The organism is Streptomyces vulcanius, from assembly GCF_042653945.1.
GTDB lineage: Bacteria > Actinomycetota > Actinomycetes > Streptomycetales > Streptomycetaceae > Streptomyces > Streptomyces mangrovi.
The window spans coordinates 224,286-281,078 of the sequence record NZ_JBHSFK010000009.1 but is presented as its reverse complement, the minus strand read 5'-3'; the positions used below and the strand labels follow the sequence as shown (position 1 = coordinate 281,078).

Annotated in this window: 47 protein-coding genes and 3 pseudogenes (2 of these 50 running past the window's edge); 21 read left to right on the top strand and 29 right to left on the bottom strand. The window is 72.0% G+C overall.

Features of this window, described 5'->3' with window-relative positions:
• From ACFPIH_RS16610 to ACFPIH_RS16575, 8 genes are all read right to left on the bottom strand, one after another.
• Positions 1–701 carry the 5' portion of an alpha/beta fold hydrolase gene (locus ACFPIH_RS16610; protein WP_381172210.1) on the bottom strand. It extends 91 nt beyond the left edge of the window, so the window shows 701 of its 792 coding nt (coding positions 1–701); its start codon is at positions 699–701; the stop codon falls past the left edge of the window.
• A gap of 10 nt (positions 702–711) precedes the next feature.
• Positions 712–1,758 (bottom strand): LLM class flavin-dependent oxidoreductase, encoded by a 1,047-nt coding sequence (locus tag ACFPIH_RS16605; RefSeq protein ID WP_381172212.1) that lies wholly within the window; start codon positions 1,756–1,758, stop codon positions 712–714.
• 69 nt (positions 1,759–1,827) lie between these two features.
• Positions 1,828–3,306, bottom strand: a complete 1,479-nt coding sequence (locus tag ACFPIH_RS16600) for an AMP-binding protein (protein WP_381172214.1) — start codon at positions 3,304–3,306, stop codon at positions 1,828–1,830.
• The gene (locus ACFPIH_RS16595) at positions 3,303–5,648 is read right to left on the bottom strand and encodes a CaiB/BaiF CoA-transferase family protein (RefSeq protein WP_381172216.1); all 2,346 of its coding nucleotides are present in this window, start codon (positions 5,646–5,648) and stop codon (positions 3,303–3,305) included. The genes ACFPIH_RS16600 and ACFPIH_RS16595 overlap by 4 nt, the downstream gene beginning before the upstream one ends.
• 5 nt (positions 5,649–5,653) lie before the next feature.
• Complete coding sequence (locus ACFPIH_RS16590; RefSeq protein ID WP_381172752.1) at positions 5,654–6,520, bottom strand: alpha/beta fold hydrolase; 867 nt, start codon at positions 6,518–6,520, stop codon at positions 5,654–5,656.
• Positions 6,521–6,558: 38 nt separating this feature from the next.
• On the bottom strand, positions 6,559–7,524 hold the full coding sequence (locus ACFPIH_RS16585; RefSeq protein WP_381172218.1) for a quinone oxidoreductase family protein: 966 nt from the start codon (positions 7,522–7,524) through the stop codon (positions 6,559–6,561).
• Positions 7,521–8,342 (bottom strand): ABC transporter permease, encoded by an 822-nt coding sequence (locus ACFPIH_RS16580; RefSeq protein WP_381172220.1) that lies wholly within the window; start codon positions 8,340–8,342, stop codon positions 7,521–7,523. Before ACFPIH_RS16580 ends, ACFPIH_RS16585 begins: the two co-directional genes overlap by 4 nt.
• Positions 8,339–9,178 (bottom strand): ABC transporter ATP-binding protein, encoded by an 840-nt coding sequence (locus ACFPIH_RS16575; protein WP_381172223.1) that lies wholly within the window; start codon positions 9,176–9,178, stop codon positions 8,339–8,341. Before ACFPIH_RS16575 ends, ACFPIH_RS16580 begins: the two co-directional genes overlap by 4 nt.
• A gap of 215 nt (positions 9,179–9,393) precedes the next feature.
• Between ACFPIH_RS16575 and ACFPIH_RS16570 the strand changes: the two genes are divergently transcribed.
• The gene (locus ACFPIH_RS16570; RefSeq protein ID WP_381172225.1) at positions 9,394–10,203 is read left to right on the top strand and encodes an IclR family transcriptional regulator; all 810 of its coding nucleotides are present in this window, start codon (positions 9,394–9,396) and stop codon (positions 10,201–10,203) included.
• A 14-nt stretch (positions 10,204–10,217) separates the two neighbouring features.
• Here the strand turns inward: ACFPIH_RS16570 and ACFPIH_RS16565 are convergent, their stop codons facing one another.
• The 5 genes from ACFPIH_RS16565 to ACFPIH_RS16545 form a co-directional block, all read right to left on the bottom strand.
• Positions 10,218–11,225: an ABC transporter substrate-binding protein gene (locus ACFPIH_RS16565; protein ID WP_381172227.1), complete on the bottom strand. Its 1,008-nt coding sequence runs from the start codon at positions 11,223–11,225 to the stop codon at positions 10,218–10,220.
• 121 nt (positions 11,226–11,346) lie between these two features.
• Positions 11,347–12,801: a WGR domain-containing protein gene (locus ACFPIH_RS16560; protein WP_381172229.1), complete on the bottom strand. Its 1,455-nt coding sequence runs from the start codon at positions 12,799–12,801 to the stop codon at positions 11,347–11,349.
• Between the two features lie 99 nt (positions 12,802–12,900).
• A complete protein-coding gene (locus tag ACFPIH_RS16555; RefSeq protein ID WP_381172231.1) occupies positions 12,901–14,139 on the bottom strand; it encodes a sugar ABC transporter permease in 1,239 nt (412 codons plus the stop codon).
• A gap of 212 nt (positions 14,140–14,351) precedes the next feature.
• The gene (locus tag ACFPIH_RS16550) at positions 14,352–15,134 is read right to left on the bottom strand and encodes an ATP-binding cassette domain-containing protein (RefSeq protein ID WP_381172234.1); all 783 of its coding nucleotides are present in this window, start codon (positions 15,132–15,134) and stop codon (positions 14,352–14,354) included.
• A gap of 40 nt (positions 15,135–15,174) precedes the next feature.
• Complete coding sequence (locus ACFPIH_RS16545; protein ID WP_381172236.1) at positions 15,175–16,263, bottom strand: sugar ABC transporter substrate-binding protein; 1,089 nt, start codon at positions 16,261–16,263, stop codon at positions 15,175–15,177.
• A gap of 163 nt (positions 16,264–16,426) precedes the next feature.
• On the opposite strand from ACFPIH_RS16545, the gene ACFPIH_RS16540 reads away from it, so the two are divergent.
• The 3 genes from ACFPIH_RS16540 (at position 16,427) to ACFPIH_RS16530 (ending at position 21,099) form a co-directional block, all read left to right on the top strand.
• Positions 16,427–18,832, top strand: a complete 2,406-nt coding sequence (locus ACFPIH_RS16540; protein ID WP_381172238.1) for a SpoIIE family protein phosphatase — start codon at positions 16,427–16,429, stop codon at positions 18,830–18,832.
• Positions 18,829–19,929, top strand: a complete 1,101-nt coding sequence (locus ACFPIH_RS16535; protein ID WP_381172240.1) for a substrate-binding domain-containing protein — start codon at positions 18,829–18,831, stop codon at positions 19,927–19,929. Before ACFPIH_RS16540 ends, ACFPIH_RS16535 begins: the two co-directional genes overlap by 4 nt.
• Before the next feature lie 189 nt (positions 19,930–20,118).
• Positions 20,119–21,099 carry an SMP-30/gluconolactonase/LRE family protein gene (locus ACFPIH_RS16530; RefSeq protein WP_381172242.1) on the top strand — a complete coding sequence of 327 codons (981 nt, stop codon included), beginning with the start codon at positions 20,119–20,121 and terminating at the stop codon, positions 21,097–21,099.
• A 20-nt stretch (positions 21,100–21,119) separates the two neighbouring features.
• Here the strand turns inward: ACFPIH_RS16530 and ACFPIH_RS56515 are convergent.
• The 4 genes and pseudogenes from ACFPIH_RS56515 to ACFPIH_RS16515 all read right to left on the bottom strand — a co-directional run.
• Positions 21,120–21,259: pseudogene (locus tag ACFPIH_RS56515) on the bottom strand (IS982 family transposase); the annotation flags it as partial.
• 9 nt (positions 21,260–21,268) lie between these two features.
• Positions 21,269–22,276, bottom strand: coding sequence for a 4-hydroxy-2-oxovalerate aldolase (dmpG, locus tag ACFPIH_RS16525; RefSeq protein ID WP_381172244.1), 1,008 nt, complete (start codon positions 22,274–22,276; stop codon positions 21,269–21,271).
• Positions 22,273–23,217: an acetaldehyde dehydrogenase (acetylating) gene (locus tag ACFPIH_RS16520; protein ID WP_381172246.1), complete on the bottom strand. Its 945-nt coding sequence runs from the start codon at positions 23,215–23,217 to the stop codon at positions 22,273–22,275. The genes dmpG and ACFPIH_RS16520 overlap by 4 nt, the downstream gene beginning before the upstream one ends.
• Positions 23,214–24,023 carry a 2-keto-4-pentenoate hydratase gene (locus ACFPIH_RS16515; protein ID WP_381172249.1) on the bottom strand — a complete coding sequence of 270 codons (810 nt, stop codon included), beginning with the start codon at positions 24,021–24,023 and terminating at the stop codon, positions 23,214–23,216. The genes ACFPIH_RS16520 and ACFPIH_RS16515 overlap by 4 nt, the downstream gene beginning before the upstream one ends.
• Before the next feature lie 129 nt (positions 24,024–24,152).
• Between ACFPIH_RS16515 and ACFPIH_RS16510 the strand changes: the two genes are divergently transcribed.
• Positions 24,153–24,875: an IclR family transcriptional regulator gene (locus tag ACFPIH_RS16510; RefSeq protein WP_381172755.1), complete on the top strand. Its 723-nt coding sequence runs from the start codon at positions 24,153–24,155 to the stop codon at positions 24,873–24,875.
• A gap of 34 nt (positions 24,876–24,909) precedes the next feature.
• Here ACFPIH_RS16510 and ACFPIH_RS16505 read toward each other — a convergent pair whose 3' ends face one another.
• Together ACFPIH_RS16505 and ACFPIH_RS16500 are read right to left on the bottom strand one after the other, a co-directional pair.
• Entirely contained in the window at positions 24,910–27,807 is a 2,898-nt protein-coding gene (locus ACFPIH_RS16505; RefSeq protein WP_381172757.1) for a glycosyl hydrolase 115 family protein, read from the bottom strand.
• 211 nt (positions 27,808–28,018) lie between these two features.
• Positions 28,019–28,606: a sigma-70 family RNA polymerase sigma factor gene (locus tag ACFPIH_RS16500; RefSeq protein ID WP_381172251.1), complete on the bottom strand. Its 588-nt coding sequence runs from the start codon at positions 28,604–28,606 to the stop codon at positions 28,019–28,021.
• 74 nt (positions 28,607–28,680) lie between these two features.
• On the opposite strand from ACFPIH_RS16500, the gene ACFPIH_RS16495 reads away from it, so the two are divergent.
• A complete protein-coding gene (locus ACFPIH_RS16495) occupies positions 28,681–29,574 on the top strand; it encodes an alpha/beta fold hydrolase (RefSeq protein ID WP_381172254.1) in 894 nt (297 codons plus the stop codon).
• A gap of 59 nt (positions 29,575–29,633) precedes the next feature.
• Here the strand turns inward: ACFPIH_RS16495 and ACFPIH_RS16490 are convergent, their stop codons facing one another.
• Positions 29,634–30,428, bottom strand: a complete 795-nt coding sequence (locus ACFPIH_RS16490) for a methyltransferase domain-containing protein (RefSeq protein ID WP_381172257.1) — start codon at positions 30,426–30,428, stop codon at positions 29,634–29,636.
• 183 nt (positions 30,429–30,611) lie between these two features.
• On the opposite strand from ACFPIH_RS16490, the gene ACFPIH_RS16485 reads away from it, so the two are divergent.
• Positions 30,612–30,851: a hypothetical protein gene (locus ACFPIH_RS16485; protein ID WP_381172260.1), complete on the top strand. Its 240-nt coding sequence runs from the start codon at positions 30,612–30,614 to the stop codon at positions 30,849–30,851.
• 10 nt (positions 30,852–30,861) lie between these two features.
• Positions 30,862–31,317 (top strand): RpiB/LacA/LacB family sugar-phosphate isomerase, encoded by a 456-nt coding sequence (locus ACFPIH_RS16480; protein WP_381172263.1) that lies wholly within the window; start codon positions 30,862–30,864, stop codon positions 31,315–31,317.
• On the opposite strand, the gene ACFPIH_RS16475 is transcribed toward ACFPIH_RS16480, so the two are convergent.
• Positions 31,314–32,231, bottom strand: coding sequence for a DUF6891 domain-containing protein (locus tag ACFPIH_RS16475; protein WP_381172267.1), 918 nt, complete (start codon positions 32,229–32,231; stop codon positions 31,314–31,316). The genes ACFPIH_RS16480 and ACFPIH_RS16475 overlap by 4 nt on opposite strands.
• 164 nt (positions 32,232–32,395) lie before the next feature.
• Here ACFPIH_RS16475 and ACFPIH_RS16470 point away from each other — a divergent pair, with 164 nt between their 5' ends.
• Positions 32,396–34,780 (top strand): phosphoketolase family protein, encoded by a 2,385-nt coding sequence (locus tag ACFPIH_RS16470; protein WP_381172270.1) that lies wholly within the window; start codon positions 32,396–32,398, stop codon positions 34,778–34,780.
• 387 nt (positions 34,781–35,167) lie between these two features.
• Positions 35,168–36,169: an ATP-grasp domain-containing protein gene (locus ACFPIH_RS16465; RefSeq protein WP_381172274.1), complete on the top strand. Its 1,002-nt coding sequence runs from the start codon at positions 35,168–35,170 to the stop codon at positions 36,167–36,169.
• Positions 36,170–36,180: 11 nt separating this feature from the next.
• Here ACFPIH_RS16465 and ACFPIH_RS16460 read toward each other — a convergent pair whose 3' ends face one another.
• Complete coding sequence (locus ACFPIH_RS16460; RefSeq protein WP_381172277.1) at positions 36,181–38,136, bottom strand: PAS domain S-box protein; 1,956 nt, start codon at positions 38,134–38,136, stop codon at positions 36,181–36,183.
• A gap of 307 nt (positions 38,137–38,443) precedes the next feature.
• On the opposite strand from ACFPIH_RS16460, the gene ACFPIH_RS16455 reads away from it, so the two are divergent.
• Positions 38,444–40,828 (top strand): ATP-binding cassette domain-containing protein, encoded by a 2,385-nt coding sequence (locus tag ACFPIH_RS16455; protein ID WP_381172279.1) that lies wholly within the window; start codon positions 38,444–38,446, stop codon positions 40,826–40,828.
• Between the two features lie 209 nt (positions 40,829–41,037).
• A complete protein-coding gene (locus ACFPIH_RS16450) occupies positions 41,038–41,928 on the top strand; it encodes a fructosamine kinase family protein (RefSeq protein ID WP_381172281.1) in 891 nt (296 codons plus the stop codon).
• A gap of 13 nt (positions 41,929–41,941) precedes the next feature.
• Here the strand turns inward: ACFPIH_RS16450 and ACFPIH_RS16445 are convergent, their stop codons facing one another.
• Together ACFPIH_RS16445 and ACFPIH_RS16440 are read right to left on the bottom strand one after the other, a co-directional pair.
• Positions 41,942–42,307, bottom strand: coding sequence for a DUF6479 family protein (locus tag ACFPIH_RS16445; RefSeq protein WP_381172284.1), 366 nt, complete (start codon positions 42,305–42,307; stop codon positions 41,942–41,944).
• Positions 42,308–42,396: 89 nt separating this feature from the next.
• Positions 42,397–44,373 (bottom strand): PE-PGRS family protein, encoded by a 1,977-nt coding sequence (locus tag ACFPIH_RS16440; RefSeq protein WP_381172287.1) that lies wholly within the window; start codon positions 44,371–44,373, stop codon positions 42,397–42,399.
• Between the two features lie 130 nt (positions 44,374–44,503).
• Here ACFPIH_RS16440 and ACFPIH_RS16435 point away from each other — a divergent pair, with 130 nt between their 5' ends.
• Positions 44,504–45,682 (top strand): acyl-CoA dehydrogenase family protein, encoded by a 1,179-nt coding sequence (locus tag ACFPIH_RS16435; protein WP_381172759.1) that lies wholly within the window; start codon positions 44,504–44,506, stop codon positions 45,680–45,682.
• Positions 45,683–45,953: 271 nt separating this feature from the next.
• A complete protein-coding gene (locus ACFPIH_RS16430) occupies positions 45,954–46,250 on the top strand; it encodes a hypothetical protein (protein ID WP_381172290.1) in 297 nt (98 codons plus the stop codon).
• Between the two features lie 122 nt (positions 46,251–46,372).
• Here ACFPIH_RS16430 and ACFPIH_RS16425 read toward each other — a convergent pair whose 3' ends face one another.
• Positions 46,373–47,455: an ArsR/SmtB family transcription factor gene (locus ACFPIH_RS16425; RefSeq protein ID WP_381172292.1), complete on the bottom strand. Its 1,083-nt coding sequence runs from the start codon at positions 47,453–47,455 to the stop codon at positions 46,373–46,375.
• A 150-nt stretch (positions 47,456–47,605) separates the two neighbouring features.
• Between ACFPIH_RS16425 and ACFPIH_RS16420 the strand changes: the two genes are divergently transcribed.
• Genes ACFPIH_RS16420 through ACFPIH_RS16400 form a run of 5 tightly spaced genes read left to right on the top strand, consistent with a single transcriptional unit; the run spans position 47,606 to position 53,342 of the window.
• Positions 47,606–48,367 carry an amino acid ABC transporter permease gene (locus ACFPIH_RS16420; protein WP_381172295.1) on the top strand — a complete coding sequence of 254 codons (762 nt, stop codon included), beginning with the start codon at positions 47,606–47,608 and terminating at the stop codon, positions 48,365–48,367.
• Between the two features lie 3 nt (positions 48,368–48,370).
• Complete coding sequence (locus ACFPIH_RS16415; RefSeq protein ID WP_381172298.1) at positions 48,371–49,156, top strand: amino acid ABC transporter ATP-binding protein; 786 nt, start codon at positions 48,371–48,373, stop codon at positions 49,154–49,156.
• 60 nt (positions 49,157–49,216) lie between these two features.
• Positions 49,217–50,089 carry a substrate-binding periplasmic protein gene (locus ACFPIH_RS16410; protein ID WP_381172302.1) on the top strand — a complete coding sequence of 291 codons (873 nt, stop codon included), beginning with the start codon at positions 49,217–49,219 and terminating at the stop codon, positions 50,087–50,089.
• Entirely contained in the window at positions 50,089–51,984 is a 1,896-nt protein-coding gene (locus tag ACFPIH_RS16405; protein WP_381172305.1) for a CocE/NonD family hydrolase, read from the top strand. Before ACFPIH_RS16410 ends, ACFPIH_RS16405 begins: the two co-directional genes overlap by 1 nt.
• Positions 51,981–53,342, top strand: coding sequence for a CapA family protein (locus tag ACFPIH_RS16400; RefSeq protein WP_381172308.1), 1,362 nt, complete (start codon positions 51,981–51,983; stop codon positions 53,340–53,342). The genes ACFPIH_RS16405 and ACFPIH_RS16400 overlap by 4 nt, the downstream gene beginning before the upstream one ends.
• Before the next feature lie 129 nt (positions 53,343–53,471).
• On the opposite strand, the pseudogene ACFPIH_RS16395 reads toward ACFPIH_RS16400, so the two are convergent.
• Positions 53,472–53,579 (bottom strand): annotated as a pseudogene (locus tag ACFPIH_RS16395) (family 20 glycosylhydrolase); the annotation flags it as partial.
• Positions 53,580–53,783: 204 nt separating this feature from the next.
• The gene (locus ACFPIH_RS16390) at positions 53,784–54,683 is read right to left on the bottom strand and encodes an alpha/beta fold hydrolase (RefSeq protein WP_381172311.1); all 900 of its coding nucleotides are present in this window, start codon (positions 54,681–54,683) and stop codon (positions 53,784–53,786) included.
• A gap of 57 nt (positions 54,684–54,740) precedes the next feature.
• Between ACFPIH_RS16390 and ACFPIH_RS16385 the strand changes: the two genes are divergently transcribed.
• A complete protein-coding gene (locus ACFPIH_RS16385) occupies positions 54,741–55,346 on the top strand; it encodes a TetR/AcrR family transcriptional regulator (protein WP_381172314.1) in 606 nt (201 codons plus the stop codon).
• 129 nt (positions 55,347–55,475) lie between these two features.
• Here the strand turns inward: ACFPIH_RS16385 and ACFPIH_RS16380 are convergent.
• Positions 55,476–55,733 (bottom strand): annotated as a pseudogene (locus ACFPIH_RS16380) (transposase); the annotation flags it as partial.
• Complete coding sequence (locus ACFPIH_RS16375; protein WP_381172316.1) at positions 55,637–56,038, bottom strand: transposase; 402 nt, start codon at positions 56,036–56,038, stop codon at positions 55,637–55,639. The gene ACFPIH_RS16375 and the pseudogene ACFPIH_RS16380, both read right to left, overlap by 97 nt.
• Before the next feature lie 390 nt (positions 56,039–56,428).
• Here ACFPIH_RS16375 and ACFPIH_RS16370 point away from each other — a divergent pair, with 390 nt between their 5' ends.
• Positions 56,429–56,793, top strand: partial view of a DUF4145 domain-containing protein gene (locus ACFPIH_RS16370; protein ID WP_381172318.1) — the 5' portion only. 169 nt of this gene lie beyond the right edge of the window; 365 of the gene's 534 nt are visible here — the first part of the coding sequence; the start codon lies at positions 56,429–56,431; the stop codon falls past the right edge of the window.

Genomic DNA, 56,793 nt, shown 5'->3' with positions numbered 1-56,793 from the left:
GTCTCGCAGCCCAGGGCCGCGGCGAACCTCTCCAGGGCGGGCAGCGAGTAGTGGTCGCCGGGCGCGCAGACGGCGAGGGTGCGGGCGGTGACGTACGGCAGCCGCAGGTCCATCCCGTAGGTGCGCACCGCCACATGGCCGTCCTCGACCCGGTCCAGGACGGTCAGCGCGTCGATCACGAACCGGTTCAGCGCGGCCTCCTCACCGTCCCGGTAGAAGCCGCGCCGCCGGTTCCACAGGTCGAGGAGGTGGGAGCCGTCGGGCTTCGGCTCGACGAGGTCGACGGGCTTGCGCTCGCCGGCCGTGCGCCGCTTCTCCTCGTCGATGAAGGGCGTGGCGGACAGCAGCAGGCTCGCCACCCGGTCCTTGAGCCGGGCGGCGACCTCCACCGCGATCACCCCGCCGGTGTGATGGCCGACGAGGTGGAAGCGGTCCAGGCCGAGCGCGTCGGCAAGCTCCTCGACGCCGTCCGCGAACCGCTCGATCGAGTGCGGCCCGTCCGGCTTCGCGGAGGCGCCGAAGCCCAGGGTGTCCATGGCGATGGCCCGCTGCCGGGCACCGACCAGCGGCAGCACATCCACGTACTCCGTCCAGGAGCGCGGAGTCTGATGGAGCATCAGAACCGGCTCGCCGCCGGTGCCGCACTCCACGTAGTGCAACTGGCCGAACTCGCTGGGTACATAGCCTTTGCGCAGTGTCATTTCGCCTCCATCACCTGAGAGTTGGCAGAACCGAGGCTCCGACGGCCTCGATCAGTTCGGTGGGCGGATCGTAGGACCCGACGTGCTGGAGGAGAACTCCGCCGACGCCGCTCGCGTGCAGCGCGCCCAGCCGCCCGGCGATCTCGTCGGCCGTGCCGAACAGACAGAACTCCTCCGCGAACCGCAGCGCCGCCTCGTCGCTGATCCAGGCCGAGCAGATCTCGACGGCCGCCTTCCAGTCCTCCGCGTGGACCAGGTCGGGATACACCCCCTCGACCACCTTCGGCACCTCGACGTCGATCCCCGCGAGCGCGAGGAACGATGCCCCGCCGTTCTGGGCGATCGAGGCGCAGATCGGCTTGACGAGCCGGGCCGCCGCCTCGACGTCGTCCGTCACCGCGCAGAACGCCGACACCGTGAGCGGTACGTCTCCCGCGTCGCGGCCCGCCGCCTCGGCACCCTCGCGCACCCGTGCCGACGCCTGCGCCAGCGTCCTCGGCGAGACCCCGCTCAGCAGGACCACCCCGTCGGCCACCTCGCCCGCCAGCCGCAGATTGCGCGGCCCGCTCGCCGCCACCAGCAGCGGCACCTCCGGCCGGGGATCCCGCAGCCGGGACCGGACCCGGCCGGCGAACTCCCGCTCCTCGCCCGCCAGCAGGCCCCGCACCACGGCCAGCCCCTCCCGCAGCTCGGCGGAGGTGCTCTGCCGCAGGCCCACCGGCCCCACCGAGCTGTTGCCGACGCCGAGGCCCAGCGCGAACCGGCCCGGCGCCAGCTCCGCCACGCTGCGGGCGGCCGACGCCACGACAGCCGGATGCCGGGTCACCAGGTTCGTCACCGCGGTACCGAGCCCGATCCGTTCCGTGCCCAGGGCGGCGGCGGTGAGCGTGGTGAACACATCCCGCCACAGCAACTGCGAGTCGGGGAACCAGACGTCGTCGAAGCCCAGCTCCTCCGCCCTGCGGACGGTTTCGGCGACCCGGTCCGCGCGGTCGCAGGGCGGGACGCGGATGCCGATCCGGAGTGGTGCGCGGTCTGTTGCGGATGCGTCGTTCATGGCTCGGAGCGTAGGAGCGGGCCGGTGCCCCGCCCCACGGAATCGTTCCGGTGAGCGAGACAGCCCGTCTCACGCCAGGCGGTCCCAGGTACCGGCCGACACCCCGCGCTCCCGCAGCACGGCCTTGCGCACCTTGCCGGTCTCGGTCAGCGGCAGGGCCCGTACGGTCTCGACGTACCGGGGCACCGCGAACGCGGGCAGGTCCCGCGCGCAGTGCCCGGCCAACTCCGCCGGATCCAGCACGTGTCCCGGCCGGACCACCACCGCGACCATCACCTCGTCCTCCGCCAGCTCCGAGGCCACCGGGAAGGCCGCCGCCCCCGCGACCGCCGGATGGGAGCGGACCGCGGCCTCGACCTCACCGGAGGAGATGTTCTCGCCCCGGCGCCTGATGACGTCGCTCACGCGGTCGACGAAGCGGAACCAGCCGTCGGGCTCGCGCACCACCCGGTCGCCGGTCCGCCGCCAGGACCCCGGGGGCGGGGGTGGCTCGCCCACCCGGCCGGTCGAGAAGGCGTACGGCCGTTGGGTACGGACGTGCAGTTCACCCGGCGTGCCGTCCGGCACCGGCGCCAGCCGCTCGTCCACCACCCGCGCGGCGAACCCGGGACGCACGGTGCCCATGTACCCGGGGCGGTACTCCTCGGGCGTCGAACCGATGACGAGGTTGGTCTCCGTCGACCCGAACCCGTCGACCAGCCGCACCCCGAAGCGGTCCCGGAACGCCTCCCACGCGGCGGCCGGCGTCGCCGGGGACAGCCCGCGCCGCACCCGGTGGGCGCGGTCGTACGGCCCGGGCGGCTGCGCCAGCAGCATCGGCACCATCGCGCCCAGCAGATGCACGGCCGTGGCCCCCGCCTCCGTCACCTGGGACCAGTACCGCGAGGCGGAGAACCGCTCGCCGATCACACAGGTCGCGCCGACCGACATCGCCTGCGCCGGTGTGTGCAGGGCGTTGGTGTGGAACAGCGGCAGACAGGTGTGCAGCACGTCGTCGGCGGTCAGCCGCAGGGAGTCGGCGACGTTGCGGCCCCACCACACGAACTGGGCCTGCGGGCAGCGGACTCCGCGCGGGACCCCGGTCGTCCCCGAGGTGAACAGGACCGTGGCGGTGTCCTGCGGGCGGACCGGAGCGGGCGGGAGCGGTGCGGCCACGCCGGGCACGGGGGCGTCCGCCGCGCCCGGCGTCCAGACGACACTGTCGACCGGTTCCGTGAGGAACTCGGGCTCCGCGTACACGAACCGGGGCCGCGCCTGGTCCAGGACGTGGCGCAACGACCGTCCGCGCAGGCCGGTGTTGAGCGGCACCGCCACCGCGCCGAGCCAGGCACAGCCCAGGATCAGGTCGACCAGCTCGACGCGGTTGGACAGCAGGGCAGCGACACGGTCGCCCGGCCGGCAGCCCCGGGCCGCGAGCGCCCCCGCCATGCCGGCCGTCGCCTCGCGGGTCTCGGCGTACGTCCGTGTCGTGGCCCCGATGCGCAGGAAGACCCGGTCGCCGTACCGGTCGGCGGCTGTCTCGATCAACTCCGCAACGGTCCGGGTCAACGCAGCACCCCGCCCTCCCGGAGCCGTCGCAGCCGCTCCGGCGGGAGCACCTCGCCGAGCACCTCGTCGGTGTCGGCGCCGAGCAGCGGCGCGGGCCGGCGGATCCCGCCCGGGGTGCGGGTGAGACGGATGGGCAGGCCCTCGTGGAGGAAGGCCCCGGCGGCCGGATGCGTCATCCGCACATAGAACCCGCGCGCCCTCAACTGCGGGTCGTGCTCGACGAGTTCACGGCCGTCCTGCACCGCTCCGGCGGGTACTCCGCGCTCCTGGAGCGCCTCGGCGGCGGCGTCGGCGGGCAGCGTTCGGGCCCAGGCGCCGAGCGCGCCGTCGACCAGCTCACCGTGCCGTCGGCGCAGGTCCGCCGTCGACAGCCGTGCGTCGGCGGCCAGTTCGGGCCGTTCGATCACCTCGCACAGCGCCGCCCACTCCGCGTCCGACCGCACGGCCACCGCCAGCCAGCGGTCCGCGCCCAGGCTCCGGTACACGCCGTGCGGACTCCACTCCGGGTGCGCGTTGCCGATCGGCGCACGGGCGGAGGTGAGCAGGCTGGTGCCCATGTGGGCCGCGACGGCCTCGAGTTGGGACAGGTCGACATGCTGCCCGCGTCCGGTCTCGGACCGGTGCTCCAGGGCGGCGACGGTGGCCAGCGCGGCGTGGAGACCCGCGACGATGTCGCCGTGGCCGTAGATCACCCCGACCACGTCGTCCGGCCCCCAGCCCGTCAGCCCGGTCAGTCCGCCTGCCGCCGAGACGGTGTCGGCGTACGACACCCAGCCGGCGCGCGGTCCGGTGTGCCCCATGCCCGACATGCTCACATAGACCAGGCCGGGGTTGATCTCCCGCAGCGTCTCGTACCCGAGCCCGAGCTTCCGCATGACCGTGGCGCTGTAGTTCTCCACGAGGACGTCGCAGGACGCGACGAGCTCGCGCAGCACCGCCACCCCCTCCTCGGTCCGCGTGTCCAGCGCGACGCTCCGCTTGTTGCGGTTGACCTCGTTGAAGTAACCGTTGGTGTCGGGGTCGGTGTGCGGACCGCGCGAGAGGTGCATGAACGGCGCGAACCGGGTGGGGTCGGCGCGGCTCACCGACTCGACCTTGACGACATCGGCGCCGTGGTCGGCCAGCACCTTCGTGCAGTACGGCCCCGCCAGCACCCAGGTCAGGTCCAGGACCCGTACGCCGTCCAGGGCGGGGGCGGCGTCAGCGCCGGAGCCGGAGCCGGAGCCGGAGCCGGAGCCGGAGCCGGAGCCGGAGCCGGGGCGGCGCGGCTCGTTGAGGAGTGCCTGGTCGGCCCCGGCCTCCGGCACGGTCAGCGAGGCGATCCGGCGTCCCTCCGGGAAGGGGAAGGGAAAGCCGAGATCGGTCCGGTCGCCGGCGCGCACGAAGAAGTCACGGGCGGCGAGCTGCGGATTGGCCGGCAGTTCGGCGGGGACGTCCACGGCGGCCCAGGGCAGCTTCCGCTCCTGCGCCTGCTCCGCGAACTCCGCCTTGGGCCGGGTGCCGATGAACTCCTGGACGACCTTGAAGACGTACTCCTGATGCGCCTTGCGCTCGACGGGATCCTGCCAGCGCGGCTCCGCGAGGTCGGCCTGCGCGCCCTCCTCGCACAGCCAGGCCAGCAGCGCGTCCCACATGCGCGGGCTGCCGCCGAGCCCGCCGCCCACATGGCCGTCGGCGGCCCGGAACAGCCCGTGCGGGACCAGCGGATGCACCCGTCCCGGCCGGGGCGGCACCCGGTCCTCGTGCAGATAGGCGAGGGTGCCCGCCTCCAGGGCCGCCGCGACGCACGCCTGCGCGGAGACGTCCACCAACTGTCCCGGCCCCCGGCGGCGCGCCCGCAGGCCGAGCAGGACGGCGATGGCGGCGTTGACACCCGCGAGCTGTTCCGCCTGGTTCTCCGGCAGCCGCAGCGGTGGGCCGTCCGGGTCGCCGACCTGCGCGAGCATCCCACCGGTCGCGGCCACCACGAGATCGGTGCCCTGCCAGTGGCTGCGCGGGCCGACCAGGCCGAACGGGGTGACGCGGACGTGCACGAGATGGCCGAGCCCCTCGACGAGCCGCTCCACCCCTTCGGCGGTGCCGTCGAGGACGGCGTCCGCGCCCGCCAGCAGCTCGCGCAGTTCGGAGCTGCCCTGGCTGTTCGGGCTGCCCGGGCTGTTCGGGTCGAGGGTCACCGACCGTTTGCCGGCGTGCCAGTGGACGAACGCGTCGCCGTCCAGGGCACGCCGGTCGGGGTCGCCCTCCGGGGGCTCCACCAGGACCACCTCGTAGCCGAGCCCGACGAGCAGCCGGCCGGCGAAACGGGTGAAGGGGCTGGTCAGTTCGACGATACGCGGGGTCACCGGGCTCACCCGTGCCGCTGGTCGAGGAAGCCCGTCACGGCCGCGTAGTAGTCGTACGGCCGCTCCTCCTGCGGATGGTGCGAGACCCGGTCCATCACATGCAGGTTCCCCCGGGGCACCATGCGCGCCAGCATCAGCGGGTAGTCCGGGGTGAGGAACGCGTCGTACATGCCCCACAGGAACAGCACCGGCGCGCCGATCGCGCCGAGTTCGGCCGCCAGGTCCTGCCAGTCGCCGCGCGGGTTGTCCGACGCGCCGGCGAGGGCCGTCTCCTCCGGGTCGAGGCTCTGCTCGTGGCGCAGGGTCACCGTGCCCTCGGGGATCGCCTCCGGGTCGTACCACTCCAGACGGGCGATCAGCTCCCGCATCTTCTGCCGGGACGGGCCCGTGCCGCCGTAGTAGACGTCACGGGCGTTGCGGCCCCGCCGCCCGCCCTCGGGGAGCGGGGCGAGCGGGCCGTGGAAGACGGGCATACTGCCGGTGATCACCAACGACCGTACGCGCTCGGGGTACTTGGCCGCGAGGTTGAGCGCGATGGTCCCGCCCCAGGAGTTGCAGACGAAGTCCGCGCGCGCCACCCCGAGGGAGTCGAGGAGCGCCACCGTCTTCGCCGCGTGGTAGTCCCACATGGGGCCCTCGATGACGGGCTTCGCCGACCTGCCGTACTGGAGGATGTCGACGAGCAGACACCGGCGGTCGGCCGCGAACAGGGGCGCGACCTGGCCGAAGTCGGACCAGCCGGTGCAGCCCGGGCCGCCGCCGTGCAGGAAGACCGTCGGGCTGCCCTCGCCCAGGTCGATGTAGTGGTACTTGACGCCGTCCGCTTCCGCGTAGGCACCCTCCGGCGGGGCCTGAACGCTCATGAGGTCCATGGTCTGATCGTGGTCACCGCTGCGCATACAGTTCCTCCTCAAGACAGATCCAGGACGACCTTGCCCAGCGCCGCGCCACTGCGCAGCCGGGCCACCGCCTCGGCGAGGCCGTCGGGGGAGTGGCGCTCGATCGGCAGGGTCAGCTCGCCCGCGCTCAGCTCCGCCAGCAGCCGCTCGGCGTCCGCGGCGACCTCACGGCCCCGCGTCATCAGGTTCACCGGCAGCACCGCCACATCGGCCAGCAGGAAGTCCGCCAGGTCCACGGTGAACTCCCGGCCCGCCGTGTAGCCGACCAGGACGGCCCGCCCGCGCGGGCGCACCAGAGGGAGGGACTCCCGCAGCACCGGCCCGCCGACGGTGTCCACGAGCACGTCGACCGGCCCGCCCACCGCCTCGGCGGACAGGTCCGCCGCCAGCACCGCCTTGGCCACCGGGGGCACATGCTCCAGCTTCGCCGGACGGCCGACCACGCCGATCACCTCGGCCCCGGTCCGCGCGGCGACCTGCACCGCCAGTGCGCCCACCGCGCCGGCCGCCCCGGTCACCAGGACCCGCTCACCCGGCAGTACGGCGCCCACCGAGTGCACCGCCGCCCACGCCGTACCGGCCGGCGAGAAGAAACCGCAGGCCAGCGCGGGGTCCGTGCCCTGCGGTACGGCGGTCACGGCCGCGTCCGGCACCACGGCGTGCCGGGCCCAGCAGCCGTCCCGGCGCAGCCCGACCCCCTTGCCGTTGACCCGGACCGTACTGCCCACGGGATGGGTGTCCGAGGCCAGGACGACCCCGCTGCCGTTCGTCCCCGGCACCACCGGCAGCTCCGGCAGGATCCCGAACCGCCCGTCCACGATGTTCAGATCGAGATGGCCGACCTGGGCCGCCAGCATCCGTACGACCGTTCGGCCCGGCTCGGCCCGTGGCACCGGACGCTCCACCAGCCGGGGGAGGTCGCCGAACTGTTCGAGGACCAGCGCGGCCGACGTCTCTTCGCCCGTCTCTTCGCTCACAGTTTCACTCCGTATCGACGCAGGACCCGGGACGCCACGATCCGCAGCACACGGTCGAAGACGAATCCGAGGAGCCCGAGGGTGATGATCCCGACGAAGACCCAGTCGATGCGGCCGTAGTTGCGGGACGTCCAGATCAGCGAGCCGAGCCCGACCTGCGCGGCGACGATCTCCGCCGAGACGATGGTCAGGAAGCTGTTGCCCATCGCGAGCCGCGCTCCCGTCACGATGTGGGGCACCGTCGACGGCAGCACCACCCGGGTCAGCACCTGCCGGCGCCCGGCGCCCAGGCTCGCCGCCGCCCGCAGCTTCGACTCGCTCACCGCCATCACCCCGGCACTGGTGTTGAGGATGACGATGAACACCGACGTGTAGAAGATCAGCACGACCTTGGACGACTCGCCGATGCCCAGCCACACGACCGCCAGTGTCACGAAGGCGATGGGCGGGATGAACCGGAAGAACTCGATGTACGGCTCAAGGAGTTGGCGCACGATCCGGATCTGCCCGATCAGCAGGCCCGCCGGGACGCCCACCAGCAGTCCCAGCCCCCAGCCGATCAGGATCCGGCGGCCGGAGGCAACGATCGAGTTGCCGAGGGTCCCGTCGGCCGCCAACTCGCGGGCGGCGGACAGGGTTTCCCGCGGCGAGGCCACCAGCGAGGGGCCGTAGTGCGCCGCCAGGACCTGCCACACGGCGACACCGAGGACGACGGACAGGGCGTAGAGGCCCACCGTCCGGGCCCGGGCCCGGACGGCCCGCAGCGCCGGGCGCGCGGTGCGGGGCTTGGGCGCGGTGTCGAGGGTGACGGTCGTCATCGGTCCTCCTGTGCGTCGAGGTCCCTGCCGGGATCCTGGTCGAGGCCCTGGTCGCGCAACGCCTTGCGCACCTCCTCGCCGATGTCCCGCCGCAGCTCGTGGCGGAGGGCGGCGGCGGAGGGGTCGGTCACATCCCGGGGCCCGGGCAGGTCCACCGGGTACACGGACTTGATGGACGCGGCCGGTCCCGCGGTCATCACCGCGATCCGGTCGGCGAGCAGGATCGACTCGTCGATGTCGTGCGTGACGAACACGACCGTGCAGCCCGAGACCCGCCGGATCCGGTCCATCTCCTCCTGCATCACCTGCCGGGTCTGCGCGTCCAGCGCCCCGAACGGCTCGTCCATCAGCACCACGCTCGGCTCGTTGGCCAGCACCCGCGCGATCTGCACCCGCTGCCGCATACCGCCCGACAACTGGCCCGGGAACCGGTCGGCGCAGTGCCGCAGCCCCACCAGCCGCAGATACTCGTCCACCAGCTCCGCCTGCCGCGCCCGGGACGTGCCGCGCATCCGGGGCCCGAACGCCACGTTCTGCCGGACCGTCATCCAGTCGAACAGCGCCTCGCTGCTCTGGAAGACCATGCCGAGCCCGGGATCGGGACGGGTCACCGGAACACCGTCCACGGTGACCCCGCCCCGGTACGGCGTCACGAACCCGGCCAGCGCGGACAGCAGCGTGGACTTGCCGCAGCCGCTCGGCCCGAGCAGACACAGGAACTCACCGGCGGCGATGTCGAGCGTGACGTCCCGCACCGCGTGGAACGAGCCGAACCGGATGCCGACCCCGTCGACCCGGACGGCCGCACCCCGGCCGGTCTCGATGACGTTGGCCATCACATCCCCTTCCGTCGAATTCGCGCACCGTAGAACCCGCCCGCCACGGGCCGCACGCCCCTCGGTCCACTGAACGGGACGGGTTCGTTGGACGCCCGCCGGGCCCCCGCGATGCTCCTCGGGGTCACCGCGAATTAACACCCGCCCATGGCCACGCCCCAGGGGTTCGTGGTTCCGTTCTCCGGAGGCAACGGATCGACCGGGAGGTTCTTCCCATGACCGTCACCACCCCCCATACCTCCACCAGTCCCTATTCCTCTTCGGTCATTCCCCGGGACACGGTCCCCGGCCCGGACCCGATGAACTCGGTGCTGGGCAAGGTCCGGCCCATCCTGGAGGCCTTCCGCGCCGAGGACGACAGCCTCTCGCTCGCCGAGCTGGTGCGCCGTACCGGTGTGGCCAAGGCGACCGTCCACCGGCTCGCCCAGGAGCTGGTGCTGTGGGGGCTGCTGGAGCGCGCGGGCTGCGACTACCGGCTCGGACTGCGGCTGTTCGAGATCGGTCAGCGGGTGCACCGCCAGCGCATCCTGCGCGAGGTCGCCCAGCCCTATATGGAGGACCTGCTGCTGGCCACCCACGAGACCATCCACTTCGCCATTCACGACAGCCTCGACGTCGTGTACCTGGAGAAGCTCTTCCCGCACCGGGGCCTGAACGAGGAGTCCCGGGTCGCCGGCCGGCTTCCGCTGTACTGCACGGCGACCGGCAAGGCGATCCTGGCCTTCTCCCCGCCTGCGCTGCTCGGCGCGGTCGTCAGGAACGGGCTGAAGCCCTTCACCCGCCACACCGTGACCTCACCGGGGCGGCTGCGCGTCCAGCTGGAGCGGATCCGGGCGGAACGGATCGCCACCGAGGCCGAGGAGATCCGGCTCGGCTACACCAGCACGGCCGTGCCCGTCTTCAGCGGACAGGACACCCTGGTGGGTGCCCTGTCCATCACCTCGCCCACCTACCGGATGGACCCCTCCGGCCACGCGATCGCACTGCGCGCCGCGTCCCTGGGCATCACGCGATCGCTGCGCTGAGTCCGGCGGCCGGTTCACCGCGCATGCTGCTCGTACCAGCCCTTCAGCAGCGAGCTGTCGAGGTCGGGCGACTTCTTGACGAGTTTCTGGGCGAGCAGGAAGTCGACGATCTTCCGCGACGCGATGACGTCCGGGGCGGCTATGCCGCGGGCGGTGAAGGTGATCTCCGGAAGTACCTTCACCGTCTGGTCCACCGGCAGTTTCACCTGTTTCTGCGACGCCTCCGCCGCGGCCTCGGGGTCGCTGCCGACCAGTTTGTCCGCGGCGGCCACCACCTTGAACACCTTGCCCGCCACCTCCTCGTTGTCCTTCAGCCAGCTGTCCTCGGCCAGCAGCCACTGCACGTACGTCACCCCGAAGTCCCCGCTGCGCCCGGCGATATGACCGCCCGCCGCCGCGCCCCTGGCCGCCCAGGGCTCGTACAGGACGTAGGCGTCGATCGAGCCGCGCTCCAGCAGGCTGGGTATCTCCGGCGCCGAACTCTGCAGGATCTTCACCGACTTCGGATCGATGCCGTTCTTGCGCAGGTACTGATGGGTCGCGTACAGGCCGAGCCCGCCGATCGACGCCATCGTCCTGATCTTCTGCGGGGAGGTGATGCCGTCGCGCAGGACGACCTTGAGATAGCGGTCGGAGGACTGGAAGACGCCCAGGGCCCGCAGCCCGGGGTCGTCGACCATCAGGGGCAGGGCCGTCGAGTCGGCGTTGGCGGCGATCTGGGCCGTGCCCGCGGTCACGGCCTGGGAGGCGGCGGGACCGCCCTCGGTCTTGACCAGCTCGACGTTCACCCCCTCCTTCTCGAACATGCCGCGCTCGACGGCGAGATAGAAGGGGGCGTACGAGGCGTCGATGCCGAGCGCGACCCGGACCGTCGGCAGCCCGGCCGCCGACACCCCCGTCGAGTCGGTCGACCCCGCCGTACAGGCCGTGGTGAGGGCCAGTGCCGCGCACACGGCGGTCAGGGCGCTCCTGGTGCTGAGTGTGCTGAGGCTGCTGCTTGTGCTGGTTCCGGCTGAACGCATGTCGGTACTCCCCGGGCCGGGAAACTGGTGCCGCAGACGTTCCCAGCGCGGTGCCCGAGCCGGTAAGCGGGGCGTACTGCTCACCGGAACGGGACATCCGCGGCGCACCGGAGCGGGTCGCTCAGAGCAGGCGCTGGATGTCGCCGCGCACCCGGTAGAAGCCGCCGGCCGCCTGGTGCAGGGCCTGCACGACATAGCGCGCCCCGGGCTGCCGTATCGCGCGCGGGAACTGGACGTTCAGCGACTGGTCGTAACCGTCCGACACCACGTGCACCCGGACCTTGCCCGCCTCCTGCACGCACTCCACGACGATCGCCCCGGTGGGCGCCTGCGCCACGGAGGCCACCGCGCTGACCTCCGTGGCCGGCGCGTAGGTCGGCAGCGCCGCGGCCAGCTTGACGTCCCGCGCCACCGGCACCGTGCCCTGCTGGGCCGCCGAGACGGCCGCCTCGCTCGCGTCCACGCAGACCAGCGAGCCGTCGGTGGTCACCAGGTACAGCCGCTCGTCGTGGTACTGCATCGACAGCGCCGAGCCGTCGCCCGTGCCGAGCTTCCACAGCCGGGTGCCGTCCTGGTCGAAGCAGTAGACGGACGAGGACGCGTCGCCCGCGAAGACGAACCGCCCGCCGGGCGAGGTCGCGCACGAGTACACCGCGCTGTCGCAGGCGTACGTCGCCTCGATCGCGCCGGTCGCCTTCGACAGCCGCTGGACCGCCCGGTGCGCGGTGCCCGCGTACACGACGTCGCCCTCCTGCCAGCCGAACAGGACCCCGCCCTTGGTGGGCGTGTGCCACAGCTCCCGGCCGCCGTCGGGGGCGTACGCGGTGACGCCCCGGCTGTGGCCGTGGTAGACGGCCCGGTCGTCGGCGCGGACCATCCAGGCCTGCTCGCCCTGGCTGCGGCGGGCCCACTGGTGCTCGTCCTCGTGGTCGATGACGGTGAGCCGGCCGTCACGGTCCGAGACGTCAAGGACGCCCTCGTGGATGTCCAGCCAGAAGATGTCGACGTCGGCGGCGATGTCGTACGCCGCGAACGGCAGCTTCGAGGACAGGTCGTACACCTTGCCGTCGTCACAGCCGGCGTAGATCCAGAAGTCGTCGGCGACCAGGCACTTCACGCCGTCCGGGAGGCTGAAGCGGGCCAGCACGCCGCCCTCGTGGTCCAGCGTGTACACGTCGCCCGACTGGTTGCCGACCCAGCAGCGGTCGTCGTCGACATGGATGCCGAACGCGGCGGAGCCGGTGCGGAACCGCCACAGCACGGGCGCGGCCGAGCGCGCGGTGGAGGGGGCCGAGGCCACCTGGCGCCGGGTCACGGCACGCGGCGCGCGCTGTCCGGGCACCGCGGGGGCGTATCCCTTGCGCACCTTCTCGCCGACCTTCTTCGCGGCGGCTGCCCGCGCCTTCTCGGTCGTCGCGAACGTCGTCGTCTGCGTCTGTCCGTCGGCGCCGATGCGGCCGTACCGCACGGTCACCACCAGGTCGTCGACCGTCACCTCGTAGAACTTGTGCGCGGCGCCGTCCTCCTGGGACAGCTCGAGATACGTCGTCGACACCGCGGCGGACCCGGTAGACATGGCAGATTCCTCCCCACAAGGGACCCGCCATCCGTCCGGCGGGTCCCACTGATCAAAACGTAGTGGGAGCCACTGACAACGGTCCCCCCGCCCGTCGACTCAGGCCCGGCCGTGGGCCTCCTGGGAGCGGCGGGACAGCGCGTCGAGGACCACCGCGGCGAACAGCACACCGCCCGTGATCACGAACTGGGCGGCCGGGGGAGTGTCCGTGATCGCCATGCCCGAGGCGATCGACTGGATGACGAGCATGCCGAGCACCGCCGACCACGTCGTGCCGCGCCCGCCGAAGAGACTGGTGCCGCCGATGACGGCCGCCGCGATGGCGTTGAGCAGCAGGACGCCCGTGCCCGAGGTCTGGCTGACCGAGGTGATGCGCGAGGCCAGGAACATTCCGCCGATTCCCGCCATGGTGCCGGAGACGGCGAGCACCGCGGTCTGCACACGTGTGACGCCGAGGCTGGCGCGGCGGGCCGCCTCGATGCTGCCGCCGACGGCGTAGATCTGGCGCCCGTAGTGCGTGCCGCGGAGCAGGATGTCGAGGCCCGCCACCACCACGAGGAAGATCAGCAGGGCGAGCGGCAGTCCCTGGAACCGGTTGAGCAGATACGCGACACCGAACGAGACCACCGCGATGCCTCCCGTGCGGACCAGGACGGCCCGCAGCGAGCGGTGCGGCATGCCGACGGCCCGGCGGCGCCGTCTGTCCTGGTCGGCGACGAGGAAGACCAGGCCCGTGGCCACCGCCGCGAGGGTGTAGCCGACGGCGTCCTGCGTGAAGTAGTAGCTGGTCAGCTTGGCGACCAGTCCGTCCTCGTCGAGGTTCACGGTGCCGCTGTCGCCGAGGACGGCGAGCATCAGCCCGTTCCAGGTGAGCAGCCCCGCCAGCGTCACCACGAACGCCGGCACCCGGGTTCTGGCGATGGAGTACCCCTGGACCGTGCCCGCCACCGTGCCCGCGAGCACCCCGACGACGAGGGCGAGCCACTCCGGGACGCCGTGGTTGACGTTGAGGACGGCGAAGACGGCCGCGGAGAGTCCGCTGACCGAGGCGACGGACAGGTCGAGTTCTCCGATCAGCAGCACGAAGACGATGCCGACCGCGATCAGTCCCGTCCCGACGATGTCGACGCTGAGGTTGGACAGGTTCCGGGGTGAGAGGAAGTTCTCGTTGAGGGACTGGAAGGTGATCCAGACCGCGGCGAGCACGACCACGACGGGCAGCGATCCCAGTTCCCCGGCACTCAGCTTGCGCCGGAACAGGGTGACCCAGTCGGCCACGACCCGGAAGGCCCCGCCGACCGCGCCCCGGACACGCGCCCCACCCGCACCCCGCGCCACCGCGCCCACCCCATCGCCCCCGGACCTGCCACCAGAACCGGTACCGCCCCCGGTCCCGCCGGCCGACCCGGCACCAGCACGCGCGCCCCCACCCGCACCGGCTTCCGTGCCGGCACCAGCACCCGCACCCAGGCCCCCGCCCCCACCCGTCGTCGGCCCGCCGGGCCGGGCGCCCTCGCCCCGTATGCCGTTCCTGGTGTGCCTCATCCCGCTCACCACCCCGACTCCCGGAACGCCGGCCGGCGCGGCACGTTCTCCGTGGCGCCGGTGACGGAGGAGATGATCTGCTCCTGGGACGCGGTGTTGACGTCGAAGAAGCCGTTGTTGCGGCCGAGCCGCAGCACCGCCGCGCGGTCCGCGAGGGCCTTCACGTCGCCCATGTTGTGGCTGATGATCAGCACGCCGAGCCCGCGGTCGCGCAGCCGGTCGATCAGGTCGAGGATCTCCCCGGTCTGCTCGAAGCCGAGCGCCGCGGTCGGTTCGTCGAGGAGCAGCACCCGGGGTTCACCGAGGAGTGAGCGGGCGATGGCGACCGTCTGGCGCTGACCGCTGGAGAGCGAGGCGACGGGCCCGCGCAGATCGGGCACGCGTCGCGTGAGCCGTTCCAGCAGGTCCTGGGTGCGGCGCTCCATCTCCATCTCGTCGAGGAACCCGTACCTGCGGATCTCCCGCCCGAGGAACAGGTTTCCGACGACGTCGAGGTTCCCGCACAGCGCGAGGTCCTGGTAGACGGTGGCGATGCCGAGGTCGCGGGCGTCGTGCGGGCGCCTGATGTGGACCTGCCGGCCCTCCCACTCGATGACGCCCCTCTCCGCCGGGGTCACCCCGGAGATCACCTTGACCAGGGTGGACTTGCCGGCCCCGTTGTCCCCGAGGAGGGCGACCACCTGGCCGGCGTGGATCTCCAGTTCGACGTCGGTGAGAACCTCGACGGCGCCGTAGCGCTTGCACACCCCGCGCAGCGCCAGCAAGGGCGGTTCCGGCACGCGGACCATCTCCTTCCCGGGGCCGGCCGTCGTCGGGGAAGACGGCCCGTCAGGTCAGTCCGGCCCGGGCACAGGCGGCCCGGAGCTGGGGGGTGCAGATCTGCTCGGCCGTGTGCAGACCGTCCTTCACCACGGTCCGTCCGATGTTGTCGGCGGTCACGGACACCGGCGCGAGCAGGACGGCCGGGACCCGCTCGCCGGTCTCCGTCCGCACGTCGCCCGTGGCCACCTCGTCCAGGCTCTGCCCCCGGGCCGCCGCCACGGCCATGGCCGCGCCCGCCGAGGCCTCGGGTTCGAAGGGTTTGAGGACGGTCATGTACTGGTCGCCGCCCACGATGCGCTGCAGCGCCCCGAGCTCGGCGTCCTGGCCGGTGACCGGTGGCAGCGGCGCGACCTTGTTCGCCTTGAGGGCGGAGATGCTCCCGGCGGCGAGGCCGTCGTTGGCCGCGTAGACGCCGTCGATGGCCTCGGGGCCGAGGGCCGCGAGGGCGGAGGACATGTTCATGTTCGCGGTCTCGGTCCGCCACTGGAGGGTGTCGAACGCCTTGCCGATCCGCACCTTCCCGCGCAGCACGGACAGCGCGCCCTCCTTGAAGGAGGCCGCGTTCGGGTCGGCGGGGTCGCCGTTCATCATGACGATCTGCGGGTCGGCCACCTTGTCGCCCATGGCCTGCAGCAGTGCCCTGCCCTGGAGCCGGCCGACCTCCACGCCGTCGAAGGAGACGTAGCCGGAGATCGGGCCCTGGGCGAGCCGGTCGTAGGCGATGACGGGGATGTCCGCGGCGTGAGCCTTGGCGACCGCCGGGCCCAGCGACCTGGCGTCCACGGCGACGAGCACGATGGCGTCGACGTCCTTGGTGATCATCGAGTCCATCTGCTCCTGCTGGGTCGCCACCTCGCCCCTGGCGTTGGCGTGCTCGACCTCGCAGGTGTCGCACAGCTCCTGGATCCTCTCCTCCAGCCGCGGCCGGTCCTGGCTCTCCCAGCGGGCCGTGGTGGCGTCCGGCAGCAGCAGAGCGATCTGCGGGGCGTCGTCGCCGGCGGAGTCGCTTCCGGCGCCCGCCCCGCAGGCGGCCAGGGCGACGGCCGCCGAGACCGCGGTCACGGTGGCGGCCGTGTCGCGTATGCAGGGCTTCATGTGCGCCACCTGCCGTAGAAGAAAAGGCGTCAATGCGGCAATCTGTGACAATCGACGCCGTGGCACCGAGGTGGATATGTTCGGTTAATTCGTATATGCGATTCTGGTGGGTGGGTGCCCCGTTCTCAACCTGTCGGCACCTGCGGCAGGGACGGGAGGTACCGTGCGGACTGGCCTCGACCGGGCCCTGACCTTCGCGGGAGCGACGTCGGCGGCGGTCTACGCGCCCGGCGCCGGGAACGACGAACTCCGGCTGGTGGACGCGGCGGGAGACACTCCCGCCGGGCCCGCGCCGCCGGAGCGCCTCGCCGTGTCCGGCGACTCACCCGCGGCCCGCGCCTTCCGCACCGACCGGCCCCTGTGGCTCACCACGGACTGCGCGCTCGGCGCGCTGCCCCTCGACGCGGAGGGCAGACGGCTCGGCTGCCTCCTGGTCGTGGGGGAGTCGCCGCACGGCTTCGAGGCCGACCAGCGCCGCTTCCTGGAGCGGTACGCCGACGCGGTCGCCGGCATCCTCCACCCCGCGACCGGGCCGCCCGAGCCGTCGTCCCTGCTGGACCCCGCCCTGCGCAGTCTGCGCGTCGGCTCCTTCGTGCTGATCCCGGACACCGGCCTGATCGAGGCCGACGACACGCTGCTCGAACTGGTCGGCATCTCCCCGGACGACTTCGACGGCAAGGCCGACACCCTGCTCGGGCACGCCCTCCCGGAGGACATGCACGCCCTGATGTCCGTTCTGGAGACGTCTCCGGGCGCCGCCACCCGCCGGGACCTGGAGTTCCGGGTCCGCGGTCCCGCCGGTGAGATGCGCTGGCTCAGCCTGAGCTGCCGGGTGGAGCACGCGGACGCCGAGCGGCCCGAGCAGGTGCTGGGCGTGGTCACGGCCACCCCGGTGCTGCGCGGCGGCGGCGACGACGTCTCCCGCATCCAGTGGCTGACGGCCGCCCTCGACGACGCCGTGACCGCCCGGGACGTCGGCCGGGTCGTGGTCGCCGCCCTGCGCGAGCCGCTGGTCGCCGACCGGGTGGCGCTCGCGGCCCTGCAGGACGACCGGCTCATGGTCACCGTGCTCGACCCACCGCAGCCCGGCGCCTGGCCGGACGCCTGGCGCTCCGAATGGCGCACGGAGTGGCCCGACGCGCCCCTGCGCGCCCTGCCCACCCTGCAGGCCGCCCTGAAGGACGGCCGGATGGACCTGTGGCCCGCCGGCACCGCCCTCGAACCCGGTCTCGCGGGCGTCGGCGCCGGCGGTCTCGCCGTCCTGCCGCTGCCCGCGAAGGGCCGCGTCTCCGGGGTCTGCCTGGTCGGCTGGGACCACCCGCACGAGTTCGGCCCCGAGGAACGCTCCCTGCTCACCGCCACCGCGGCCCTGGTCGGCCAGGCCCTCCAGCGCGCCCACGCGCACGACGCCGAGCAGGAACTCGCCACGATGCTCCAGCGCAGCCTGCTCCCGCGCCGCCTGCCCGAACTGCCCGGCGGCACGGCCGTCGCCCGCTATCTGCCCGCCCGCCGGGGCCTGCAGGTGGGCGGCGACTGGTACGACGTCATCGCCCTCTCCGAGGAGCGCGTCGCGCTGGTCATCGGCGACGTACAGGGCCACAGCGCCGGAGCCGCGACGATCATGGGACAGATGCGGACCGCCGTCCGGGCCTACGCCATGGAGGGCCACCCGCCCGACGTGGTCGTCTCCCACGCCAACCGCCTCCTCGTCGCCATGGAGACCGACCTCTTCGCCACCTGCTGCTACGCCGAACTGGACATGGAGGAGGGCAACACCCTCTTCGTGCGCGCCGGACACCTCGCGCCCCTGCTGCGTCATCCGGACGGCGGAACCGAGGAGGTGGAGATCGAGGGCGGGCCCCCGCTGGGCGTCCTCGCGGAGGCCGAGTTCCCCATGACCCAGGTCGCCCTCGCCCCCGGCACCGTCCTCGCCCTGGTCACCGACGGCCTGGTCGAGGCCTCCGACCTGCCCCTGGACGAGGGCATGCGCCGCACCCGCACCGCACTGGCCGCCGCCGACCCCGCCGACCTGGGCGCCATGGCCGACGCGCTGCTCGGCGACGCGGGCCGCCGTGAGGACGACGTGGCCGTGCTGCTGATGCGCTACGACGGCATGCGGACCCGGCCGATCCGGGCCGGCTGGATGGTGTGGCGGCTGCCGGACGCCGTCATGCACGCCCGCCGCTTCACCGCCCGCACCCTGCGCCGCTGGAAGGTGGGCGAGGCGGCCGACGCGATCCTGCTGGTCGTGTCCGAACTCGTCACCAACGCCCTGGTCCACACCCAGGGGTCGGTCCGCCTCGACCTGGTCCTGCGCGGGGACCGGGTACGGGTCTCGGTCAGCGACTCCTCGCCGCGCGCCCCCGCCAAGCCGGTCATCGTGGACTGGGAGTCGACCGGCGGCCGGGGTCTGATGCTGGTCGAGGCGATGTCCGAGACCTTCGGCTCGGTGCCGGTGGCCGGCGGCAAGCAGGTGTGGAGCGAGATCGCCGTACCGGACCACGAGGCCGCGACCCCGCCCACGGAAACAAGCACCGAACTGAGCACGGAAGCCGGTGAGCCGGTATGAGGCCCAGGACCCGCGGAGGAATCCGCGTACGGCACTTCGCGGCGGCCCTCGCCGCGGCCCTCCTCGTCCTGCCGGCCGCGGCCTGCGGCTCCGACGGCGGCTCGAGCGGCGACGGCTTCACCGTCGGCCTGCTCCTGCCGAGCCGCTCGGTGCCCCGCTGGGAACACGCCGACCGGCCCTACATCCAGGCCCAGGTCAAGAAACTCTGCCCGGCCTGCAGCTTCGAATACGCCAACGCCGAGAACGACGCGTCCCGGCAGCGCCAGCAGATGGCCTCCATGATCACCAAGGGGGCCGGGGTGATCATCCTCGACGCCGCCGACACCAAGGCGATGCGCTCCTCCATCCAGGAGGCCCGCCGGGCGGGCGTCCCGGTGCTCGCCTACGACCGCCTCGCCGAGGGCCCCGTCGCCGGCTACGTCTCCTTCGACAACGTCCAGGTCGGCAGGCTCCAGGGCCAGGGACTGCTGGACGGCATGCGGGAGGAGGCGCGAGGCCGGACCGTCGTCATGATGAACGGCGACCCCACCAGCCCCAACGCCTCGCGCTACCGCGAGGGCGCGCTGTCCGTGATCTCCGACCAGGTCAGGATCGCCAGGGCGTACGACACCCTGGACTGGAGCGCGCAGAACGCCCACACCAACATGTCCGCCGCCATCGCCGCCCTGGGCCCCGGACGCATCGACGGCGTCCTGGCGGCCAACGACGAGATCGCCGCGGGTGTCATCGCCGCCCTCAAGAGCGCCGGCGTCACAGACCTGCCGCCCGTCACGGGTCAGGACGCCGACCTGGACGCCGTACGCCGCATCGTCAAGGGCGAGCAGTACATGACGGTGTACAAGCCGTTCCGCAAGGAGGCCGCCGCGGCCGCCGAGATGGCGGTGGCCCTGGGACGCGGCGAGGACCCGCGCGACCGCGCCACGACGACGACCGACAGCCCCACCACCCGGAACATCCCGACCGTGCTGCTCACACCCGTCGCGGTCACGGCCGACGACATCGAGCGGGTTCTCGTCCGGGACGGCGCCCAGACCGTCGGGCAGATCTGCACCCGGGAGCTGCGGGCGGCGTGCGAGCGGGCCGGACTCACTCCCTGACGGCGGACCGTGTCACCCGCGTGTGCGGCAAGCGGCCCCATGCCGTGCTCCGGGTGGGCGACCTCCCGGCCGCGACGGTCGCCCCCGCATCCGGTCCGCCGCCATCTTTCCTCTGGCGCCGCACCCCGGCGTCCTCACGCTCCCCTTACCGCGTCTCACCGTATTCGTGCCCCCTCCCAGGAGAGGTCCATGCCCCGACTGCCACGCCTCGCTGCCGTCACCGCCGCCGCCCTCGCCCTCGGCCCGCTCGCGACGGCGCCCGCGGCGGGCGGCGAGCCGGCCGTGTCCGACCCGCGCGTCGTCGCCCACTGCAGCCTCGCCGCAGGACAGACCCCCGAGAACATCGCACTCGCCCCCGACGGCTCCGCCGACCTGACCTTCGCGGGCTCCCGCCAGGTCGCCAACGTCACCCGCACGGGCGCCACGCGGATCCTCGCGACCCTGCCCGCCGTCGCGAACCCCAACACCCCCGTCGTAGGCTCCGCCGTCGTCCTCGGCATCGCCCGGGCGAGCGACGGCACCCTCTACGTCAACTACGCCACCGGCACCAGCGAGACCGGCATCTGGCGCATCGACCCCGAGGGCGGCGCGCCCCGCCAGATCGCACAACTCCCGCCGGACGGGTTCCCCAACGGCCTCGCCCTCGACGAGCGCCGGGGCGTGCTCTACGCCGCCGACTCGGTACTGGGCGCGATCTGGCGCGTCCCGAGCACCGGCGGCACGCCCACCGCCTGGGTCACCGGCGCCCCCCTCGACCCGGGCAAGACACCGCCCGCGAACGGCATCGGCGCCAACGGCCTGCGCTTCCACCACAACACGGTCTGGGTCTCCAACACCGACGCCGGCACCCTCCTGCGCATCCCCGTCGGACAGGACGGCGCCGCCGGCCCGATCGAGACCAGGGCGACCGGACTGACCGGCATCGACGACTTCGGCTTCGTCGACCGGCACCGCGACACCGTGCTCGCCGCGCTCAACGTCCCCAACCAGGTCGCCCTGGTGCGCCCCAACGGCACCCACACCGTCGTCCTCACCGCACAGGACGGCCTGTCCAACCCGACCGCCGTGGCCGTACGCGGCCGGACCGCCTACGTACTCAGCGCCGCCTACTTCACCCAGACGGACCCGAACCTCCTCCTGGCCCGCGTCAACCAGCGCGAGCGGGGCTAGACGAGTAGTTCCGATGTGGCTCAGCGGTCGTAGGCGATGAGTGACCTGGTGATGGGTTCGCCGGTGGTGCGGTTGTGCCGGATGACGCAGGTCATCGCCAGGATCCGCTGGGCCACGCGGACGCAGACGCCGTCGATGTGCGGCCGCCGCGCGGTTCAAGAGCCCCCGCTCAGTTCCGGGCCACCAGGTCCAGCGCGATGTCGGTGATCATGTCCTCCTGCCCGCCCACCATGCCGCGCCGGCCGACCTCGACCAGGATGGACCGGGTGTCGAGTCCGTGGCGGGCCGCGGCGGCCTCGGCGTGCCGCAGGAAGCTGGAGTAGACGCCCGCGTAACCGAGGCTGAGCGTCTCGCGGTCCACCCGCACCTCACGGTCCTGGAGCGGTCGTACGAGGTCGTCGGCGGCGTCCATCAGCGGGAACAGGTCGCAGCCGTGCTCCCAGCCCAGCAGGTCGGCGACCGCGACGAACGCCTCCAGCGGACAGTTGCCGGCGCCCGCGCCCTGCCCGGCGAGGGAGGCGTCCACGCGCGTGCAGCCGTTCTCCACGGCGACGACGGTGTTCGCCACGCCGAGCGCGAGGTTGTGGTGGGCGTGGATGCCGAGCTCGGTGGCCGGGTCGAGTACGTCGCGGTAGGCGCGGAAGCGGTCGCGTACGCCGTCCATGGTGAGCCGGCCGCCGGAGTCGGTGACGTACACGCAGTGCGCGCCGTAGGACTCCATCAGCTTGGCCTGGCGGGCCAGTTCGGCGGGCTCCGCCATGTGGGACATCATCAGGAACCCGGCGACGTCCATGCCCAGCTCGCGGGCGGCGGCGATGTGCTGGGCGGCGATGTCCGCCTCGGTGCAGTGGGTGGCGACGCGCACCGACCGGATACCCAGGGCGTGGGCCTGCCGCAGGTCGTGCAGCGTGCCGATGCCGGGGAGGAGGAGCGTCGTGGGTACGGCATGGCGCGTGACGTCGGTGACCGCCTCGATCCACTCCCAGTCCGTGTGGGCGCCTACGCCGTAGTTGACGCTGGAGCCCGACAGGCCGTCGCCGTGGGCGATCTCGATGGCGGCCACCCCGGCGGCGTCGAGGGCGGCGGCGATCACGCGGGCCTGGTCGACGGTGTAGCGGTGGCGGACGGCGTGCATGCCGTCCCGCAGGGTGACGTCCTGGACATAGAGACGGGTCATCGGGAGGCCACCTCCGTGGCGCGGGGGGCGGCCATGCGCTCCGCGGTGCGCAGCGCGGCCGAGGTCATGATGTCGAGGTTTCCGGCGTAGGCCGGGAGGTAGTGCGCGGCGCCCTCGACCTCCAGGAAGACCGAGACCTTGAGGGCCTCGCCCGTGCCGGGGGCGGTGAGGGTGTGCAGCGGGTCGTCGGCCGGTACGCGCTCGAACTGCACCTTCTGCTTGAGGCGGTAGCCGGGGACGTACGCCTGGACGCGGCCGACCATCTCCTCGACCGACGCCGTGACGGCCTCGGTGGCGCACTCCGGGACCAGACAGTGCACGGTGTCCCGCATGATCAGCGGCGGTTCGGCCGGGTTGAGGACGATGATCGCCTTGCCCCGGGCGGCCCCGCCGACGCGCTCGATGGCGGAGGCGGTGGTCTCGGTGAACTCGTCGATGTTGGCCCGGGTGCCCGGCCCGGCGGAGCGGGAGGCGATGGAAGCGACGATCTCGCCGTAGTGGACCGGCGCGACGGCGTTGACCGCGGCGACGACCGGGATGGTTGCCTGGCCGCCGCAGGTGACCATGTTGACGTTCGGCGCGTCGAGATGGGCGTCGCCGTTGACCGGCGGGACGACGTACGGGCCGACGGCGGCCGGGGTGAGGTCGACCAGCGTCCGGCCGAGCGGGCGCAGCACCTCGTCGTGGTGGCGGTGGGCACCCGCAGAGGTCGCGTCGAAGACGATCTCGACGTCGGCGAACTCCGGCAGCCCGACCAGCCCCTCGACGCCCTCGTGGGTCGTGGCGACCTTCAGGCGGCGGGCGCGGGCCAGCCCGTCGGAGTCCGGGTCGATACCGGCCAGGGCGACGATCTCCAGGCTCTCCGACAGCCGCAGGACCTTGATCAGGAGGTCGGTGCCGATGTTGCCGGAGCCGATGATGGCGACCTTGGTGGTACTCACTGGCTGTCCCCCTCGGTGGGAAAGACGACGCGGACGGATCCCAGGCCGGTGATCCGGGCCTCGAACGTGTCGCCCGGGGCGGCGGGGGTCATCGGGCCCAGGGCTCCGGTCAGCACCAGGTCGCCGGCGCGCAGTGGTTCGTCGCGCTCGGCCAGCGCGGAGGCCAGCCAGACGGCCGCGTTGAGGGGGCTGCCGAGGCAGTCGGTGCCACTGCCCTCGGAGACGGTCTCGCCGCCCCGCGTCATGGCCATGGACACGGTCCGCAGGTCGACGGCGGTGAGGGGTACGGGCGTGGCGCCCAGGACGTACAGGCCGCTGGAGGCGTTGTCGGCGACCGTGTCGACCAGGGAGATGTCCCAGTCCGCCACCCGGCTGTCGACGATCTCCAGGGCGGGCAGGGCGAAGTCGACCGCCCGCAGCACGTCCACGACCGTGCACGCGGGGTGCGGCAGATCGCGGCCGAGCACGAGCGCCACCTCGGCCTCCACCTTCGGCTGCAACAGGCGCCCGGCGGGCACCTCGCCTCCGTCCGGCACCGCCATGTCGGCGAACAGCGCGCCGAAGTCCGGCCGGTCCACACCGAGCTGCCGCTGTACGGCCGGAGAGGTCAGGCCGATCTTGCGGCCGACGATCCGGCGTCCCGCGTCCAGGCCGCGCCGGACGTTCAGCTGCTGCACGGCGTACGCGGTCTCCAGGTCACCGCCGTCGTCGAACAGCGTCCGCACCGGCGGACAGGCGGCCCCGGTCCGGGCGGCCTCCGCCAGCAGATCGGCGGCCTTGACCACGGCCGGTGGTGTGGGCGGCATGCGATACCTCCAGGGAAGGTGGGTCCTGCTCCGGTACTCCGTAACCGGTACTCCAGGACTCCGGTATAGACACCATCCGCGGGACGCGACAAACTCCGTTCCGTGACACGGAACAACGACGGCGGAAGCATGCTGGAGAAGGCGGCGATCATCCTCGATTGCTTCAGCCCCAGCGGCGGACCGTTCCGCTTGTCGGAACTCTCGGTGCGGGCCGGCCTGGCGAAGCCGACGGTGCACCGGCTGGCGGCCGACCTCGTCCGGCTGGGCTGGCTGGAGCGCTCGGGCCCGCACTACCGGCTCGGCGCCAAACTCTTCGAACTCGGCTCACTGGTACCGCACCGGCTCGACTTGCGGGAGGCTGCCCTGCCCTTCCTCCAGGACCTCTTCGAGGCCACCCGCGAGACCGTACACCTGGGCATCCGCGACGGCATGGACGTCATCTACCTGGAGCGCATCCACGGCCACGAAGCCCTCGCGTTGCCCTCCCGGATCGGCGGCAGCCTCCCGCTCACCTGCACCGGCGTCGGCAAGGCCCTGCTCGCCTTCTCTGGCGCCGAACTGATGGAGGACGTGCTGTCCCGGCCGCTGCCGAGCCTCACGCCCCACTCGGTCACCGACCCCGGGCGGCTGCGCATGGCCCTGGAGAAGATCCAGGTCTCCGGCCTCGCCTACGAGGAGCAGGAGGCCGCTCCCGGCGTGAGCTGCATCGCCGCCCCCGTGTTCGCCGGCGGCACCGCCGTGGCCGCCCTCTCGGTGGCCGTACCGCGCGAGCGCTTCAGCCCCGCCCAGCTCGCCCCGGCGGTGCGGACGGCGGCGCTGGGGTTGTCCCGGGTCCTGCGGGGAGGCGCCTGAGCTACGTGCCGGGTGCTGCGGGGAGGCGCCTGAGCTACGTGCCGGGTGCTTCCAACCCCGGCTCGGTTCCGGGCGCCGGGTTGAACACCGGGTGGTGGCTCTCCGGCGGGGCGAGATACGCGGCGGCGGGCAGCCCGCCCGTGTCGACGACGATCTGGTCCACCACGATCCCCGGATCCACCATGAAGATCCGCAGGACGTGCTCCCCGGGTGCGGCCACGGTCACCGTGCCGGTCAGCTTCTCGACCCCCTCCTCCACGTTGCGGGCCCACGCGTCCCCCCGGTTGCCGGTGGCGATGTTCTGCCCCGTCAGTACCGTCACCGGCTGCTCGTCCAGGCCGATCGCCAGCCGGCGCGCGCCGCGCTCGTCGAGGGAGGGCAGCCGGAGGACGGTGACCGGGAAGACGCCCGTGCTCGTGAACCGCACCCGGTACCGCAGCTCGGCGGCCCGGGACGCGTGCCCCTCGGTGACCGGATCCGCCGTCGACGGCACCGCCTCCACCGCACCCGTACGACGCCCCAGACCGGGTACGGTCCGCCAGCCGGCCCCGCCGCGCGCCACCCTGCGCTCGGTGTGCCGGGCGTCGATCGAGACGAACCCGTTGGCCTCGACGAACCCCCGGGCCCGGGCAGCGGAGTTGACGACCAGCAGCGGCACCTCGAAGCGCCGGTCGGCGGAGGTGAAGGTGACGGACGCGTCGAGGGTGCCCGCCGGTGCCAGGGCCCAGTCGATCTCCGCCCAGACGCGGGTCTGCTCGGTGAGGGAGCCGCCGGACGAACTCAGCCGCACCCAGGGGTGACTGGTCTCGGCAGCCCAAGTCAGCGGCAGGAAGCCGATGTTGAAGACATCCACGAACCGCCGGTCGCGGGTCAGGGAGGAGAACGCGAGGGGCCGTTCGGCGCCCGTCTCGTTGCCCTCGGCCGCGATGCCCAGTCCGGAGGTCTCCTGCTGTGCCACCCGGGTGACGGAGGGGCGGCCCGGCGCCTTGGGGATCTGTGAGGGATAGGGATTGACGATGCCGTCCCACTTCCCGCCCGCCACCGCGGTGTTGTAGCGCTTGGTGAGCGCGGCCTCCTCGGTGTGCGCCGCCTCGGCCAGGTCCGCGAAGCGATTGGTGCCGGCGCCCCGGCCCTGCCGCACGGCGAGCGTGTTGCGGTCCGCCCAGTAGTACTTCAGATTCATCAAGTAGGCGCCGTGCACGGGGTATTCGACGAGTTCGTAGAACGCGTCCCGGTACTCGGCGGGGAGTTCGGCGCCCACCGCGCGCACCCGGGCCAGCAGCCGGTCGTAGGCGGCCATGCGGCGCCCGGCCTCGTCCCCGTGATGGATCACGGAGAACACGTTCCGGTCGATGAACTCCGGTCTGCGCTCCGCCGCGAGCCGGTGGTACTCGGTGCGGATCGCGGCGAGCTCCGGCCCGTGCCGCAGCCCGAACTGCCGGCCGTACCAGGCACCGAGGAAGTCCTCGGCATCGCCGCCCGCCCGCCGGTCCATGTCCCAGGCCAGGTCCATGGCGAGGGACAGCCCGGTCTCGATCGACTTGACGTCACCGACGTTGAAGATCCACATCCGGTCCACGCCGTGCTCGTACACCCGGCGCAACTCCTGCCAGACCTTGGCCGGTTGGGTGGTGTCCAGCCACAGATAGCTGCGGGGCCGGCCCCAGTAGGAGAGGTGGTAGTAGATCCCGTTGCCGCCGGCCCGGGCGCGCTCGCTGCCGTCCGGCAGCTGGCGCATGTTGCCGTGGTTGTCGTCGGGCCAGATCAGCGTCACGTCGTCGGGGACCCGGACGCCCGCGTTGTACAGGTCCAGGACCTCCTTGTACGGGATGAAGATCTGCGGCTCGGCCGCCGCACCGACCTCCTCCGCGAGGATCCGGCGCTGGTCGGCGATGATGTCGTTCATCACCGCGACCTTCTCCGGGATCGTCGTGGCGTTCTTCGTCTCCAGCGCGGTGTCGTGCAGCCCGCGCATACCGATCGTCCAACTGCTCTCGTACGCCGCGTTCTCCCGGGCCCTCGCCCGCCAGTAGTCCGAGATGACACCGGGGTTGACCGTGTAGTCGTACACCGGCAGGGCCCCGTCCTCGCCCCGGTGTTCCTCCGCCCAGGGCGCCCACTCGTGGACGCCGTTGCGCAGCAGGGCCTCCGGGTGGCTGGAGCCGACGACGAGGCCGTAGCGGTCGGCGAGTTCGGGGTTCTCGCGGTACTTGTTGAAGAAGTCGGAGTACGGATGCATCGCGGGCCACAGGTAGTTGGCCTTGAGGCGGAGCAGTAACTCGAAGACGCGCTCGTAGGTCTTCGGGCCGATGTTCTTGTCCGGCTCCTGGGTGCGCTGGGACCAAGTGGTCAGGTTCTGCTCGTCGTTGATGAAGACGCCCCGGTAGCGCACGGACGGCTCCGGCCGTACGAAGGGCCCGGCGGGCACGGAGAGGGCCGCGCGCCGCTCGACCGGTACGTCGGCCCACCAGTACCAGGGGGAGACCCCGATGCGCTCCGAGGTGTCGTACACGCCGTAGACCGTGCCGCGCCGGTCGCTGCCCGCGATCACCAGGGCGCGGTCCACACCGGGCAGCGGACGCTCCACGATCCGGGTCACGGAGGCCTCCCGGCGTCCCGACACCCGCGAGACGTCGAGCCGTCCGCGCGCGACGAGCCGGTCGACGACCGGACAGGCGCCGAGCGTTCCGACGAGGATCAGCCCGGCGGCCCGGTCCGGCAGGGTGTGCACCACCTCCGGCCGGACCCCGGTCACCCGTTCCACGTCCGCCTGGAGGTCGCCGGCCACGCGGAGCACGGCGGGGTCGTCGGCCGCGTCCACGTGGATGGCGACCGCCGTACCGTCGTGGACGAGGGTGAAGTCCGGGTGCTGCGGGGAGGCGGAGGCGGTCGGCGCGGCGGGGAGGAACGGGACGACACCGGCGGCGGCCATGCCGCGCAGGAACGACTTCCGGGTCAACGGCGAGTGCGGCACGAGGACTTCCCTTCCGTGCGGTGCGGCGGACGGCGGGAGTGCGGGTCCGGCATGGGTTGGTCCGGCATGCGCTGGTCGCATGGATGATCTGGCATGGCCATGCTAGAAAGCGCTTGCCATGCGGCACCCTAGGCCAGCCTCGGAACGCGCGTCCATAAGTGTGCGCGGATCAGTCGCCGCGCAGCCGGTCGCGCTGGAGGTGGCGGGCGAGTGCGCGGCGTACGGAGGTCGACGCGGTCGCGGTGACCTCGGCCGGCAGATCGAGGGCGCGGCTGATCCGGTCGTAGGCGTCACGGTGGCCGGCGGGCAACGCGGCGCGGTGCAGACGCAGGTCGTCCTCGACGAGGCGGCGCAACTCGTCGACGTTCCTGGGGGTGAAGTGCTTCCGCCCCCGGCCGAGGGCCTCGACGTACCGGGTGCAGTGCGCGGTGCCGTCGAGAGTCTCCGAGATCTCCTCGGCCAGGCCCCAGAGACGCCCTTCGAGCCAGGGGATGTCCTGCTGGTCGAGGGTGAGATCCATGGGGGGTGCGGGGGTGTGCGCGTTCCGGCCGGTGAGCTGCTTCGACACGGCGGGCTGGCTCATCCCGGCGAGCCGCGCGATGGTGTCCTGGGTCCAGCCGAGGCCGGCGAACACCTGGACCATCTCGGCGCGCAGCTTCCGCATCTCCTCGCCCGCGCGGATGACCTCGTTCATGTCGCCGAGCAGCCGGGCGGCCTGCTCCTCGGTGAGGCCCTCTTCGCCTGCTGTGCTTGCCACAACCCGGTTATACACCCTGGTGGCCGAGCATAACCAGGTTGTATAACGTGGTTATGACTGTCAGTATCCGGAGCATGCCCACTTTCCGCGCACCCGTTTCCGTGTTCGGCGCACCCGACGGAACCCGGCTCGCCTACCGCGAGCTCGGCGCCGGTGCCCCGCTCGTCTGCGTTCCCGGCGGCCCCATGGACTCCGACTATCTGGGCGACCTCGGCGGTCTGTCCGCGCACCGTCGGCTGATCCTCCCGGACCTTCGCGGCACCGGCCGTTCCGAGCGGCCCGAGGACCCGTCCTCCTACCGCTGCGACCGCCTCGTGGACGACGTGGAGGCCCTGCGGATCCACCTCGGGCTGTCGGCGATCGACCTGCTCGGCCACTCCGCCGGTGCCAACATCGTGACGCAGTACGCGGCCCGGCACCCGGCCCGGGTCACGAGCCTCGCCCTGGTCACCCCCGGTACCCGTGCCGTCGGCATCGAGATCACCGGGGAGACCCGACGCGAGCTCGCCCTGCGCCGGCGGGACGAGCCGTGGTTCCCGGAGGCGTACGCCGCCCTGGAGGCGATCACCGAAGGGGTGGGCGGCGACTGGGAGGCCGTGGCTCCCTTCTTCCACGGCCGCTGGGACGCCACGGCCCGCCGCCACCACGAGTCCGCCCGGCCCGCCGACGAGCAGGCCGTCGCCCTCTTCGGGGCGGAGGGCGCCTTCACCCCGGCGGCGACCCGCGCGGCGCTCGGCGCGGTGAAGGCGCCTGTCCTGCTGCTCGCCGGAGAGCTCGACCTCAACAGTCCGCCCCGGTCGGTGGGGGAGTTCGCGGAACTGTTCCCGCACGCCGCGTTCGTCGTACAGCCGGGCGCGGGCCACTATCCCTGGCTCGACGACGCCGAGCGGTTCGTGGCGGAGATCTCGGCGTTCCTCGACCGGGGCGACGGCTCAGCGGCCCAGCGCGACGAGGCCGTCGGCCGGTAGCCGTCGGTCGGCGCCCCCGGGAAGTCGGACAGGTTCCCGGCCACCGGTCCGGCCCGCCGTCACAGCTCACGAACATCCCGGCTGCTCGGCCGGCGGGGGCCCGGGGCGCAGGCACCAAGAGCGGCGGTCGCCGAGGCCACGAACATCGGCAGTGCGAGGAAGAAGCGGTCGGCGGAGGCCTGTTCCCGCTGCTCCGTGAGCCAGGCGGCCTTCCGGTCCTCCGGGATCGTGCGGACTCCGTCCGTCAGGCCGGTCAGCAGGGGCAGGGCCGCGGGGCCGGTGAGCACGGTCGTACGGACCTCGACCGTCACGTCGTCGAAACCGGCGTCCAGGAGCAGGGCCCGGTAGGCGCGGGCGGCGCGCGGGGAGATGACGCGGTCCGCGCGGGCGTGTACCAGGGCGCGGGTGAGGGCCGGGTCGTCGGAGTCGACGACCGGCATGTCCCAGTCCTGCCCCACCGGGAGGATCCGGCCGCCGGGCACCAGGACCCGCCGTGCCTCCGTCAACGCCCTCTCCGGCTCGGCGAGTTCGTGCAGCACCTTGTCGGCACGCCAGCCGTCCACCGACGCGTCGGGCAGCGGGAGGGTGTACGCGTCGCCGTGCCGCAGGTCCGCGCCGGGCCACCGCTCACGCGCGGCGGCGATCATCCGCTCGCTTGCGTCGACGCCGATCGCCCGCACACCCCGTTCGGACAGCTCGGCCACGGCCCGGCCACCGCCGCAGCCGACGTCCACGACGGATGAACCGGCCGTGACGCCGAGCAAGTCGTAGGAGAGAGCACGCAGTTGGGCGGTGCCCGGCAGACGGTCGGCCGCATCGAGGCGTTCGAGGAGAGAGGAGTACGCGTTGGTCACGCACCCAAAGCTGCGACTTGATGTCGGCATGAAGTCAAGCGAGCACTCCTTGGGCATCGGCGCACTCGCCGCCCGCTTCGGACTGGCGCCGCACGTCCGGCACTGGGAGTCGGGCCTGCTCAGCCCGGCCCGGGACGGCGCGGGCCGTCGCCGTTACGGGGCCGACGACCGCGGGTCGCCGTGGTGCTGCGGGCCAAGGAGGCCGGGCCGCCGCTGGACGCCATTCGTGCCCTGGTCACTGGGTCGGCCCGGCGCACGGACCTGCTGCGGGTGCAGGCCGACGCGCTCCGCTCCCGGATCGCCGCCGCGCAGACGTCCCTCGCCCTCGTGGAGTGCGCCCTCGGCTGCGCCCACGAGGACGTCACCAGGTGCCCGCACTTCCGGCAGCCGACCGGCGCGACAGGGCGGGCCGGGGCTGAGTAGGCTCGCCGGCATGCGGATCTCCGTTTCCTCGGACATGGACGAACCCGTGGCCCGCTCGCTCGTCTCGGAGCTGCGCGGACGCGGACACGACGTGGTGACGTACGGCGCGCTGCGCCCCGGCGCCGACCCGCAGTGGGCGGTCTGCTCGGAGGCCGCGGCTCGGGACGTGGCCGACGGGACCTCGGCGCAGGCCGTGGTCTGCTGCTGGACCGGCACCGGCGCGTCGATCGCCGCGAACAAGGTGCCCGGCGTGCGGGCCGCCCTGTGCGCCGACGCCTACACCGCGGACGGCGCCCGCCGCTGGAACGACGCCAACGTCCTCGCCCTGAGCCTGCGCCTGACCTCGGGCCCCCTGCTCAAGGAGATCCTCGACGCCTGGTTCGCCGCCAACCCGAGCGAGGACACCGAGGACCGGGGAAACGTGGCGCACATCGACCGGATGGACCACCCTGTAGCCGGGGCCTAGCCGACCAGACGGCGGCGCCAGTCCAGCGGGGTGACGGTGATGGCCCGGGCGGGGTCGTGGTCCCACTCGGTGCGCAGGCCGGCCGCTTCGAGGGCGGTCACGATCTCGTGGCCGATGGCGCTGGTGGTCTCGGACGAGCTGTCGAAGCCGCCGTAGAGGAGCATCAGTCCGTGGCCGAGTGCGGCGGAGTCCGTGCACTGGGTGTGGAAGTAGACGAAGCCACGGGCGTCCGGCCCGGCTTCGTCGCCTATCTCCGACTGTCCGCAGCTACGGCAGCAGGTGAAGTTCTCGCGGGCGGTGACACCGCTCTCCCGCAGTGCCGCGAACGCGCGGGTGAGCCGCTCGGGGTCGGTCTCGCCCCGCCAGGCGGCCTGCTCGGCGACGCGTTCCAGCCACATCCGGTCGACCAGTGCCTCCGCCTGCTCCCGCGAGACGGGCCGGCGGTCCGCGGTGACCAGGTAGTCCTCGGCGAGCTCGGCCAGCTCCGCACGGGAGGCGTAGCCCCCGACCAGCACCTGGCGGACCCGCTTCGTCAACTCCTCCCGCTCGCCCTCGGCGAGGTCGAGCGGCGCCACCTCGCGGGCGGGGCCCATGTCCAGCGGTGACCAGTCCAGACCGGCGGCCCAGCCGGCCTCCTGGCGGGCCCAGCCGGCAAGCGCCGCGCTGACGGCCTCGGGCCCCTCGGCCGTCGTCTCGAAGTGCCGGTCGGCGGCGCCGTCACGGTACTCCAGCGTGTAGTCGCCGCCCGCCCTGTGCCAGACCTGGGCGAAGACATCAGGCAGGTCCGGTATGCGCTGGAGCACCAGGAACAGGTCACCGTCCGCGCCGATCCGCCGGACCAGCCCGGCCAGCTCCTCGGCCGACACCCGCACATGCCGTTCCCGGTTCTCCGTCTGCACCACGATCTCCAGCATGCGCAGACTCTGACACACCCCACTGACAACGGGCCTCCCGGTGCCGTTCCCCCGGATGGCCCGGCCGGGCCTGTCGGGTCGCCGGTGTGCGGGGAAGGCGAGGAGAGTACGGACGGCACCCGCCCGCCCCACCCTCGCGATCCCGATCCGGAAGGGACCCCGACATGTCCGCCGACACACACCCGGCGTCCACCCCGCTCGCCGACGACGAGCTGAGGACCCTGGACGCCCACTGGCGCGCCGCGAACTACCTGGCCGTCGGCCAGATCTACCTCATGGCCAACCCGCTCCTCACCGAGCCGCTGCGCCCGGAGCACATCAAACCCCGGCTGCTCGGGCACTGGGGCACCTCGCCCGGGCTCAATCTGATCCACACCCACCTCAACCGGATCGTGCGCAACCGCGACCTCGACGCCTTGTGCGTCTGGGGCCCCGGGCACGGCGGCCCGGCCGTCGTCGCCAACTCCTGGCTGGAGGGGTCCTACACCGAGATCTATCCGGACGTCACCCGGGACGCGGCCGGTATGACCCGGCTGTTCCGGCAGTTCTCCTTCCCGGGCGGCATCCCCAGCCATGTCGCGCCGGAGACGCCCGGCTCGATCCACGAGGGCGGTGAACTCGGGTACTCCCTCTCCCACGCCTACGGCGCCGCCTTCGACAACCCGGACCTGCTGGTGGCCTGTGTGATCGGCGACGGCGAGGCGGAGACCGGGCCGCTGGCCGCCTCCTGGCACTCCAACAAGTTCCTCGACCCGGTGCACGACGGCGCCGTCCTGCCGGTCCTGCACCTCAACGGCTACAAGATCGCCAACCCGGCGGTGCTGGCCCGGCTCCCCGAGCCCGAACTGGACGAACTCCTGCGCGGCTACGGGCACGACCCGATCCATGTCACCGGGGACGACCCGAACGCCGTCCACCGCGCCCTGGCCGAGGCCATGGACACCGCCCTCGGCCGTATCGCCGCCCTCCAGCGCGCCGCCCGCGAGGAGGGCGCCCGCGAGCGGCCCCGCTGGCCGATGATCGTACTGCGCACCCCGAAGGGCTGGACCGGACCCGCCCAGGTCGACGGCCTGCCCGTCGAGGGCACCTGGCGCTCCCACCAGGTGCCGCTGACCGCCGTGCGCGAGAACCCCGACCATCTGCGCCGCCTGGAGGCATGGCTGCGCTCCTACCGGCCCGAGGAGCTCTTCGACGACCGGGGCCGGCCCCGCCCCGACGTCCTCGCCTGGATTCCCGAGGGTTCCCGGCGGCTCGGCGCCACGCCGTACGCCAACGGGGGACTGCTCCTGCGCGAACTCCCGCTGCCCGCCCCGGACACCTACGCGGTCCCGGTGGACAAGCCCGGCACCACCCTGCACGAACCCACCGCCGTGCTGGGGGAGTTGCTGGAGGACGTGATGCGGGCCACCGCCGACCGCCGCGACTTCCGGCTGGTCGGCCCCGACGAGACCGCCTCCAACCGCCTCCAGGCCGTCTACGGCGCCACCGGCAAGGCCTGGCAGGCACAGACGCTCCAGGTCGACGAACACCTCGACCGGCACGGCCGGGTGATGGAGATCCTCTCCGAGCACACCTGCCAAGGATGGCTGGAGGGCTACCTCCTGACGGGACGTCACGGACTGTTCTCCTGCTACGAGGCGTTCGCGCACATCGTCGACTCGATGGTCAACCAGCACATCAAGTGGCTGCGCGTCACCCGCCGGCTGAGCTGGCGCGCACCCATCGCCTCCCTCAACTACCTGCTCACGTCGCACGTCTGGCGCCAGGACCACAACGGGTTCTCCCACCAGGACCCCGGTTTCGTCGACCACATCCTCAACAAGAGCCCCGAAGCCGTACGGGTCTATCTGCCGCCGGACGCCAACACCCTTCTCTCGGTGGCCGATCACGCCCTGCGCAGCCGGGACTACGTCAATGTGATCGTGGCCGGGAAGCAGCCCTGCTTCGACTGGCTGTCCATGGACGCCGCCCGCGTCCACTGCGCGCGCGGCGCCGGGATCTGGGACTGGGCAGGCACCGAGAACGGCGGTCGCGAACCCGACGTCGTCCTCGCCTGCGCGGGCGACGTCCCCACCCAGGAGGTGCTCGCCGCCGCCCAGTTGCTCCGCCGCCAACTGCCCGAGCTCAGCGTCCGCGTCGTCAACGTCGTCGACATCGCACGCCTCATGCCGAGCGACGAACACCCGCACGGAATGAGCGACTTCGAGTACGACGGCCTGTTCACCCCGGACAAACCGGTGGTGTTCGCCTACCACGGCTACCCCTGGCTCATCCACCGACTCGCCTACCGCCGCACCGGGCACCAGAACCTCCACGTGCGCGGTTACCAGGAGATCGGCACCACGACCACCCCGTTCGACATGGTCGTCCGCAACGACCTCGACCGCTACCGCCTCGTGATGGACGTCGTCGACCGCGTCCCCGGTCTCGCGGTGCGCGCCGCCGCCGTACGGCAGCGGATGGCGGACACGCGGCAGCGCCACCACGAATGGATCCGGGTTCACGGCACCGACCTCCCCGAGGTCGCCGACTGGTCCTGGGACGCCTGAGACGGCCCGAGGCGGGACGGCCGGGGCGGCTGGGGCAGGGGCTCACCGGCCGCCCGGCGGGGCGCACACACGGGGGCGGACGGCGCAGGAGAAGGGGCAGGAGGCGGGCCGTCGTGCGCCCTGGTAACCCGCCGCGCCCGGTGCCTACAGTGGTCGGCCAGCCCTGCGGCGCGGACATCCGGCGGGGCGAGCCCCACCACCCCGTGGTCACCGGCCGTGACCGCCCGGTTCCCCTCCGGACCCGGTACGGCCCCGCACACCGGCGCGGCTTCCAGGGCGACGGGTGCGCGGACCACCCGCGCGACAGGCACCACCCCGTGACACCGCTCGGCCCGTGCGACCGGGTGCCCGCGGTCCGAGCGTGTGCGAGAGCCACTGGAGGTCGTTGTGTTCCGACCGTGCATCGCCCTGATCGCCGACCCCACGTCGCCCGAAGGCTGCCGGGAGTACCTCGCCGAAGCGGTGGAACTGCTCACCGGCGCTGCGCCGGTCCGGGTCGACTCCCGGCACTTCGCCACCGGCGGTACCGGCCGCGGCGTCCGCGACGGGAACCGGTTACGGATCCAAGTCCCGCAAGAACGGCTGGACTTCACGCCCGACATCGTCCTGCTCTACGAGATCCCGCCACACCGCCGGCACACCCTCGCCGGCTTCCAGGAACTGCTGGCCCGTCACGAGGTGGTGACTCTCGCCTCCGGCCCCGACGCCTGGCGCGCGGCCACCGAGAAGAACCTCACCGTCGAACGCTTCCGCCGCGACGGCGTCGCCCAGATGGAGACGGTCGTGCTGTCCCGGCCCACCGAGCGGGAGGCCGTCGACGCCTTCGAACGGCTCGGCCGCGACATCTGGGCCAGGCCCGTGGTCGGCACCGGCGGCAACGACACCTTCCACGTCACCACCCCGGAGCGGCTGGCGTACGCCATCGGCTACTACGCGGGGCACGGCACCGACTGGATGCTCTCCCGGGACGCCGGCAACATCACCGCCGACGGGCTGCGCCACCAGTTCCGGGTCTTCGTCCTGCACGGCCGGGTCGTGCACGCCCGCGAACACCTCCAGCCCGAACCCGACGCCCCCTGCAACACCTGCCAGGGCGCCACCGCCGTCCACCTCGACCCCACCGAGCTGCCGCACCGCCTCGCCGAACTCGCCGTCGCCGCCACCGCCTCGGTCGGACTGCCCTTCGCCGGAGTCGACCTGGCCGTCGAGAACGGCGGGGTCGTCTTCGAGGTCAACGTCCAGCCCGCCTTCGTCGACGGCAGGGTGGAGGTGGAGAAGGTGGCCGTACCGTACGTCCGGGCCCATCTGGACGCCCTGGCCGAGGCGCGCGGTCGGGCCCCGATGGCGGCGCCGGCGTCGGCGCCGCTCGCGGTCAACACACCGTCCTGAGCCGGGCCACCTCACAGCCGGAGCGTGAACCAGGTCGTCTTGCCGTCGTCGGTCGGCCGTACCCCCCAGCTGTCGGCGAGGGCGCGGACGAGGAGCAGGCCCCGTCCCGACTCCTCGTCCGCGGCGGCCGGCCGGGGCTGGGGGAGCTGGGGGCTGCGGTCGCTCACCTCGACGGTGAGGTCGGTGGCCGTGCGGTGCAGATGCAGGCCGAGCGGGCCCTCGGCGTGCTGGACGGCGTTGGTCAGGGTCTCCGAGAGGAGCAGGAGCGCGTCGTCGGCGTTGCCGGCGCAGTTCCAGGTGCACAGCGCCCTGTGCAGGAACGCCCGCCCCTCCGGCACCGACTCCGCCACCGCCGGCAGGTCGGTGCCGACGGCCGCCAGCGGACCGGCGGGCAGCTGGGCCAGCAGCAGGGTGACGTCGTCGTTGTGGCTCTCGGGGTCCGGCAGCAGCCCCGCGAGGACCCTGTCGGCCGCCGCCTCCAGGGACGGCGTGCCGGCGAAGAGCCGGTCGAGCAGGACGGTGAGTTCACCGATCCGCTCCTCGATGTCGCTGCCCGGCGTCTCGATCAGACCGTCCGTGTAGAGGACGAGCGTGGCCCCCGGCGGTATCGCGGAACTCGACTGCTCGTAGAGGACGTCCCCCACCCCGAGCGGCGCGTTCACCGGGCAGGGCAGCGACTGCACGCCGTCACCGACGCCGACGACCAGCACCGGGAGATGGCCCGCCGAGCAGACCGTCACCGTGCCCGCGTCCGGCGCGATCACCAGATAGCAGCAGGTGACCAGCTGGTCCGGTACGTCGAGGTCGGCGACGCAGGTGTCCAGCGCCCGCATCAGCTGACGCGGCTGCATCCCCGTCTTCGCGAGGGCGTGCGCGGCCGAACGCAGCTGCCCCATCACGGCCGCCGCCTCGAGCCCGCGGCCCATCACATCCCCTATCAGCACCCCCACCCGGTCGGCGCCCAGCGGAATCAGGTCGAACCAGTCACCGCCCACCCCCGCGCCCTGCGTGGCAGGCCGGTAGCGGCTGGCGGTGGCGAGCCCCGGCAGCGCCGGCGGGGTGCCCATCAGGCTGCGCTGCAGGGTGAGCGCGATGTGCCGCTGCTGCTCGTACAGCTCGGTGAGCTCGGCCTCCGCGCGCTTGCGGTCGCTGATGTCCCGGACGATCGCGCAGGCCCCGACCACCGTGCCCCGGGCGTCCCGGGTCGGCCACAGCGTGACGTCGACGTCCAGCAGCGTGCCCGCCCGGGTCAGCCGCAGCGTCTCGAAGTGCTCGACCTTCCGGCCGTGCCGCAGCCGCTTCAGCAGCGACCTGATCTCGCCCCGCAGCTCCGGCGGCGCCAGCAGTGAGACATGGCGCCCTATGACCTCCTCGGCCGTGTAGCCGTACAGGCGCTGTGCCGCCGCGTTCCAGTAGGTGATGTACCCCTCGAGGGTGTTGGCCAGGATCGCGTCCTGCGACGACTCCACCAGCGAGGCCAGTTCGGTGATGCGGGCCTCCGCGGCCTTGCGGTCGCTCACGTCCCGTACCGCCGCCGACACCAGCAGCCCGTCCGTGGTCTCCAGCGGGCTCAGACTGATCTCGACGGGGAACTCCGTGCCGTCCTTGCGCAGCCCGTGCAGTTCGAGACCGGCGCCCATCGGGCGCACCTGCCGGTTGGCCGCGTACCCGCCCCGGTGCCGGGTGTGCTGACCGCGGAAGCGGTGCGGGATCAGCAGCTCCACCGGGTGGCCGAGAAGCTCCTTGCGCCCGTACCCGAAGAGCGCCTCGGTCTGCGCGTTGACGAGCTTGATCGTGCCCTCGTCGTCCACGATCACCATGGCGTCCGGGGCCGCCTCCAGCAGACCCCGGAACCGCTCCTCGGCACCCCTGGGCGTGCTCTCCAGCCCAGCTGAGCCACAGCAGCACCGTTTCTGCTCCGTCGGGCCCGCGCGCAGTTCCGGTTCCGCCTGCACCAAGTCGGCCATGTTCCACCTCATCCCGTGCGACGATCGAGGCCATCTCAGCGCTTCCGCGGAGTCCCCGCCTCCCGATGTCGCTTACTGGCCGCTCACTGTCGGAACCTGTCCGCCGCGATGGCGTGATCTGCCGATGTGACCGGTGGGCCGGACGTTGTGACCGGTGGGGCGGGCGTTGTGCTTTGCGGCGGTGCACCGGGCCGATCGGGCCGGCGCGGACCGGTGCGGACCGGTCAGGAATCGAGAAGCGCCGGTGGCGCGCGCCGCATAGCGTGGCGTCCACGCAGCGAAGAACCGCCCGACAGATGGGGACACGATGAGCAAGGCCACGGGGACGGACCCGCACATCGCCGACAGCCACGACCTGATCCGGGTGCACGGGGCGCGCGAGAACAACCTCAAGGACGTCAGCATCGAGATCCCGAAGCGCCGGCTGACGGTGTTCACCGGGGTCTCCGGCTCCGGCAAGAGCTCACTGGTGTTCGACACCATCGCGGCCGAGTCGCAGCGGCTGATCAACGAGACGTACAGCGCCTTCCTGCAGGGCTTCATGCCGACCCTGGCGCGGCCCGAGGTCGACGTGCTCGACGGGCTGACCACCGCGATCATCGTCGACCAGCAGCGGATGGGCGGCGACCTGCGCTCCACGGTCGGCACCGCCACCGACGCCAACGCGATGCTGCGCATCCTCTTCAGCCGGCTCGGCACACCGCACATCGGCTCGCCCAAGGCGTTCTCCTTCAACGTCGCCTCGATCAGCGGAGCGGGCGCGGTCACCATGGAGCGCGCCGGGCAGAAGGTCAAGGAGCGCCGCTCCTTCAGCATCACCGGCGGCATGTGCCCGCGCTGCGAGGGCCGGGGCTCGGTCACCGACCTCGACCTCACCCAGCTCTACGACGACTCCAAGTCGCTCAACGAGGGCGCGCTCACCATCCCCGGCTACAAGCCCGGCGGCTGGAGCTACCGCCTCTACGCCGAGTCCGGCCTCGTCGACCCGGACAAGCCGATCCGCAAGTACACCAAGAAGGAACTGCACGACTTCCTGCACCTCGAACCGACCCGGATGAAGATCGCGGGCATCAACATGACCTACGAGGGGCTGGTCCCGCGCGTCCAGAAGTCGATGCTCACCAAGGACAAGGAGTCGATGCAGCCGCACATCCGGGCGTTCGTGGAGCGCGCGGTCGCCTTCACCTCCTGCCCCGACTGCGAGGGCACCCGGCTCACCGAGGCGGCCCGCTCGTCGAAGATCAAGGGGATCAGCATCGCCGACGCCTGCGCGATGCAGATCAGCGACCTGGCCGACTGGGTCCGCGCCCTCGACGAGCCCTCGGTGGCGCCGCTGCTCGCGTCGCTGGGACAGACCCTCGACTCGTTCGTGGAGATCGGCCTCGGCTACCTCTCACTGGAGCGTCCCTCGGGCACGCTGTCCGGTGGCGAGGCACAGCGCGTCAAGATGATCCGCCATCTCGGCTCCTCGCTCACCGACACCACGTACGTCTTCGACGAGCCCACCATCGGCCTGCACCCGCACGACATCCAGCGGATGAACGAACTGCTGCTGCGGCTGCGGGACAAGGGCAACACGGTCCTCGTCGTGGAGCACAAACCGGAGACGATCGTGATCGCCGACCACATCGTCGACCTCGGCCCCGGGGCCGGCACGGCGGGCGGCACGGTCTGCTTCGAGGGCACCGTCGAGGGCCTGCGCAAGGGCGGCACCATCACCGGGCGCCACTTCGACGACCGGGCCTCGCTCAAGGACGAGGTGCGCAAGCCCACCGGTGCCCTGGAGATCCGCGGTGCGACGACACACAACCTCCAGGGCGTGGACGTCGACATCCCGCTCGGCGTGCTGTGCGTGGTCACGGGCGTCGCGGGCTCGGGCAAGAGCTCGCTGATCCACGGCTCCGTCCCGGCCACCGAGGGCGTGGTGTCCGTCGACCAGACGCCGATCCGTGGCTCCCGGCGCAGCAACCCGGCGACGTACACCGGACTGCTCGAACCGATCCGCAAGGCGTTCGCCACCGCCAACGGCGTCAAGCCGGCCCTGTTCAGCGCGAACTCCGAGGGCGCCTGCCCCACCTGCAACGGCGCCGGTGTCATCTACACCGACCTGGCGATGATGGCCGGCGTCGCCACGACCTGCGAGGACTGCGAAGGCAAGCGGTTCGACGCCTCGGTCCTCGAATACCACCTCGGCGGCCGTGACATCAGCGAGGTGCTGGCGATGTCGGTGGCCGAGGCCGAGGAGTTCTTCGGCGCCGGCGGGGCCCACACCCCGGCCGCGCACCGCATCCTCGACCGGCTCGCCGACGTCGGCCTCGGCTACGTCAGCCTCGGCCAGCCGCTCACCACCCTCTCCGGCGGCGAGCGGCAGCGGCTCAAGCTGGCCACGCGCATGGCCGACAAGGGGGGCGACCGACACGTCTTCGTACTGGACGAGCCGACCACCGGCCTCCACCTCGCCGACGTCGAGCAGTTGCTGGGCCTCCTCGACCGGCTGGTCGACTCCGGCAAGTCGGTCATCGTCATCGAGCACCACCAGGCCGTGATGGCCCACGCCGACTGGATCGTCGACCTCGGCCCCGGAGCCGGCCACGACGGCGGCCGCATCGTCTTCGAGGGCACCCCCGCCGACCTCGTCGCGGCCCGCTCCACCCTCACCGGAGAACACCTGTCGGCGTACGTGGGCGCCTGACACCACCCCACGCGACCGGGCCGCTCCGCGCCGGCGTGACCCACACCCCCGGCAGCGCGCCCGCGCCTCACAGTGCTGCCGTGCCTACAGCGCCGTACGGGCGGCCGTGCCCGCGGAGCTGAACCGGCAGGCCGCGCCGTACGAGCGGAGGTGTCGGTGTGAGCCATTCCAGCGGTCGTGCCTGCGGGAGCCGTCATAGGCTGAGTGCCGTGCGCACGCCCGAGGGTACGAACGGTCGGGTCCCCGGTGCCGAGGAGGGGCCCCGCGGGGCCGCCGCCCGTCTCACCGGGACGTCCGTGCGTGGTGTACGTCGGCTGTCCGGCGCCGTCGCCGAGGCGGACCTCGACGACGGCCGGTCGGTGATGGTCAAACGCGGCGACGCGCCCGGCGCGGTACGGGCCGAGGCCGCCGGGCTGCGCTGGCTGGCCGAGGCCGACGCGGTCGCCGTACCGGCCGTACACGGACACGACGAGACGTGGCTGGTGACCGACCGGATCCCCACGGCCGCGCCGACCGCCGCGGCAGCGACCCGGCTCGGCCGGGACCTCGCCGCCCTGCACACCGCCGGTGCCCCGGCCTTCGGCGCCCCGCCTGCCGACGGTCCGCGTGACGCGTACATCGGGCTCGCGCCCATGCGGAACACCCCCGGTACCGACTGGCCGACCTGGTACGCCGACCACCGGGTGCTGCCCTACCTGCGGACGGCCGTCGACCAGGGAACGCTGGGACACTCCGAGGCGGCCGTCGTTGAGCGGCTCTGCGCGCGGCTGCCCGATCTCGCGGGGCCCGCCGAACCGCCCGCCCGACTCCATGGCGACCTGTGGAACGGCAACGTTCTGTGGGGGAGCGACGGCAACGCCTGGCTCATCGACCCGGCCGCGCACGGCGGACACCGCGAGACCGACCTCGCGATGCTGCGCCTCTTCGGCTGCCCCCACCTGGACCGGGTGCTGGCCGCCTACCAGGAGGCCACGCCGCTCGCCGACGGCTGGGCCGACCGCATCGGCCTGCACCAACTGTTCCCGCTGCTGGTGCACACGGTGCTGTTCGGAGGGGCGTACGCGAACCAGGTGCTCACGGCGGCGCGAGAAGCCGGGTAAGCACCGCAGGGCCTCAGTGCGCGCCCAGCCCGCCCCCGCCGAACGACCCGCTGCTGCCCTTGCTCCAGCGCGGCCGTTCCTTGGACGGGCTCGACTTCGTCTGCATGTTGTGCAGCTCGTACGGGGTGAGCGGGCGCCCGCCCTTGGGGGTGCGGGGCACCTCGTCGGGCTCGCGGTTCTCGCGGATCTCGTGCACCGCGCCCTCCGGCGGCAGATGCGGCTGCTCCTCGGGGCGCGGACGCGGCGGCTCGCTCGTCTTGATACGCGCACCCAGCCAGAAGCTGCCGGCCAGCAGCGCCACGACGGCGATCCCGACCACGAACAGAGCGAGGCTGAGCAGACCGCTCGCGGCGGCCAGCTGCTGGTTAGCGGTAGTCATATCGGGTGAGTACCCCACGAAACGGGCGTAAATCACCCTTGACCACGCGCTACTCGGTGCTCGCGAACCGCCACACGGTGTTCGCCCCCTCAGCGGGCAGCGTGCGCCGCGTCCAGCATCCGGCGCATGACCGGGAGCGGCAGTCCCGGATTCCGCGCCGCGTTCTCCGCGGTCTCCAGGTCCCGCAGCAGCCCCACCAGGACGCGCGCGGGCACGTTCGGATGGCGGGCCGCCGTGACGCGTACGGCGCTGTCCGGGTCGCTGAGCAGCCGTACCGCCGAGGCCGCCGACAGCCGGGGGTCGCCCGCCGCCCGCGCCCTGACCTCGTCACTCGCGTCCCGGCTGAACCGCTCGACCAACTCGGACGTCGAGTCCGGATCGTCCAGCGCCAGCCGCCGCATCCGGGGGCTGGGATCGTCGGCGTACCGGAGCAGGTCGCGGCGCGGGAAGTTGGGATGGCCGTGCGGACGGTCGGGGTGGCTGAAGCTGCCGGTCCACCACCGCCAGACGGACAGCAGCAGGTCGGCGGGCGCGTCGTCGCACGACTCGACGAGGAACAGGTGTACGACCCGGTCCTCGTCCTGGGCCAGCCGGTCCACGACGTCCGCCGGGAGCCGCCGGGCACGGGCGACACTCCGCCGGACGAGGGGGTGCGGGGAGACGGCGAGGCGGCGCATGGCGTCGGGGTCGTCGTGGAGGGCGACGACCCAGTCGAGGTCGTGCGACATGTTGCTCGGTTCGAAGGCGAAGTCGATGCCCGCGCGTTCCTCCTCGCTGAGCCCGGGATGCACCGCCGCCGCGGACCGGACCCCGTCGTCGGTGTCCTCGGCGAGCCGCAGGACCAGGTCCGTGTCCAGGCGGGGATTGCCGGCCAGGGCGCGGCGCCGGGCCGGATCCTCGTCCCGGACCAGCCGCTCGGCGAGGTCACGCGCCAGCCGGCAGCCCTCCACCGCGCGGGACCGCAGACCCTCCTCCGCCTCCTCGAACACGGACCGGGACATGGGGTGGTCCTCGTGGTGTCGCAGCAGGGCTGCGGTACGGACGCTGCCGTGGGCATCGTTCAGCAGCCCCTCGCGCGCCGACTCGTCCAGGTGCGGCCAGGCCTGCCCGCAGACCTCGGCCCGTACCGAGGCATGGGAGTCGGCGGCCAGGGCCCTGAGCGCCGGGACCGGCAGACCGCGCAGACGCGCGACCTCCTCACGGACGACCGCCGAGGGGTCGGCGGCGAGCCGCTCGTACGTGGTGGCGGGCATCGCCGCCCGCCACCTCGACGCCCAGACGAGGGACGCCCGGTGCCGGGGCTCCGCCTCGGCGAGGATCAGCCGGCTCCGCTGCTCCGGCGTGAGGTTCGGCTGGTGCTCGGCCAGGCTTCCCCGCGCGTCCCAGTCCGCGTGGGCCATGGCCGCCTCGACCACCGCGGCCGGTTGGGGCCGGTACAGCGGGTAGCCCGTCAGGTCGAGCAGACCGACGCATACGTCGTCGGGGGCGGCCGAGTTGCCTCCGAGGCCCTCGACCCAGAACAGCGGCAGCCGCGCCGGCGTCTCCTCGAACAGCGACTCCCACACCCGCTCCCGCTCCCGCGGGGTCTCCTCGGCTGCCGCCCGCGCCTCCGTCTCGATCCGCTCGGCGATCCGGTCCACCACGGTGATCCGCACCCCGTCCGCGCCGGCGGTCACTCCGAGCACGGTGTCACCGCCGACCGTCATGGCGACGAACTCCGGTTGTCCGCCCGTTAGTTCGCACAGGGCGGCCGTCAGGTCCCAACCGGGCGTGAGCCGGACGCGCGCCCAGTTCCGCGGCCGGCCGCCTGCCCGGTCGCCCTCGAACTCGACGAGAAACAGGCCGTCACCGGCGAAGAAGCCGTTCTCCACCGCGATCCGGTGCCACTCCGCGTCGACCTCCGCGGTCCGGTCCAGCGGAACCGTGACCGTCGGCGCGGTCTCCCCGGAGGTGATCCGGCGCCAGGCCGCCCGGGGCGGCAGCGGGCCCTCGCTCCACCACGGGTCCGCGATCTCGAGCCGGGCCCGCCCCAGCAGCGCCTCGAGGTCATTCACCGTCATTCTCATGAGATCACCGTCATGGAAGGACATCCTTCCCGCACCGATCTCCTCCCGCTCCGCCATTCCCAATTTCTGGAACACGTTCTACCGTGTGCGCCGTCAGGACACCGGCCTGGGGAAGCAGCCTGGAGGCGCCGTGCACCTCGACCAAACGCCCGAGCAGCAGCGACTGCGCACCGAACTGCGCGCCTACTTCGCCGAGTTGGTGCCGCACAACGCCTACGCCCGGCACTCCGACCCGGTCGGGGCGAAACGCTTCTACCGCGCCACCATCCGCCGCCTCGGCGAGGACGGCTGGCTCGGCGTCGGCTGGCCCAAGGAGTTCGGCGGGCGCGGACTGACCCCGATCGAGCAGTTCGTCTTCTTCGACGAGGCCGCCCAGGCCGGCGTACCGCTGCCCCTGATGGCGCTCAACACCGTCGGCCCGACGATCATGCAGTACGGCACCGACGAGCAGAAGGCGTACTTCCTTCCGAAGATCCTCGCCGGCGAGATCGACTTCGCCATCGGCTACAGCGAACCCGACGCCGGCACCGACCTGGCCGCCCTCAGGACACGCGCCGTACGCGAGGGCGACGAGTACGTGATCAACGGCCAGAAGATCTGGACGACCAACGGCGACACCGCCGACTGGGTCTGGCTCGCCGTCCGCACCGACCCCGAGGCCCCGCCCCACAAGGGCATCACCATGCTCCTGGTGCCGACCACCGACCCCGGCTACTCCTGCACGGTCATCCGCACCCTCGCCTCGCACGACACCACCGCCAGCTACTACGAGAACGTCCGCGTCCCGGTCTCGCAGCGCGTCGGTGCCGAGAACCAGGGCTGGCGGCTGATCACCAACCAGCTCAACCACGAGCGCGTCACCCTCGCCGCCCACGGCACCATGGCGATCCGCGCCCTGCACGACGTCCAGCGCTGGGCCACCGAGACCAAGCTCGCCGACGGCCGCCGCGTCGTCGACCTGCCCTGGGTGCGCCGCCGGCTCGCCCAGACCCACGTCAAGCTCGACGCCCTCAAGCTCATCAACTGGCAGATGGTCGGCGCCCTCCAGAACGGCACCCTCACCCCGCAGGACGCCTCCGCCGCCAAGGTCTACGGCTCCGAGGCCCGCCGGGACGCCTACGCCTGGCTCATGGAGATCGTCGCGGCCCCCGGCGCCCTCCAGGAGGGCTCGGCGGGCGCCGTCCTGCACGGCGAACTCGAACGCGGCTACCGCTCGGCCGTCATCTTCACCTTCGGCGGCGGCAACAACGAGATCCAGCGCGAGATCATCTCGTGGATCGGCCTGAAAATGCCGAGAGTACGGCGCTAGCGGCGTTGTCACCACCGACGCCACCTCCTTCATCATCGTGGACGTCGCCGGGCATCCGGACGGGTCCACCGCGAGCACGCCCGGACGCTTCCACTACCGCAACCCCGAACTCGACGGCCCCAACGTCATGCGCCTGCCCTTCGCCGGCGGCATGCGGATCGATCTGCAATGCTCCCGAAAGTCGTCGAACCGTGGTACGCCGACCATGTGGACTGGGTGTCGAGCTACCGCTTCCACCAGGTCGTCGCCGACTCCTACACCGACCCGTGTCATGGACGCCACCGACGCGGCGAAGGCCGTCGCCGGCGCGCTGGCCGTACCGGACATGGCCTCCGCCCGGCGCCTGATCGACCGGTGCGCGGCCGACCGCCGGAAATGGGGTCTGCGCAACCGCGCGGTGTCCAACCGGGCGCTGCGGGACATGCGCGCCGAGGACCCCCGCGTCCGGGCCCGCCGGAATCTGGCCGCTCGCATCGCACCCGCCTTCTGGCCGGCAGGCGCATGGCTCGCCGTCGGTCCGTTGCAGCCAGCCGTACTGCCCCGGCTCCGCCCCGCCGGAATCTACTGACGACCACCTCACCGCGCCCACGCAATACAGACCCCCCGATCGAGGTCCGCCACGAACAGTGCTGGGACCGGGCTGGGAGGAGGCGAAGACGAAACCGTGCGGCCGTTCGTCGGCGCCGGCCTTCAGCGGATGATCGAGGTCAGCACGTCCACGCCCAGATGCATGAGGCGGTCCGTGTCCAACCGGTGGTAGATCTGTCGGCCGTCCCTCCGGGAGGTCAGCAGGCCCACCTCGCGCAGCCGTCCGAGGTGGCGGGAGACCTGGGGCAGGCTCATCCCCGTCCGTACGGCCAGGTCGGATGTGGTGATGGGTTCGTTCACCAGGTGCCGACAGAGCGACAGTCGCGCGGGGTCGGACAGGATCGCCAGTCTGAGCCGTACCTGTGCCAGCGTGGCCCGTTCCACCTGCGTGGTGTTCTCGACGGGGAAGTGCACGACGAGCGGGTAGGGCGGGTCGTCCTTGACGATCAGATGCGGTCGGGAGTGCGCGGACGGTACGAGCAGGCAGCGACGGCCGCGCAGGTCGGCCCGCAGCGACTGCAGCTTGTCGAAGACGACCGCCGGCGGGTTGTGCCGGACGACGGCGTTCGGGCTGAGCGAGGCCAGTGCCTCGGGGAGCGGCAGTGCCTGCACCCGGGCCCGCAGGCGGGTGCATTCACCCTCCAGCCGGTGCTGTACCCGCCCCCATTCGGCGTCGAAGAACTCGGCGGCACAGCGCCGCAGCAGTTCCAGCAGCCCTGTCCGCATCCGCTCCGGGGCCTGGAGCAGGCTACGGGCCAGCTCGCCGCGGCTGAAGGAGCGCCGTTCGCTGGAGACCGTGTAGGCGGTGCGGACCGATTCGTCGGTGAGCAGGTCGCGGGTGTCGAAGACGCCGCCGTGCACACTCGGCGCGACGCCCATCACGAAGTCGTCCAGCGGTAGTGCCTCCAGGCGGTCGAGTTCCTGCTCCAGTGTTCGTCCCAGGGGCGGTTCCAGAGGCATCAGCAGACGGCAGCGCCGCCGGGTCCACAGGGGCGCGTAGACCGCGATCAGGCTCTGGGACTCGGGAGACAGGTCGGTGCGTACGCGTTCCAGCCACGGCCGTACGGCGAGGTGGTGCTCGGGCTCGGCGATCGAATGAAGGCATGCCATCAGCTCGGCCAGAGGTGAGAGGCCGACGGCCACGTCCGCCGGAACGGCGCCCTGCAAGGTGATGACAACGGCCATGTCGCGCAGGGTACAGCGGTTGCTTACCGCGTGCGCGGTAAGCATCACCGCCGCCGCCGGCCGGCCGACCTAGGCTGCGTCCCATTCCCCCCGCTCCGAGCAGTCGTCGATGTCGCTCCGGGCGGTCCGAGCAGCGAGAGGCTCCGGCCGATGCACCTGTTTCTGCAGACGTTCTTCAACCCCGATGAACTACTCAAGGCGTTTCCCGCCCTGCTGACCGAGGGCCTGCGCAACACCCTGCTGATCGCCGGGCTGGCGATCGTCTTCGGGGTTGTGCTCGGTGTGCTGCTCGCGATGCTGCTGCTGTCGCACCGCCGGTGGGTGCGGCTCCCCGCGCGGATCTACGTGGACGTGTTCCGCGGTCTCCCCGCGATCGTGACCGTCAGCCTGGTCGGCCTGGGCCTGCCGTCGGCCGGGGTCCGGCCGTTCGGCCGGGATCCGCTCGGGTACGCGGTCCTCGCCATCGGCCTCATATCGGCGGCCTACCTGGCGGAGATCTTCCGGTCCGGCATCCAGGCCGTCCCGGCCGGGCAGCTCGGCGCGGCCCGCAGCCTCGGCATGTCCTATCTGACCGCGATGCGGGTGATCGTCGTCCCGCAGGGTGTACGGAACGTGCTGCCCGCGCTGGCCGGCCAGTTCATCATCGACATCAAGGAGAGCGCGCTGGTGTATCTGCTCGGGCTCGGCCTCGGGCAGCGCGAGCTCTACTTCATCGCACAGGAGCGGCAGGCGGCGACGTACAACTCCTCCGCACTCGTGGCCGCCGGTGCCTGCTATCTGATGCTCACGATCCCGCTCACCTTCCTGGTCAACCGGCTCGACCTGCGTCTGCGCACCGGCGGACGGAAGACGAACAAACCCGCGGCCACCCCGGCTGTCGCCACGCCCGCCCCGTCCGTGATGGAGGTCTGAGCCATGGCCGGAACGCTGTCCGAGAAGAACTCCCGCGCCGACGCGGCGGGGACGGCCACCGCGGCGGCGGTCGCCGTGCGCGACCTGCACAAGCGCTACGGCGAGGTGGAGGTCCTGCGTGGTGTGGATCTCGATGTCGCCGCGGGCGAGACCGTCTGTGTCATCGGCCGGTCCGGTTCGGGCAAGTCCACGCTCCTGAAGTGTATGAACCTGCTGGAGCCGCCGACGGCGGGCGAGATCCGCCTGGGCGGCGACCTGATCACGGATCCGGGCGTGGACGTCGACGCGGTCCGCACCCGGGTGGGCATGGTCTTCCAGCACTTCAACCTGTTCCCGCACCTGAGTGTCCTGCACAACGTGACCGTGGCCCTCCGCAAGGTCCGCAGGATGGGCAGGGAAACGGCCGACACCGCAGCCATGACCCAGCTGGAGCGGCTCGGCCTCGCGGGGCTGGCCCACTCCCGGCCGAGTCAGCTCTCGGGCGGTCAGCAGCAGCGGGTGGCGATCGCACGCGCACTGGCGATGGAGCCCGAGGTCATGCTGTTCGACGAGGCCACCTCCGCGCTGGACCCCGAGCTCGTCAAGGACGTGCTCGACGTCATGCGGCTGCTCGCCACATCCGGCATGACGATGATCGCCGTCACGCACGAGATCGGCTTCGCCCGTGAGGTCGCGGACCGAGTGATCTTCATGGACGAGGGCCGCATCGCCGAGTCGGGTCCGGCCCGCCGGACACTGGAACACCCCGAGACGGCACGCCTGCGCGAGTTCCTCGCCCGCGTCCTCTGAAGCGCGGCTGCGCCGAGTCCCGCCCCCGCACCGCCCATCCCTCCCCAAGGAGACCCTTCCATGTCCATATCATCCCGTAATGTTCTCGGTCGTCGCAGACTGCTCGCCCTCGCCGCCCTCTCCGGCCTCGTCCTCCCGCTTACCGGCTGCGGAGGCAGCGGCAGCGCGGACTCCGGCAAGGCGTCGAACCCGTACGGTCTGATCGAGGCCGGGACCATCAGATCCGCCACCCAGACCGGCCAGCCACCCTTCGCCTACGCCGAGGACTCGGGGAAGCCCGCCGGTTTCATCGTCGACGTGACCGACGAGGCCGCGAAGCGTCTCGGACTCAAGGTCGACTACAAGTCGACGTCGGTCACCGGATCGCTGGCCGGCCTGACCGCCGGTCAGTACGACCTGGCCTCGTCCGGGCTCGGGGTCACCGCGGAGCGACAGAAGAGCGTCGACTTCACCAAGCCGCTGTTCTGGAGCACCGTGACCGTCCTGACGACCTCGAAGAGCAAGATCTCCACCTTCGACGGCTTCAACGGCAAGCGCGTCGGAGTGGTGACCGGATCCTCGCAGGAGGCTCAGCTGCCCACGCGGATACCCAAGGCGCAGCCGGTCCGCTTCCAGACCCAGAACGCGGCGGTGAGCCAGCTGCTCAACGGCAGTATCGACGCCTTCCTGGTGGGGGGTCCGGATGCGAAGGAGTTCATGAAGCAGTACAAGGGCCTGCGCCAGGCGGTGTCCGCGCCGGTGGACCACCCGACCTCGATGGCGTTGCCCAAGAACCACAGCGCCTTCCTCAAGGCCCTCGACAAGGAGATCGGAGCCATGGTCGCGGACGGCACCTACGCCAAGCTGTACCGCAAGTACTTCAGCACCCAGCCGGAGCCCGAACTCCTCGCAGCATGGCCCGCGTTGAAGTCCCAGTTCCCCGGATCCAAGTGATGCCCGTGATCGACGACGAGTGGCAGCGGGTGCCGCTGCCCGGCGGGCGGGCGTGCTGGCGGCGGGTGCTGCGGACAACGGTGAGGGACGGCGTGGTGCTCGTCGCGGATGTCTACGCCGACCGGCCCGAGCCGGCACCGGGGCCGGTCATCCTGGAGCGCACGCCGTACGGCCGCCGCGCCGCGCGTACCTCGGACGGCGCCCTCGGTGGCGAGAACCCGCCGGCGCCCGAGACCGTGGCCGAGGTGTTCACCCGGGGCGGGTACCGGATCGTACGGCAGGACTGCCGCGGCCGGGGCGACTCCGAGGGCACCTTCGTCAAGTACCTCAACGAGGCCACCGACGGCTACGACACCGTCGAGTGGATCGCCGGACAGCCCTGGTGCGACGGCCGGGTCGCGACCATGGGCGTCTCCTACTCCGCGCACGCCCAGGCGGCCCTCGCCTCGCTGGGCGCACCGCACCTGGCCGCGATGTTCCTCGACTCCGGCGGCTTCGCCAGCGCCTACGAGGCAGGCACCCGGATGGGCGGGGCCTTCGAACTCAAGCAGGCCACCTGGGCGTTCCACCGGGCCAAGGTGAGCGAGACGGTGCGCACCGATCCGGTCCTGCGCGCCTCGCTGGAGTCGGAGGACCTGAGCGCCTGGTTCACCCGGATGCCGTGGCGGCGCGGGGCGAGCCCGCTCCGCTTCGTCCCGGAGTACGAGGACTACCTCCTCGAACAGTGGGAGAACGGCGCCTTCGGCCCGTACTGGCAGCAGCCGGGCATCTACGCCCGCGGCTTCTACGACGACTTCCCGGACGTGCCGAGCCTGCACATGTCCAGCTGGTACGACCCCTACATCCGTACCGCCACCGAGAACTTCCGCGAGCTCGGCCGGAAGAAGCACAGCCCGGCGTATCTGGTGCTCGGCCCGTGGACCCACGGCGGGCGAAGCCGCAGCTTCGCCGGTGACGTCGACTTCGGCCCGCAGGCCCGGCTGGACGGCAGCCTCGCCGAGCACTACGCGGCGATGCGGCTGAGCTGGTTCGACGCGCACCTCGGCCCGGACGGCATGGCGGACCCGCCGCCCCTCGTGCGGTACTTCCTCATGGGCGGCGGCTCCGGCCGACGCACCGCCGAAGGCCGACTCGACCACGGCGGCTGCTGGCACACAGCAACCTCCTGGCCGCCCGAGGAGAGCGCGAACCTCACCCTCGTCCTCGGCAGCGCGGGAACGCTGGCGACGGCCTCCGACACGTGCGACGCGCAAGGCTCCTTCCTGGAATACGACTTCGACCCCCGCGACCCCGTGCCGACCCTCGGTGGCCAGGTCACCTCCGGCGAACCGGTGATGAGCGGCGGAGCCTTCCACCAGCACCCCGACGACCGGTTCTTCGGCGTGACCGAGCCGCACCTGCCCCTCGACAGCAGACCCGACGTGCTGGTCTTCCAGACCCCGCCGCTCACCGAGGACCTGGCGGTCGCCGGGCCGGTCAGTGCGCACCTCACCGTGTCCTCCACCGCCCGCGACACCGACTTCACGATCAAGCTCATCGACGTCCATCCGCCGAGCGAGGACTGTCCGCAGGGTTTCGCCATGAACCTCACCGACGGCATCCTGCGCTGCCGCTACCGCGACTCCTTCAGCGATCCGGAACCGATGACGCCGGGGGAGACGTACGAGGTCACGGTGGAGGCGCCGGACACGGCGAACCTGTTCCTGGCCGGCCACCGGCTGCGGCTCGACGTCAGCTCCAGCAACTTCCCGCGTTTCGACGTCAATTCCAACACCGGCGGCGCGGAGGCCGGCGAGCGGCGCAAGGTCGTCGCCGCCAACCGTGTCCACACGGGCGGCCGTTCGTGGCTGACCCTGTCCGTACTTCGCCCGAAGCCCGAAGGACGCCCCGCATGACCGACGGAAAGCTGTCACCCTCCTGGCGTCAGGCCAATGTGCGCGACGGCTTCACCCTGGCCGCCGTCGGTGACCTGGTCGTGGACGACGCGCTCGCCCCACTCCTCGAAGCCCGCTCGCCCCGCCTGCTGGAGCTGCTGCGGTCGGCGGACGTGACCTTCGGCAACTTCGAGAGCACAGCCGTCGACCTGACGGAGTTCGACGGCTGGCCCGAAGCCGAGTCCGGCGGATCGTGGCTGATCAGCACCTCGCGGGTACCCGCGGATCTCCGCCGGATCGGGTTCGACCTGATGGCCAGGGCCAACAACCACACCACCGACTGGGGCGTGGCCGGCATGCGGTCCACCGACCGGCTGCTCACCGAGGCGGGCATCGTCCACGCCGGCACCGGCGACACCCTCGCCGACGCGCGCTCCCCGCGCTTCCTCACCACCCCCGCCGGCCGTGTCTCCCTGGTCTCCGTCGCCTCCCGCTTCGAGCCCATGTCCCGGGCCGCCGACCCCCTCGGCCGCGTCCCCGGCCGCCCCGGCGTCAACGCCCTGCGCACCACCCGGCATGTGCTCGTCCCGGCCCAGCGCCTGCGCGAACTCGCCCTGATCCGCGACGCGTTGCCAACCGGCTCGGTCCGCGCCTCCGTCCTCGAGGCCGACAGCAGGGACGGCACCGTCACCCTCTTCGGCACCCGCTACGCGGCCAAACCCGGTCCCGAGCCCCACACCGACGCCGTGGAGTTCCGCTTCTCCGCACACGAGTCGGACCGCCGAGAGGTGCTGCGCACCGTCCGGCAGGCCAAACAGACCTCCGACTTCACGATCGCCACGATGCACACCCACGAGCCGGGCAACTACAGCCAGGAGCCCCCCGACTTCCTTCCGCTCATCGCCCGCGAGGCGATCGACAACGGCGCCGACGCGTTCCTCGGCCACGGTCCCCACCAGCTCCGCGGCATCGAGGTGTACCGGTGCCGCCCGATCTTCTACTCCCTCGGCAACTTCGTCTTCATGGAGAACACCCAGCAGCCGCTGACCCAGGGCGCCTACGACAAGGACGGCAGTCGCGAGCACGAGACCGAGGCCGAGTTCCTGGAACGCAAACGGGTCCACGGTGTCTTCGGCGAGCGGATCTGGTACGAGTCCGTCGTGGCGGTCAGCTGCTTCGACCGCGACGGCGCCCTCCGGGCCGTGGAGCTGCACCCGATCGAACTGCACTGGGACGGCCCGCGCGATGCCGACCGCGGCATCCCCCGGCTCGCCGACCCACCCACCGCGGAGCGCATCCTGCGACGCCTGCAACGACTCTCCAAACCGTTCGGCACGGAGATCGCCGTCCGGGAGGGCGTCGGCCACCTCAGCCTCTGATCCGTCGATGTGCGGCGTGACCGACAACGGGCCGGTGAAAGTCACACAGGGTCCAACCTCGGCCGACCGGATCCGCCCGAGGCGCGCGTAGTGGGCGTCTGCCATGCGGCGCTCGAAGTCGGCGAAGGCGGCCAGCCGGGGGAAGGACAGGTAGTCCACGACCCGCGCCGAGTCCATGACCGCCGTCCAAGCGTTGCCCTGGACGCCGATGACGTGGGCGGCCTGCTCCTCGGTCATCCCGGCCGGACCGGTTCGTCGGGGCCGTCGTGCTGGGGCGCGACCGCCTGGAGGGGCTGGAGGTGGTGGCCGGCAGGGTGTCCACGGAGGATTCTCCGAACCAACGAGCTCGTAACAGGATCATGGGTGGGCCTTCTTGAGGTGTCGCCAGCAGATGAGGCTGCATGGCTGTCGCTCGCGAAGCTCAGCCGTGTGGCCTGCCTGCTACCGGTTGGCCACGAGGAAGTCCTTCAGGATCTCGACAAACCGCGCCGGCTGCTCCTCGGCCGGGTAATGGCCGCAGTCGTCGAGGACGACCCCCGTGACGTCGTCGGCCGCCAGCCGCATCGTCTGGGCGGCATTCGCGCCGCTCCACAGCGCGCCGCCGACGGCGAGCACCGGCAGCGTCAGCCGGGTCTTGCTGCGCTGCTCGTTCTGCGCGATCGTCTCGTCCAGCGCCCGGTAGTACGCGAAGCTCGCCCGCAGCGCGCGAGGATCCGCGGCGATCGCGTCGACGTAGACGTCGACGGCGTACGCGGGGATCGCGGTCCGCGTGGCGGCCTTGGTGGCGAACTGCCAGCCGAAGAAGAGCCGCTCCCGTCCCCGGACCAGTTCCTCGTTGAGGTCGGTGAGCCGGTTGAAGCCGAACTGCCAGAGCTTCAGGTTGACCGCGGCGGGGCCGAAGAACGGCGGGGACGGCGTGAGACCGGGGATCACTGCTTCGAGGATGGCGAGCCGGCCCACCCGCTCGGGGTGATCGGCGGCGAGGGCGTAGCCGGTCCACGTACCGATGTCGTGGCCGACCACGTCGAACCGGTCGTGCCCGAGCGCGGCCATCAACGCGACCAGATCGGCGGCCAGCGTGCCGGCGTCGTACCCGTCGTCGGGCTTGTCGGAGAGCCCGGCGCCGCGCGAGTCGACGGCGACGACGGTGTGCTCACGGGCGAGCGCGGGCATCACTTCCCGCCAGGCGTACCAGGTCTGGGGCCACCCGCCGATCAGCAGCAGCGCCGGGCCGTCCCCACCGGTGACCGCGTGCAGCCGTAGCCCGTTCACCTCCACGAACCGGCTGGTGAAGACGTCGAGGAATCCGTCAGGCAGTCGTAGCGAACGCAGGCTTGTCATGCCGGCGACCCTACCCATCTTTGAACGATCGGTACAAGATGTGTAGGCTGACGGACCATGGCAGGCCGCAAGCAATTCGACGTGGACGAGGCGCTACGACGTGCGATGCACGTCTTCTGGCGCTGGGGTTATTCGGAGGCCTCGATCGATCGCCTGACCGAGGGCACGGGCCTGGGCCGGGGCTCGCTCTACGGCACCTTCGGCGACAAGAGCGCCCTCTTCCGCAAAAGCCTCCAACGGTACGCGCAGACCTACCACCCGCTGTACGAGCAGGCACTGTCCGGCCCCCACCCGAGCCCGAGCGCCGTTGTGGCCGCCTACCTGCAGGTCGCCCTGAACCGCATCGCCGACCCGACGGTCCCGGACGGCTGCCTGGTCACGGTGTCGGCAACGCAGTTCCCGGCGCTCGACGCGGAGGGCCGGGCGATGGTCCGCGCCATGATCGACGGTCTGCGGGCGAGGCTGGAGCAGGCGTTGCTGGCGGCGGGGGCCGGTGAGCAGGAGGCGGCAGAGCTGGCGTTGTGCACGCTGGCGACGAACAAATCTCTGGCGGTGCTGAGCCGCGCCGGCTTCTCGGGCGAGGACCTGGCAACCGTCGCGGCAGCCGCCGCCAAGAATGCCAAGGCTCTGCCGAATCGACCGGCCGAACCGTCGGGGCCGTGATAGGCGGGAACGGCTCCGTTGCCAATGGATCTGCAGAGACCTTGGGGCAGCCGGCGGCTCGGCGCCCTTGCGGGAGATGACCGGCATGATCCGGCGTGTGCGCAGTTCACGGCGGACCACCCGGGAGTCGTACGCCTTGTCGCCCAAGACGGACTCGGGGCGTCGACGGGGACGGCCCGGACGCCCGGCCACCGGCGGGATGCCGTCGACGAGGGCGAGAGTCTGCGTGATGTCGTTGACGTTCGCCGCAGTCGTGATGACGTGGAGCGGAGTGCCCTTCCCGTCGCAGATCAGATGGTGTTTGCCGCCAGTCTTCCGCCGGTCGACCGGCGACGGACCGGTCGCGTCTCCCCTTTTCTGGCGCGGACGTGGGAGCCGTCCACGCACGCGCGGGTCCAGTCGAGTTCGCCGGCCGCGTTCAGCTCCGCGAGCAGGATGCGGTGCAACCTGTCGAAGACGCCTGTCTGCTGCCAGCGGTCCAGGCGCCGCCAGCAGGTCTGCCCCGAGCCGAACCCCAGTTCCAGGGGCAGGAGCTGCCAAGCGACGTCCTGGTGCAGGACATACAGAATGCCCTGCAGACACAGCCGGTCCGCCATCGGCTTCGGCCCCGGAGACCGCTCGGGCCAAGGCGGCAGCAACGGCTCGATCAGCGCCCACAAGTCGTCGTCCACGATCCACGGCCGAGTCGTCACACCCACCCGAACGATCAGACCGTCACAACAGTCTCGCCCGACCAGGACCGTTCAACAAGATCGTGTTACGAGCTCAACAGCCGAGCTACCTGTGCAGCTGTGCCGGCTGGCAAACTACGCAGCATGACTACTCGACTCATCGACGACCTCCGTGCAATTAATGACGGATTCCCCGCAAGCAGATTAGAAGAATGGCCTCATATCCCTTGTCCAACATGCAAGCGGGGCGGCTTGGTCCTCGTGAGAGGCTCCTTGCACAGCGAAGAATCCAATGCCAGTGCTTCATTGATGGATCAAGGGAGATGGCATCCCGGTGGGGTCTATGGCAAGTTTCATTGCCACTTGAGGTGTCGAAACAAATCCTGTGATCTCGTGTGGGCTGCCGGGGAGATGAAACAGCATCCGGATTTCGATGATCACGGCAACTACGATGACTACTATGAGCATCTGTATCCAAAGTTCTTCATGCCCGCCCTGCCGCTGGTCGAGATCCCCAACGCGTGCCCTGAGCCGGTTCAAGATCGCATCGGTGCGGCCTCGAAGATCCTCTGGGTCGACCCTAGTTCGGCGGCAAACCGGCTCCGGTCTGCCACCGAGGCGTTGATGGACGACCAGGGGATTCCGAGAAAGTATGCAGACCGACACGGGAAGATCCGGGACGCCACCCTTGACCGGAGGATAGAGGCATTCAAGAAGGCCAAGCAGGAATACGCGGACGCCGCCGACCTGCTGTTGGCGGTCAAATGGATCGGCAA

Excerpts from the sequence above, each read along its gene's own strand:
- ACFPIH_RS16415 (WP_381172298.1), top strand. The coding sequence starts at position 48,371 with ATGGCCGGAACGCTGTCCGAGAAGAACTCCCGCGCCGACGCGGCGGGG.
- ACFPIH_RS16440 (WP_381172287.1), bottom strand. The coding sequence starts at position 44,373 with ATGAGAATGACGGTGAATGACCTCGAGGCGCTGCTGGGGCGGGCCCGG.
- ACFPIH_RS16560 (WP_381172229.1), bottom strand. The coding sequence starts at position 12,801 with ATGTCTACCGGGTCCGCCGCGGTGTCGACGACGTATCTCGAGCTGTCC.
- ACFPIH_RS16565 (WP_381172227.1), bottom strand. The coding sequence starts at position 11,225 with ATGCGTTCAGCCGGAACCAGCACAAGCAGCAGCCTCAGCACACTCAGC.
- ACFPIH_RS16390 (WP_381172311.1), bottom strand. The coding sequence starts at position 54,683 with ATGACAAGCCTGCGTTCGCTACGACTGCCTGACGGATTCCTCGACGTC.
- ACFPIH_RS16530 (WP_381172242.1), top strand. The coding sequence starts at position 20,119 with ATGCCCCGACTGCCACGCCTCGCTGCCGTCACCGCCGCCGCCCTCGCC.
- ACFPIH_RS16445 (WP_381172284.1), bottom strand. The coding sequence starts at position 42,307 with ATGACTACCGCTAACCAGCAGCTGGCCGCCGCGAGCGGTCTGCTCAGC.
- ACFPIH_RS16570 (WP_381172225.1), top strand. The coding sequence starts at position 9,394 with ATGACCGTCACCACCCCCCATACCTCCACCAGTCCCTATTCCTCTTCG.
- ACFPIH_RS16470 (WP_381172270.1), top strand. The coding sequence starts at position 32,396 with ATGTCCGCCGACACACACCCGGCGTCCACCCCGCTCGCCGACGACGAG.
- ACFPIH_RS16580 (WP_381172220.1), bottom strand. The coding sequence starts at position 8,342 with ATGACGACCGTCACCCTCGACACCGCGCCCAAGCCCCGCACCGCGCGC.
- ACFPIH_RS16455 (WP_381172279.1), top strand. The coding sequence starts at position 38,444 with ATGAGCAAGGCCACGGGGACGGACCCGCACATCGCCGACAGCCACGAC.
- ACFPIH_RS16480 (WP_381172263.1), top strand. The coding sequence starts at position 30,862 with ATGCGGATCTCCGTTTCCTCGGACATGGACGAACCCGTGGCCCGCTCG.
- ACFPIH_RS16425 (WP_381172292.1), bottom strand. The coding sequence starts at position 47,455 with ATGGCCGTTGTCATCACCTTGCAGGGCGCCGTTCCGGCGGACGTGGCC.
- ACFPIH_RS16605 (WP_381172212.1), bottom strand. The coding sequence starts at position 1,758 with ATGAACGACGCATCCGCAACAGACCGCGCACCACTCCGGATCGGCATC.
- ACFPIH_RS16385 (WP_381172314.1), top strand. The coding sequence starts at position 54,741 with ATGGCAGGCCGCAAGCAATTCGACGTGGACGAGGCGCTACGACGTGCG.
- ACFPIH_RS16550 (WP_381172234.1), bottom strand. The coding sequence starts at position 15,134 with ATGGTCCGCGTGCCGGAACCGCCCTTGCTGGCGCTGCGCGGGGTGTGC.
- ACFPIH_RS16400 (WP_381172308.1), top strand. The coding sequence starts at position 51,981 with ATGACCGACGGAAAGCTGTCACCCTCCTGGCGTCAGGCCAATGTGCGC.
- ACFPIH_RS16590 (WP_381172752.1), bottom strand. The coding sequence starts at position 6,520 with ATGGACCTCATGAGCGTTCAGGCCCCGCCGGAGGGTGCCTACGCGGAA.
- ACFPIH_RS16495 (WP_381172254.1), top strand. The coding sequence starts at position 28,681 with ATGCCCACTTTCCGCGCACCCGTTTCCGTGTTCGGCGCACCCGACGGA.
- ACFPIH_RS16515 (WP_381172249.1), bottom strand. The coding sequence starts at position 24,023 with ATGCCGCCCACACCACCGGCCGTGGTCAAGGCCGCCGATCTGCTGGCG.
- dmpG (WP_381172244.1), bottom strand. The coding sequence starts at position 22,276 with ATGACCCGTCTCTATGTCCAGGACGTCACCCTGCGGGACGGCATGCAC.
- ACFPIH_RS16505 (WP_381172757.1), bottom strand. The coding sequence starts at position 27,807 with ATGGCCGCCGCCGGTGTCGTCCCGTTCCTCCCCGCCGCGCCGACCGCC.
- ACFPIH_RS16545 (WP_381172236.1), bottom strand. The coding sequence starts at position 16,263 with ATGAAGCCCTGCATACGCGACACGGCCGCCACCGTGACCGCGGTCTCG.
- ACFPIH_RS16405 (WP_381172305.1), top strand. The coding sequence starts at position 50,089 with ATGCCCGTGATCGACGACGAGTGGCAGCGGGTGCCGCTGCCCGGCGGG.
- ACFPIH_RS16475 (WP_381172267.1), bottom strand. The coding sequence starts at position 32,231 with ATGCTGGAGATCGTGGTGCAGACGGAGAACCGGGAACGGCATGTGCGG.
- ACFPIH_RS16510 (WP_381172755.1), top strand. The coding sequence starts at position 24,153 with ATGCTGGAGAAGGCGGCGATCATCCTCGATTGCTTCAGCCCCAGCGGC.
- ACFPIH_RS16430 (WP_381172290.1), top strand. The coding sequence starts at position 45,954 with ATGGACGCCACCGACGCGGCGAAGGCCGTCGCCGGCGCGCTGGCCGTA.
- ACFPIH_RS16410 (WP_381172302.1), top strand. The coding sequence starts at position 49,217 with ATGTCCATATCATCCCGTAATGTTCTCGGTCGTCGCAGACTGCTCGCC.
- ACFPIH_RS16575 (WP_381172223.1), bottom strand. The coding sequence starts at position 9,178 with ATGGCCAACGTCATCGAGACCGGCCGGGGTGCGGCCGTCCGGGTCGAC.
- ACFPIH_RS16460 (WP_381172277.1), bottom strand. The coding sequence starts at position 38,136 with ATGGCCGACTTGGTGCAGGCGGAACCGGAACTGCGCGCGGGCCCGACG.
- ACFPIH_RS16535 (WP_381172240.1), top strand. The coding sequence starts at position 18,829 with ATGAGGCCCAGGACCCGCGGAGGAATCCGCGTACGGCACTTCGCGGCG.
- ACFPIH_RS16420 (WP_381172295.1), top strand. The coding sequence starts at position 47,606 with ATGCACCTGTTTCTGCAGACGTTCTTCAACCCCGATGAACTACTCAAG.